Source organism: Microvirga sp. KLBC 81 (assembly GCF_003075415.1).
Lineage (GTDB): Bacteria > Pseudomonadota > Alphaproteobacteria > Rhizobiales > Beijerinckiaceae > Microvirga.
In genome coordinates this window covers 57,672-109,840 of the sequence record NZ_QDAH01000013.1, presented here as the reverse complement: position 1 = coordinate 109,840, position 52,169 = coordinate 57,672, and the positions used below count along the sequence as shown (strand labels likewise).

Annotated in this window: 45 protein-coding genes (1 of these 45 only partly in view); 21 read left to right on the top strand and 24 right to left on the bottom strand. The window is 62.7% G+C overall.

Annotated features, from left to right (window positions below):
* Positions 1–391: 391 nt before the first annotated feature.
* Positions 392–1,102, top strand: a complete 711-nt coding sequence (locus DC522_RS11650; RefSeq protein WP_116528888.1) for a L,D-transpeptidase — start codon at positions 392–394, stop codon at positions 1,100–1,102.
* Positions 1,103–1,516: 414 nt separating this feature from the next.
* On the opposite strand, the gene DC522_RS11640 is transcribed toward DC522_RS11650, so the two are convergent.
* The 4 genes from DC522_RS11640 to DC522_RS11625 form a co-directional block, all read right to left on the bottom strand.
* A complete protein-coding gene (locus DC522_RS11640) occupies positions 1,517–1,741 on the bottom strand; it encodes a hypothetical protein (protein ID WP_116528877.1) in 225 nt (74 codons plus the stop codon).
* A gap of 169 nt (positions 1,742–1,910) precedes the next feature.
* Positions 1,911–2,297, bottom strand: coding sequence for a hypothetical protein (locus DC522_RS11635; RefSeq protein WP_116528876.1), 387 nt, complete (start codon positions 2,295–2,297; stop codon positions 1,911–1,913).
* Positions 2,298–2,523: 226 nt separating this feature from the next.
* Complete coding sequence (locus tag DC522_RS11630; RefSeq protein WP_116528875.1) at positions 2,524–4,161, bottom strand: hypothetical protein; 1,638 nt, start codon at positions 4,159–4,161, stop codon at positions 2,524–2,526.
* A gap of 300 nt (positions 4,162–4,461) precedes the next feature.
* Positions 4,462–5,700: an integrase arm-type DNA-binding domain-containing protein gene (locus DC522_RS11625; protein WP_116528874.1), complete on the bottom strand. Its 1,239-nt coding sequence runs from the start codon at positions 5,698–5,700 to the stop codon at positions 4,462–4,464.
* A 378-nt stretch (positions 5,701–6,078) separates the two neighbouring features.
* On the opposite strand from DC522_RS11625, the gene DC522_RS11620 reads away from it, so the two are divergent.
* Both DC522_RS11620 and DC522_RS11615 read left to right on the top strand, forming a co-directional pair.
* The gene (locus DC522_RS11620; protein ID WP_133239263.1) at positions 6,079–6,396 is read left to right on the top strand and encodes a hypothetical protein; all 318 of its coding nucleotides are present in this window, start codon (positions 6,079–6,081) and stop codon (positions 6,394–6,396) included.
* Positions 6,397–6,601: 205 nt separating this feature from the next.
* Positions 6,602–7,036, top strand: coding sequence for a PilZ domain-containing protein (locus tag DC522_RS11615; protein WP_165820126.1), 435 nt, complete (start codon positions 6,602–6,604; stop codon positions 7,034–7,036).
* A 248-nt stretch (positions 7,037–7,284) separates the two neighbouring features.
* Here the strand turns inward: DC522_RS11615 and iolB are convergent, their stop codons facing one another.
* The 4 genes from iolB to iolC form a co-directional block, all read right to left on the bottom strand.
* Positions 7,285–8,088 carry a 5-deoxy-glucuronate isomerase gene (iolB, locus tag DC522_RS11610; protein ID WP_116528887.1) on the bottom strand — a complete coding sequence of 268 codons (804 nt, stop codon included), beginning with the start codon at positions 8,086–8,088 and terminating at the stop codon, positions 7,285–7,287.
* 72 nt (positions 8,089–8,160) lie between these two features.
* Positions 8,161–9,045 carry a myo-inosose-2 dehydratase gene (iolE, locus tag DC522_RS11605; RefSeq protein ID WP_116528871.1) on the bottom strand — a complete coding sequence of 295 codons (885 nt, stop codon included), beginning with the start codon at positions 9,043–9,045 and terminating at the stop codon, positions 8,161–8,163.
* 153 nt (positions 9,046–9,198) lie between these two features.
* Positions 9,199–11,046 carry a 3D-(3,5/4)-trihydroxycyclohexane-1,2-dione acylhydrolase (decyclizing) gene (gene iolD / locus DC522_RS11600; protein ID WP_116528870.1) on the bottom strand — a complete coding sequence of 616 codons (1,848 nt, stop codon included), beginning with the start codon at positions 11,044–11,046 and terminating at the stop codon, positions 9,199–9,201.
* A 99-nt stretch (positions 11,047–11,145) separates the two neighbouring features.
* Entirely contained in the window at positions 11,146–13,059 is a 1,914-nt protein-coding gene (gene iolC, locus DC522_RS11595) for a 5-dehydro-2-deoxygluconokinase (RefSeq protein WP_116528869.1), read from the bottom strand.
* Positions 13,060–13,209: 150 nt separating this feature from the next.
* Between iolC and iolG the strand changes: the two genes are divergently transcribed.
* Positions 13,210–14,199, top strand: a complete 990-nt coding sequence (gene iolG / locus DC522_RS11590) for an inositol 2-dehydrogenase (RefSeq protein ID WP_116528868.1) — start codon at positions 13,210–13,212, stop codon at positions 14,197–14,199.
* 110 nt (positions 14,200–14,309) lie between these two features.
* On the opposite strand, the gene DC522_RS11585 is transcribed toward iolG, so the two are convergent.
* The gene (locus DC522_RS11585; RefSeq protein ID WP_116528867.1) at positions 14,310–15,170 is read right to left on the bottom strand and encodes a MurR/RpiR family transcriptional regulator; all 861 of its coding nucleotides are present in this window, start codon (positions 15,168–15,170) and stop codon (positions 14,310–14,312) included.
* Positions 15,171–15,438: 268 nt separating this feature from the next.
* Here DC522_RS11585 and DC522_RS11580 point away from each other — a divergent pair, with 268 nt between their 5' ends.
* The 4 genes from DC522_RS11580 to DC522_RS11560 all read left to right on the top strand — a co-directional run bounded on the left by DC522_RS11580 (position 15,439) and on the right by DC522_RS11560 (position 19,812).
* Entirely contained in the window at positions 15,439–16,380 is a 942-nt protein-coding gene (locus DC522_RS11580; RefSeq protein WP_116528866.1) for a sugar ABC transporter substrate-binding protein, read from the top strand.
* A gap of 73 nt (positions 16,381–16,453) precedes the next feature.
* Positions 16,454–17,596: an ABC transporter permease gene (locus DC522_RS11575; protein WP_245444096.1), complete on the top strand. Its 1,143-nt coding sequence runs from the start codon at positions 16,454–16,456 to the stop codon at positions 17,594–17,596.
* Complete coding sequence (locus DC522_RS11570; RefSeq protein ID WP_116528865.1) at positions 17,596–18,381, top strand: ATP-binding cassette domain-containing protein; 786 nt, start codon at positions 17,596–17,598, stop codon at positions 18,379–18,381. Before DC522_RS11575 ends, DC522_RS11570 begins: the two co-directional genes overlap by 1 nt.
* 306 nt (positions 18,382–18,687) lie before the next feature.
* Complete coding sequence (locus DC522_RS11560; RefSeq protein WP_116528863.1) at positions 18,688–19,812, top strand: Gfo/Idh/MocA family protein; 1,125 nt, start codon at positions 18,688–18,690, stop codon at positions 19,810–19,812.
* Between the two features lie 273 nt (positions 19,813–20,085).
* Here the strand turns inward: DC522_RS11560 and recQ are convergent, their stop codons facing one another.
* Together recQ and DC522_RS11550 are read right to left on the bottom strand one after the other, a co-directional pair.
* The gene (gene recQ / locus DC522_RS11555) at positions 20,086–21,888 is read right to left on the bottom strand and encodes a DNA helicase RecQ (protein WP_116528862.1); all 1,803 of its coding nucleotides are present in this window, start codon (positions 21,886–21,888) and stop codon (positions 20,086–20,088) included.
* Positions 21,885–23,156 (bottom strand): TIGR03862 family flavoprotein, encoded by a 1,272-nt coding sequence (locus tag DC522_RS11550; RefSeq protein WP_116528861.1) that lies wholly within the window; start codon positions 23,154–23,156, stop codon positions 21,885–21,887. Before DC522_RS11550 ends, recQ begins: the two co-directional genes overlap by 4 nt.
* Positions 23,157–23,311: 155 nt before the next feature.
* On the opposite strand from DC522_RS11550, the gene DC522_RS11545 reads away from it, so the two are divergent.
* Both DC522_RS11545 and DC522_RS11540 read left to right on the top strand, forming a co-directional pair.
* The gene (locus tag DC522_RS11545) at positions 23,312–23,776 is read left to right on the top strand and encodes a CAP domain-containing protein (protein ID WP_116528860.1); all 465 of its coding nucleotides are present in this window, start codon (positions 23,312–23,314) and stop codon (positions 23,774–23,776) included.
* An 85-nt stretch (positions 23,777–23,861) separates the two neighbouring features.
* A complete protein-coding gene (locus DC522_RS11540; protein WP_116528859.1) occupies positions 23,862–25,640 on the top strand; it encodes an SLC13 family permease in 1,779 nt (592 codons plus the stop codon).
* Between the two features lie 7 nt (positions 25,641–25,647).
* On the opposite strand, the gene DC522_RS11535 is transcribed toward DC522_RS11540, so the two are convergent.
* Entirely contained in the window at positions 25,648–25,920 is a 273-nt protein-coding gene (locus DC522_RS11535; RefSeq protein WP_116528858.1) for a hypothetical protein, read from the bottom strand.
* A 559-nt stretch (positions 25,921–26,479) separates the two neighbouring features.
* Here DC522_RS11535 and DC522_RS11530 point away from each other — a divergent pair.
* Positions 26,480–27,460, top strand: a complete 981-nt coding sequence (locus DC522_RS11530) for a DMT family transporter (RefSeq protein WP_116528857.1) — start codon at positions 26,480–26,482, stop codon at positions 27,458–27,460.
* Positions 27,461–27,773: 313 nt separating this feature from the next.
* Here DC522_RS11530 and DC522_RS11525 read toward each other — a convergent pair whose 3' ends face one another.
* Positions 27,774–28,736, bottom strand: a complete 963-nt coding sequence (locus tag DC522_RS11525) for a hypothetical protein (RefSeq protein WP_116528856.1) — start codon at positions 28,734–28,736, stop codon at positions 27,774–27,776.
* Positions 28,737–28,970: 234 nt separating this feature from the next.
* On the opposite strand from DC522_RS11525, the gene ribA reads away from it, so the two are divergent.
* A complete protein-coding gene (ribA, locus tag DC522_RS11520; protein ID WP_116528885.1) occupies positions 28,971–30,083 on the top strand; it encodes a GTP cyclohydrolase II RibA in 1,113 nt (370 codons plus the stop codon).
* Positions 30,084–30,250: 167 nt separating this feature from the next.
* Here the strand turns inward: ribA and DC522_RS11515 are convergent, their stop codons facing one another.
* The 7 genes from DC522_RS11515 to DC522_RS11480 form a co-directional block, all read right to left on the bottom strand.
* The gene (locus DC522_RS11515; RefSeq protein WP_116528855.1) at positions 30,251–31,420 is read right to left on the bottom strand and encodes a M20 aminoacylase family protein; all 1,170 of its coding nucleotides are present in this window, start codon (positions 31,418–31,420) and stop codon (positions 30,251–30,253) included.
* 87 nt (positions 31,421–31,507) lie between these two features.
* On the bottom strand, positions 31,508–32,719 hold the full coding sequence (locus DC522_RS11510; RefSeq protein WP_116528854.1) for a peptide ABC transporter permease: 1,212 nt from the start codon (positions 32,717–32,719) through the stop codon (positions 31,508–31,510).
* Between the two features lie 264 nt (positions 32,720–32,983).
* Complete coding sequence (mmsB, locus tag DC522_RS11500; RefSeq protein ID WP_116528852.1) at positions 32,984–33,874, bottom strand: 3-hydroxyisobutyrate dehydrogenase; 891 nt, start codon at positions 33,872–33,874, stop codon at positions 32,984–32,986.
* The gene (locus DC522_RS11495; protein WP_116528851.1) at positions 33,871–34,305 is read right to left on the bottom strand and encodes a DUF4267 domain-containing protein; all 435 of its coding nucleotides are present in this window, start codon (positions 34,303–34,305) and stop codon (positions 33,871–33,873) included. Before DC522_RS11495 ends, mmsB begins: the two co-directional genes overlap by 4 nt.
* The gene (locus DC522_RS11490; RefSeq protein WP_116528850.1) at positions 34,302–34,679 is read right to left on the bottom strand and encodes a DUF5367 family protein; all 378 of its coding nucleotides are present in this window, start codon (positions 34,677–34,679) and stop codon (positions 34,302–34,304) included. The genes DC522_RS11495 and DC522_RS11490 overlap by 4 nt, the downstream gene beginning before the upstream one ends.
* Before the next feature lie 148 nt (positions 34,680–34,827).
* Complete coding sequence (locus tag DC522_RS11485; RefSeq protein WP_116528849.1) at positions 34,828–35,979, bottom strand: isobutyryl-CoA dehydrogenase; 1,152 nt, start codon at positions 35,977–35,979, stop codon at positions 34,828–34,830.
* 148 nt (positions 35,980–36,127) lie between these two features.
* Positions 36,128–37,624 (bottom strand): CoA-acylating methylmalonate-semialdehyde dehydrogenase, encoded by a 1,497-nt coding sequence (locus DC522_RS11480; protein ID WP_116528848.1) that lies wholly within the window; start codon positions 37,622–37,624, stop codon positions 36,128–36,130.
* Positions 37,625–37,738: 114 nt separating this feature from the next.
* On the opposite strand from DC522_RS11480, the gene DC522_RS11475 reads away from it, so the two are divergent.
* The 3 genes from DC522_RS11475 (at position 37,739) to DC522_RS11465 (ending at position 40,518) form a co-directional block, all read left to right on the top strand.
* Positions 37,739–38,629: a LysR family transcriptional regulator gene (locus DC522_RS11475; RefSeq protein WP_116528847.1), complete on the top strand. Its 891-nt coding sequence runs from the start codon at positions 37,739–37,741 to the stop codon at positions 38,627–38,629.
* 354 nt (positions 38,630–38,983) lie between these two features.
* Positions 38,984–39,955, top strand: a complete 972-nt coding sequence (gene tal, locus DC522_RS11470; RefSeq protein ID WP_116528846.1) for a transaldolase — start codon at positions 38,984–38,986, stop codon at positions 39,953–39,955.
* Positions 39,956–39,960: 5 nt separating this feature from the next.
* Positions 39,961–40,518, top strand: a complete 558-nt coding sequence (locus DC522_RS11465) for a cysteine hydrolase family protein (RefSeq protein WP_116528845.1) — start codon at positions 39,961–39,963, stop codon at positions 40,516–40,518.
* Between the two features lie 64 nt (positions 40,519–40,582).
* Here the strand turns inward: DC522_RS11465 and DC522_RS11460 are convergent, their stop codons facing one another.
* From DC522_RS11460 to DC522_RS11450, 3 genes are all read right to left on the bottom strand, one after another.
* Positions 40,583–42,262, bottom strand: a complete 1,680-nt coding sequence (locus DC522_RS11460; RefSeq protein WP_116528844.1) for a thiamine pyrophosphate-binding protein — start codon at positions 42,260–42,262, stop codon at positions 40,583–40,585.
* 78 nt (positions 42,263–42,340) lie between these two features.
* Positions 42,341–43,888, bottom strand: coding sequence for an aldehyde dehydrogenase family protein (locus DC522_RS11455; RefSeq protein ID WP_116528843.1), 1,548 nt, complete (start codon positions 43,886–43,888; stop codon positions 42,341–42,343).
* Positions 43,889–44,099: 211 nt separating this feature from the next.
* Entirely contained in the window at positions 44,100–45,233 is a 1,134-nt protein-coding gene (locus DC522_RS11450; protein ID WP_116528842.1) for a saccharopine dehydrogenase family protein, read from the bottom strand.
* 121 nt (positions 45,234–45,354) lie between these two features.
* Between DC522_RS11450 and DC522_RS11445 the strand changes: the two genes are divergently transcribed.
* Both DC522_RS11445 and DC522_RS11440 read left to right on the top strand, forming a co-directional pair.
* The gene (locus DC522_RS11445) at positions 45,355–45,783 is read left to right on the top strand and encodes an Lrp/AsnC family transcriptional regulator (RefSeq protein WP_116528841.1); all 429 of its coding nucleotides are present in this window, start codon (positions 45,355–45,357) and stop codon (positions 45,781–45,783) included.
* Complete coding sequence (locus tag DC522_RS11440; protein ID WP_116528840.1) at positions 45,780–46,988, top strand: FAD-binding oxidoreductase; 1,209 nt, start codon at positions 45,780–45,782, stop codon at positions 46,986–46,988. Before DC522_RS11445 ends, DC522_RS11440 begins: the two co-directional genes overlap by 4 nt.
* Positions 46,989–47,043: 55 nt before the next feature.
* On the opposite strand, the gene DC522_RS11435 is transcribed toward DC522_RS11440, so the two are convergent.
* The gene (locus DC522_RS11435) at positions 47,044–47,760 is read right to left on the bottom strand and encodes a hypothetical protein (RefSeq protein ID WP_116528839.1); all 717 of its coding nucleotides are present in this window, start codon (positions 47,758–47,760) and stop codon (positions 47,044–47,046) included.
* Between the two features lie 209 nt (positions 47,761–47,969).
* On the opposite strand from DC522_RS11435, the gene ugpB reads away from it, so the two are divergent.
* From ugpB to DC522_RS11415, 4 genes are all read left to right on the top strand, one after another.
* Positions 47,970–49,277, top strand: a complete 1,308-nt coding sequence (gene ugpB, locus DC522_RS11430) for a sn-glycerol-3-phosphate ABC transporter substrate-binding protein UgpB (RefSeq protein WP_116528838.1) — start codon at positions 47,970–47,972, stop codon at positions 49,275–49,277.
* Positions 49,278–49,400: 123 nt separating this feature from the next.
* On the top strand, positions 49,401–50,282 hold the full coding sequence (ugpA, locus tag DC522_RS11425) for a sn-glycerol-3-phosphate ABC transporter permease UgpA (RefSeq protein WP_116528837.1): 882 nt from the start codon (positions 49,401–49,403) through the stop codon (positions 50,280–50,282).
* Complete coding sequence (ugpE, locus tag DC522_RS11420) at positions 50,282–51,127, top strand: sn-glycerol-3-phosphate ABC transporter permease UgpE (protein WP_116528836.1); 846 nt, start codon at positions 50,282–50,284, stop codon at positions 51,125–51,127. Before ugpA ends, ugpE begins: the two co-directional genes overlap by 1 nt.
* Positions 51,128–51,245: 118 nt before the next feature.
* Positions 51,246–52,169, top strand: the 5' portion of a protein-coding gene (locus DC522_RS11415) for a sn-glycerol-3-phosphate import ATP-binding protein UgpC (protein WP_116528835.1). The gene runs 156 nt beyond the window's last position; only the first 924 of its 1,080 coding nucleotides appear in the window; its start codon is at positions 51,246–51,248; the stop codon falls past the right edge of the window.

Genomic DNA, 52,169 nt, shown 5'->3' with positions numbered 1-52,169 from the left:
CTTCAACGAAACGCTTCATCCGGCCCTCCGCTGATCAACATCAGCTTAGCAGATCAACGCGTTTCCACACAGGCTGGACCCTGAACGGACTCTCATGCTTCAGCGCGGCGCTGCTCGCGTGCTGCGTCTCATACATCGCGGTCAGCATCCGCATTCATCGCCGCGATGCCAAAGCCAACCATCAGATCGGGCCACGCCGAGCGCCACACGAAGTGAGGCAGCGAGACCGCGTGGACGTTGCCGACTGTCGTCCATGGCAAGCTCAGCACAGCGAAGGCCCAGGCTTGCCAATCGAGCCGTGTGACGGCAATCTCAGCTCAACAAGACGTTCAGCGGGTGGTTGCCGGAGCATTATCTCGTCGGGCAACAGAACAAGGGAAACGGCCAAATCATGATCATGAACGGTAGGAAGGCCGAGGCTGGCGAGAGAGACGAGGCGGCTTTGCTCGGGCGTCGGGCGGGGCTTCTCAGCCGCCGGTCGTTTCTGGCTGGCTCGGCCGCCGGTATTGGCGCGCTGGGGCTCGCCGGTTGCGTGACATCCGACGGCATGAGCCTCGCCGAGGCGGCGAAGGTCTACGGGCCGGTGCCCGATGAGAAATTCCCGATCCCGGCGATCGATGTCAGCAAGGTCGATCCGAAATATTATCGCCGGACAGTTCGCTACGAGACCAAAGAGGCGCCTGGTACGATTATCGTCGATCCTGGCAATTACTACGTCTACCGCATCGAGGACGATGGAAACGCCACCCGCTATGGTGCCAATGTCGGCCGCGACGGGTTCCGGTGGAGCGGTGACGCGTATGTCGGGCGCAAGGGCGAATGGGCGACCTGGACCCCGCCCAAGGAGATGATCCGGCGCCAGCCCGAGGCGGCCAAATGGGCCCGCGGCATGCCGGGTGGCCTTGACAATCCGCTCGGCGCCCGCACGCTTTATCTCTATCAGAATGGCGCCTACACGCTCTACACGATTTACGCCAGCCTCGACGCGGAATCGATCGGCACCGGCATCACAAGTGGCTGCGTCGGCCTTCTCACTCAGGACATGATGCACCTGTACTCACGAACGCCGGTCAAGACGAAGGTGATCGTCCTGCCGGCATAGCAACGGCGCCAGCCCCGGTCCTTTGCGCTGCCGGTGCGGGCAATGCCAACAACAGGCTCATTCTTGAAGTCTGAGCAATTGTGCGGGTGGCGATCCATGGAAGGTCGACGCGACCTTTATCGTCACGCAAGCCTCCAGGTTGGCGATGTCAGTGTCCGGCGACCCGGCAGCCATTCGCGAGGTCAATTGTGACCGCCATTCCTTGGCAATGGATTGGGCGATGGTGAACGGCCGCTCTTGGCACAACGCTGACATTTGCCCAACTTCCGCTTCGAGTTTGAGCAGGGCATCCCAGATCGGGTACCAAGTGTTAGATTTTAACCACTAGAATGGGCTCCCAAACCAATTCCATCATGGGCGTAGTATGCCAACGGTGGGGTTGGGTTCATTCACCTATGTTGAGCTTTGTTAGGATCATGCCACCTGAAAGGCTCGGCGGGCTCGTTCCCGGATCTCGTCCAGTTCGTCTTGCAGGGAATTGATCTGCCCTTCCAACTCCTCGAGGGATGCACATTCCGGAGTGATGAACAGGTGTCCGTCCTCGCCCCGGGTGTAGCGCAGGAGGGCAATCCTGACGGATGCCGGGTTGTCGGGAGTTCCCGGCCTGATGTCCAACTCAAAGGCTCCGAATACGTGCATGGGTGTCTCTCCTCGTGGGTGCTTCAGAAAACTTCAGTCTCGTACCAGTTCCGAACTGCTTCCGGATCGGTGGGGAAGGCGCCACCTCTTCCCGTCGATGTCAGTCTCAGAGCGTAACCTCATCCCCGCCCGCGTCAGCGGAAGGCGGGGTGTGGTGAAGCGGTGGTGTCTAGTTGCGCCGGGACTGCTCCCCTACGAGAAATTCAGCAAGCTCGTCGGCTATCTCGTCGTTGATCCTGTCCTTCTCGATGTCGTCCAGGTTCTCCATGGTGTTCGATGCAAAGCCAATGATAGCCTCGAACTCGTCCTTCACCATCTCATAGGGCGGCTCCAGACCCCGAAGGGTAAACTCGGCCTCGATGTCTGCCCTTTGAGGGTTGCTGTGCTCGTGGGGATTGGTGACCCAGGCACGCACGAGAGCGATCCATTCCCCCTGCAATCGTTCAATGGATGTCTTCTCGAGACTTCTTCCCCGGCTGGCATAATCCCGAACCTGCTGCATCCGGCCTTCGGCAAGCCAGGAGTGAAACCCGGCCTTAAACTCATCCTCGTTCAAATTGCTTCTCCAGGTTTGGATAAGGATCCACACAGAACCGCATCCCTGCCTGCGCAAGCAAGGGCAGGGTGTGGTGGCGTATGGAGGGCTAAGGGATGGCTTAACCCCTGCTCGACGTCTCGGGCTTATGCACTGCCCTCCATGCCGCCTGCCCTCCTGGTAGCTCAATGACAACGCATTCGCTTGGTAGTAGGTGGTCGATGCTGTACCTGGACGGCTGGGCGGCTCACTGACAGCGAGTGAACACCGCTGGTTCCTCATTCGGGACAGTCCCGATGACTGAACGATCCACTAGACGTCCGTTGAGGAGTTGAAGTTGGACGCGCACGGAAGCGGACTCTGCACCTCGCGTGCATACGCCGGCACCGCGCCACCCATCAGGTGAGCGCTGAAGGGTGATCCCTAATTCGCAGGTGCCAGTGCCGGCTACGATGCTCTTGGAAGCCACCACAAGCCGTTTTGCATTGTTCGGATCTCCGCAGGCCGTTCCGGGCAGGACCCACTCCCCGAATGGTGTTTCCGTGGCAGGGACGGCATAAGGCCCCTCAATTTTTTCTTCAACGATTCCGTCCCAGACGTCATCAGCAGAAAGGCCGTTCGCAACTTTGAAATCCGTGAGAGCGGACCTTGAGGCCATGCCCCAGACACCATCACCTGTCTTGCGATAGTAGTTTAGTTCAGAAAGGCGGCTTTGGATCTTCAACGCATCGCGGGGATTGAGCGGGTGAAGTGTAGCGCCTTTTGGAGGGGCAAAAGGCATGAAAAGCCCCCTCGTATCCTGCTCAGGGTTTGCAGGGGTGTAGGCGACAGGAGCTGCTGGATAACGGTCATCAAATACCGCGAGCTGAGTTCTCAGATCCCACCTGTCATCGGAGCCGAGCCCGTTGCGGATCTTGAAGTCCCGCAGGGCTATTCGAGACCTTTGCCCCCATACACCATCGACAAGGCCATAGAAGAAGCCCCTCTCCTGAAGTCGACGCTGAACCTGCGCGGCGGCATCCAGGTTTGCTAGGTCGAGGACCTGAGGGTCCATCAAGGGATCCTCTGGGCGCCTTATCGCATACGTTGGGGTCTGAACAGGAGGGAGTGCCGCGGTTTTGGTCTCAGCGGGCTGCGCCAGAGTGGTCGTTACTGGGTTGAGGGTTCGAGCATTCGGATCATAGTAACCAGCGTCAGGATCCGTGGACACTGAACGTTGAGGGAGCTCCGGTTTGGCATCTGTCTGCTTAGGTTCAGATGGAAGCTCAAATCTCTTGACGGCTATGCCGAGTATCTCTGCGCTCTGAAAGGTGAGCAGTTCCGCGTCATCCGGGGACGCCTTGGTAATAAACAGGATTGCTTCCTGTGGGAGGCCCAATAATTGTAGATAAGCACCAACGAGGGCATTTCCCTGTCCTGTCTCTTCCTTTCGGCCATTCCTCAGCATCCAAGCGGCATGGAAGGCTATCTTCGCTCTGGGGGCTGCCCATCTCGTCTTGCCTCCGAGCCATGCGAGTGCACAGGCCGAAGCACAGATCGTGTCGTCAAGCACAAGGGTACTGAACCCCTTGAGGCGGATCGCTTTACCGATCTCAATGCCAGCGTTGAGATTTCCGCCAATACTGTCGAACACCACCACAGCTTCTTTGAGGCGTAAGACCCTTTCCGTGAACACTTCCTCGTCACGAAATTTGAGCTCACCCTCAATCGACACAATGGTAAGGTCTTTGTCTGATGTGACTTGGATGTCGGCTGCTTGAGCATTTGTCCAGGCCGCGAGAAGCATAGAGATAAAAACGAATCCCTTGAGCTTCTTCATCTTGAGTGCCCCACAGCAAGCTTCCAAATAACGTACGGGTAATTTGGTCAGGAAGCTATCCAACATTTGGTTGGTTCCTGTTGTGCTTAGAGGCTACCCCGCCCAATTGTCACGACCAACAGCAAGGGATCGTAATGCAACGCACTAGGCCTGCAACACCAGGCAACTCCCTGCAATGTCGGTCACACCGGTCACACTTTCATTCGTAAGCGTGTGACTAGATAAGTCATTGAAATATAAGGCGGTCACACCAGTCACACCGGTCACACCTCAAAAACAGCCGAGGCGGGCGAGTTCTTTGATTGATATTCCAGTGCCGCCGCTCTGCGCCTTTCCTTAGGTGGGCGCCGTGACCGACTGGGAAACTCAGGCTTTCCGCATCATCTCAATAATATGGCTAGAGACGTGGTCGGCAGCCGCAACCAATGCGCTGTCGAGTTTGTGAATGTAGCCTTCCGTTATTCCTGTCCCAGCGTGGCCCATAAGGGCTTTGATTGTCGGTAGGGTAAAGCCCAAGTCTTCTGCAATAGATGCAAAGGCATGGCGGAGACCGTGTGGTGTCATATCAGGTAGGCTATTCCCTACAATCCTATCCCATGCACGCGGTAGTCCGCGAAATGGAGTTTTTTCGCCGCGAATGCCAGGAAAGACATACGGCCCGTTCGACCGATTAATGGCTGTCTTGAGTAACGCTGCGGCTTCCTGCCCAATTGGTCGAATGCTCTTGCCGGTTTTTGTGTCGCCAAGGCGCAAGGCTTGCCCAGCAAGGTCCACCTCGGTTTTTTTCAGGTTCTCGATTTCGCCGCGGCGACAGCCGGTAAGGGCGATAAGGCGCACCACCTCAACAGCTTGCCAGGATTCACCTTTTTCTTCGGCTTCCTTCAGCTTCTTTCCAAGAGTCTTGTAGCCCTCGGCGTCTAGGCGGATGGTGCGGCGCTTATCAGCCGGGCGCTTAATCCCCTTCGCCGGATTATCCGTTCGATATCCTTCCTCGACCGCATAGGAGAGGATGCCGCCGAGGAGGCCTATGGTTCGAGTTGCTGTTCCCCGCCCACCTTCGACAATGGCACGGCCTCTCTTGCCAGTTTTAATGTCTGCCTTGCTCTTGCCCGCAATCACGTCGCGTAAGAACGCCCGAACGTCTGACGAGGTTAGGTCCTTGACTGTGCGATGCCCAATAAGCGGGATGATATGGCGCTCGATCCGGCCCTTATCGGTGTAGAGAGTGGAGGCTTTCTTGGTCTTGCCACGCCGCGTGATGATGAGGCCTTGCTCTGCCTTCTCCAGATATTCCCGGCACAAGTCGGCCATTGTCGCCGCCGTGCGGTCCGCTGCCCTGGTTTCAGCTGGGTCTTCCCCTCTCGCCACCTTCACCAGAATGCTGCGCGCCTCATTGCGGGCCTCGTCAGGAGTCAGCACTCCATAGCGCCCTATAGTAACTCGTCGGCTTCGTCCGTTCTTATTGCGGTACTGGACGAGGAAGGACTTCGCCCCGCTTGGCTTTACCCGAAGCCCAAAGCCCGGCAACTCATCGTCCCAAACGAATACATCGCGGGCAGGATCTGGTGCCGTGGCATCAACGGCCCTCTTAGTGAGTTTGGGCATTAGGTAAGCATGGGGTAAGCAGAATGGATCCAACTTGGGGAAACGAGCGGAAACATCGCTCCCCTTTTGGGGGGGTAAAACACTTATGATGCAAGGGCGTAATCGACGCAAGAATATTGGAGGAAACATGCGGAAAAACGTGTGCGTTGCCCTCCGAAGGCAAAGGTCACACGTTCGAATCCTGTCGGGCGCGCCATTCTCTTTGGGCAACTCCCACGAGACCTTGCGCCTCTCTGCGGAGATAACTCCTTCTGGCGGAAGGGCATCCTTTCTATCCTGAAAAGCGAAAGGGGCTTGGGAAGTAGCTCGCAGGAGTGCCTGGAAGGGGGCAACAAGTTCACGGCAGAAGGTTTATGCTCCTTACATGGGAGCATAGAGATGCGTGTTGTGTTTTTGCTTGTTTTTGGCTGCGCGAGCCTCGTTTCGGGAGGGGTTTCCGCTCAGGATTGGACGTCTCTGTCGATGGTCGAGCTTGATCGGAATGCCCGCTGGAATGCCTGCTATAAGGAAACGAGGCTGATGTATCGGACCCGCAACATGTCCGAGCAGCAATATCGGGTCATCATCAAGGACGCACGCAGGGTTCACATGCGGGATTGCATGGCGCGGGCTATACCTCCTCGTCCGATCGCAGTGCCCGGTGCCCACGAGAAGAAGCTCCCTTCGACCATTGCCGGCTGGGCAGCCAACCCTTAAGCGCAATTTTGCAAGGCACATTTGAAAATATTGCCATGCAGGTTGTCAAAATCATGTTACTATATTACCTATGGGTGTCGCGCCCTTCGGCAGCGTTTCAAGAACGGCGATCCGCACGGCTCGACCAAACGGCCTAGAAGATTTGGCCGACTAGGTTTGTCCTGTCTTTTTCTGCCATATGGCGGGACATAATGAAGGGGGGGCTATGAATCCGGTTGAGCAGCGTCGCGCCAGTCAGCGCTCGCGCACGCTTCTTGAGGGGCACATCATCTACAACAACCGCCTCTCCCGAATGGAATGCACCGTGCGAGATCTCTCCGAGACCGGCGCGCGGCTCGTGTTTGCTCAACCCGTCAAAGTCCCTGCGGAATTCGAGCTGCAGATCCCGAAGAAGAAGCTCGCCCGGCGTGCCCAGGTCATGTGGTACGATGGGCAGAACCACGGCATCATGTTCCTCGATGACGGCGAGGGGGCGGCCAACAGCGTGCCTCCTCATATGCAGAGCGACGCCGGAACGCTGTCTCTCGGCCGCGAGGCCTCGAGCGTGCCGGAAATTCTGGATGAGGCTCGCCACCGGATCGCGCGGCTTCTCGGCGTGTCCGTCGATGTGATCCAGCTGAAGGTCGAGATCGATCGCTAGAGCATCGTGCGGAACCGAAGGTCCGCGTCAGCGACCCGAAGGGCCGCGTCAGCGAAAAGTGGATCCGGTTTTCCGCTCTCAACGATGCTCCCTCCCTTGATGAGGGCATCGTTCGATGCGGATCTCTGGTTCCGCACGAGGCGCCAGAGTTGTTTCCACTTGTGTGGAAACAACTCTGTTCTTTGGTGCGAAGTATTTTTCAACGGCGAGCCGGATCCACTGCGCCGCAAAATGCTGTCACGGCTGCTTCAAGCCGTCTTCAGCATCCATTCGTGGTCCGGGTCGTTGTAGAATTTCCAGATCCGCTTCGGGCCAGCCATCACATTCAGGTAATAGAGCTCATAGCCGTGCGGCGCGCCGACAGGGTGATAGCCCTTCGGCACCAGCACCACGTCGCCGTTGCTGGCGGCCAGCGTCTCGTCGAGCGAGCGGTCATCCGTATAGACCCGCTGCAGCGCAAAGCCTGTCGGCGGGTTGAGACGGTGGTAATAGGTCTCTTCCAAGAGCGACTCGTCGGGCAGCATGTCCCGGTCGTGTTTGTGAGGCGGATAGCTCGACCAATGGCCAGAAGGCGTAATCACCTCCACCACGAGCAGGCTTTCCGCAGGCTCGGTCTCGGGCAGAATATTGCGCACATGGCGCGTGTTGGTGCCCTTGCCACGCGTTTCCTGTCCCACCTGATCAGGACGGATCACACGCGCCGGAAGCTTTCCTTCGGCCGGCGCGGTGCAGACGGCGATCTCGCAATCGGTCTCTGCCTCCAACGACCACTTGGAATGAGCGGGCGCATAGAGCGACCACGGATCCGGTTCGAACGGCGAGGAGCGCCCGCCGATCACGCCGAAGTCTTGGCCGCCTGCGCCCACATGCGCCTCGCCTGAAAGCATGACGATGCAAGCTTCCCGATCACCTGTCGCTTGTTTCAAACTCTGACCGCTTTTGAGCCGGTAGACCTCGAACCCCACATAGGTCCAACCCGCCGATTCCGGCGTGATGGCATGGATGCGCCCGTTCTGATCGGGCTTCGACGGTTTGACGAGAAGCTTCGACATCGTGAGAACTCCTTCACGCATTCTCCGGAGAAGTGGCTAGCGGTTCTCCGACGAGAAAATGCGTTCAACAAACTAACGCAGGCCGGCTTCCTTCAGGAAGCGGGTGAGATTGGCATAGCCCATTTTGGCATAGGTGAGCGGATGAGCCTTCTTGGGATCCTGCTCCGCCTCGATCACCACCCAACCGCTATAGCCCGGAAGTTCCTTGAACACGGAGACGAAATCCACCATGCCGTCACCAGGCACCGTATAAACGCCTTCGATGACGGAATCGAGGAAGCTCCAGTTCTCCGCACGCGACCTTTCCATCACGCTTTTCCGCACATCCTTCGTGTGCACGTGGCCGATGCGGCTGCGATAGCGGCGAGCGAGCGCTGCCGGATCCGCCCCGCCCCAGGTGGCATGGCCGGTATCGAGGAGCAGGTGAACGGCTTCACCCGTGGAGCGCATGAAGGCGTCGATGTCAGCCTCCGATTCCACGATGGTGCCCATGTGGTGATGGTAGACCACGCGCACGCCCTCCTGGAGCGTACGCTCGGCCACTCGCGTGATGCGGCGGCCGAACTCGGCCCAGTCACCAGCTTGCATGACGGGACGCTGCGAAAGACGCCTGGAGCGGTCTCCGTGAATGGCGTTCGAGGTCTCGGCAAACACGAGCACGTTCGAGCCCATGGCCTTCAGCAGGTCGAGATGCGGGCGCAGCGCCTTCATCTCCGCATCCGCATCGCGCTTGAGCAACTCGGCGGAATACCAGCCGGACACGCAGGCGAGACCAAAGGGTGCGAGTGCCTTTTTCAGCGCTTCCGGCTCACGCGGGAACTTGTTGCCGAGCTCCATGCCCTCGAAACCTGCTTCCTTGGCCTCGGCAAGGCACACCTCCAACGGCGTCTCGCCGCCGAGCTCCGGCATGTCGTCGTTGGACCAGCCGATGGGGTTCGCCCCGATACGGATCGTCATATTCCTTCGTCCTTTCTCAACCTCATTTCCGAAGCCTCACCCTGAGGAGCGTAGCGTCTCGAAGGGCGAGGCGTCTCCAGAGAACACCGGACCCTCCTTCGAGACGCCGCTTCGCGGCTCCTCAGGATGAGGGCGGTGTTCTCTGAAATGCCGTTAGTCGCCCACGCGCTGCGCAGCGAGAGCTGTTTCGTAATCTTTTCGCGCCGTCTTCACCTGCTCGCGTGACGATACCTCCGGCACGGCTACATCCCACCAGTGGCCGCCTTCGTCTGTGGAGATGAGCGGATCGGTATCGATGACGATCACGGTGCTGCGATCCACACCGCGTGCCTTCTTCAAGGCGTCTTCGAGTTCGGCAATGCTCTTCACCTTCAGCGACTGCGCGCCGAGGCTCGCGGCATGGGCGACGAAGTCGATGTCGGGCAGCGTCACGTGGTTCGTGTGCTGCAACAGATTGTTGAAGCTTTCGCCGCCCGTGGCGCGCTGAAGGCGGTTGATGCAGCCATAACCGCGGTTGTCGAGGAGAACGACGGTAAGCTTCTGACCCAGCATCACGGAGGAGGCGAGTTCCGAATTCATCATGAGGTAGGAGCCGTCGCCCACCATCACGATCACCTCGCGTGAGGGATCGGCCATCTTCACGCCGAGGCCGCCCGCGATCTCGTATCCCATGCAGGAATAGCCGTATTCCATGTGGTAGCCGAGCGCGCTGCTCGCCTTCCAATGCTTATGCAACTCGCCCGGCAGGCCGCCAGCGGCGCAGACCACGACGTCGGTCGGGGAGGAGGTGCGCTGCACTGCGCCGATCACCTGCGCGTCGGAGGGAAGTTCCGCATTCGTCGGATCGGTGAAGCGGGCGGAGGATTCGAACCAGCGGGATTTTTCCTTGCTGCCCTTCACGACCCAGGCCTCCGGCGCCTTCCAGCCGCCGAGCGCACGGCCCAATTCCTCAAGACCCACGCGCGCGTCCGCCACGAGCGGCAGTGCATTGTGCTTCGTGGCATCGAACGCCTGCACGTTGAGGCCGACGATGCGGCGCTTCGGGTTTTTGAACAATGCCCAGGAACCGGTGGTGAAATCCTGCAGGCGCGTGCCCACCGCAATCACCACATCGGCCTCTTCGGCGAGCGCATTGGCAGCGCCTGTGCCGGTCACGCCGACCGAGCCGAGATTGGCCTGATGATCATGAGGGAGACTGGACTTGCCGGCCTGCGTCTCACCGACGAAGAGTCCGTGCTTTTGTGCGAACTCTGCAAGCACCCTCTCGGCACCGGAATAGAGCACGCCACCGCCCGCCACGATGAAGGGCTTTTTTGCGTCGCGGATGAGGTTTGCGGCTTCAGCGAGTTCCGACTCGTCGGGGCGGATGCGGCGTGGTGTCCAGATTTTCTCCGCGAAGAAGCTTTCAGGGTAATCGTAAGCCTCGGCCTGCGTGTCCTGGCACAGCGCGAGCGTCACCGGCCCGCAATCGGCGGGATCGGTGAGGACCGCCATCGCGCGCTGGAGCGCGGGAATGATCTGCTCAGGACGCGCAATGCGGTCGAAGTATCGGGAGACGGGCTTGAAGCAGTCGTTGGCCGAGACTGTACCATCCGAAAAATCCTCGACCTGCTGCAACACCGGATCGGGCTTGCGGTTGGCGAACACGTCACCGGGAAGAAGCAGAACGGGAAGACGGTTGACGTGCGCGACGGCGGCGGCCGTCACCATGTTCGTCGCGCCGGGGCCGATGGAGGTGGTGCAGGCCATCATGCGCCTGCGGCGCGAGGCTTTCGCGAAGGCAATCGCCGCATGGGTCATGCCCTGCTCATTATGTGCGCGGAAGGTCGGGAGCTTGTCGCGCACGCCGTGCAGCGCCTCGCCCATACCGGCCACGTTGCCGTGGCCGAAGATGGCCCAGACGCCGCCGAACAGAGGCAGGGTTCGTCCATCGATTTCCGTCTTCTGCGCAGTGAGGAACCGGGCGACGGCTTGCGCCATGGTGAGGCGGATCGTGCTCATGGGCGTTTCTCTCAAAATGCGCCGAGTGACGTCGGCAGCGTTCTCAGGTTGTGTATTCAAAGAAAGAGGGTGGAGCCAATGTTAACTCAGCCCTTTGTCTCAGGCGGCTTTCGCCTGGCCGGACACGCGCTGCCAGGCATCGACGAGACGCTGGAAGCGGCCTGCCATATCGGCAATGGCGGCTTCGTCCGAGATCTCGCCCTTCAGCCAGCGGCGCGCGGCCTCGTTGAAGATGGTGCGGCCCACCGCGAAACCTTTCACCTGAGGCTCGCTGGCCGCAGCGGCGAAGGCGGCTTCAAGCTCATCCTCCGGTGCTTCGAGGCCAAGCAGCACGATGCCGCGGCAATACGGATCGTTCCTGGTGATCACCTCGCCGATGGCCTTCCAGGCCGATTTGTCCTGCTGGGGCTCGAGCTTCCACCAATCCGGCTTGATGCCGAGATCGTAGAGATGCTGGACGATGCTGGCGACCGTATCGGTTTTCAGCGCACCGTGCTTGCCCGCGATGATCTCGATCAAGAGCTCACGGCCGATGCGGCGCGCGGCGTCGTGGATGCGCAAAAGCTCGCGTTCCTGGCGTGCTTTAAGGTCCGGCGGATCGTCGGGATGATAGAAACACAGGCATTTGATGGTGTGACCCACTGGCCATTCCACGAGCTGCGCGCCGATGCTGCCGCCGTCTTCGAAATCGAGCGGACGCGAGCCGGGCAGTTCGACGGGGCGACCGATCCAGAACGGATGGTCGGCCGCGCGGAACAAAGCTTCGCGGCCATAGGTGCCGTCGATCAGCATGCCGAAGCCAGGACGGCCATCCGCCACTTTGGCAGCCGCCTGCACGGCAAGGACCTTGAAGTCGGGAATGCGCTCGATCGAAGCGCCCACTTCCTTCGCCATCGCTTCCAGCTGCATGCGGTGATCGATGGCGAACGCCATGAGCGTGTCGGATCGAGGCCGGCGCGTCGTCGCCCAATGGATGTGGTTGATCGTTTCGTCGAAACGAAGAGCCTTATGACGACTTCCCTCTTTGAGGAAATGCTGCAACTCAGGGAAGGTCGGGATCTCGGGCGAGCAGAGGAGACGCGACACGGCGAAGGCGCCGCTCGCATTGGCATAGGCGCAGCAGGTTTCGAGTTTCTCGTCCCGCAGCCAGCCGCGTAAGAAACCGGAGAGAAAGGCATCACCTGCGCCCAGCACATTGTAGACCTCGACGGGAAAGCCGGGGCCCTTCACACCGTCATCGAGCGAGGCAGGGATGTCACCGGGGAACACAATGCAGCCCATGGGGCCGCGCTTGCATACGATGGCGGCTTTCGAGATCGAGCGGATGGCGCGGATCGCCGCAAGCGTATTCTCCGAGCCCCCCGCGATGTGAAGCTCCTCTTCCGTGCCGACGATGAGATCGCACTCGGCGAGGATGGGCTTGAGGTGTTCGGTGACGGTATCCGAGCGCACGTAACGCGACTCGCCGGCACCGTGGCCGAGGAGGCCCCAGAGATTAGGGCGGTAATCCACATCGAATACCACCTTCCGGCCATTCGCCTTCGCAATGCGGATGGCCTTCTTCTGCGCAGCGGCGGTGTTCTCACGGGAAAAATGCGTGCCGGTGACGACGATCGCCGAGGCAGAGGCAACGAAGCTCTCGTCGATATCATCCTCGGAGAGCGCCATGTCGGCGCAATCGGCACGATAGAAGATGAGCGGGAAGGAATCCTCGTCCCGCACGCCGAGGATCGCGAGAGCGGTGAGGCGTTGCTTATCCGTGATGATCCCTTGGGTGGCAACGCCTTCGCGCTCCATCTGCTCGCGGATGAATCGGCCCATGGCTTCGTCGCCGACCCGAGTGATGAGGCCCGATTTGAGGCCGAGCCGCGCCGTGCCGATGGCGATGTTCGCAGGACACCCGCCGACCGCCTTGGAGAAGGAGGCCATGTCCTCCAGCCGCCCACCCACCTGCTGGCCGTAGAGATCGACCGAGGCGCGGCCGATGGTGATCACATCCAGGGCTGGCTTCATGCTATTCCTCCCGCTGCCGGTCTTCTCGAGAGACCGTGCCTGAGCCGCCTTCGGGCCCTTGCAGTCATAGAACGTTTATTCTATTAGCATCTTATGCTGGAATAGCAATTCTAAATTTCCCAATAGCCGGCAAAACACTTCGGAGGAAGCATGATCAGGATCGCCGTTCTGGGCGCTGGCCGCATCGGCCGTATTCACGGGCGCAACGCCGCCAACCATCCCGACGCCCGCCTCGTTGCGGTCGCCGATCCGCATGCTCCCGCCGCCGAGGCTCTGGCAGCGGAGACTGGCGCGGAAGTCGCGCCTCTCGATTCGATCGTCGAGCGCTCCGATGTGGACGCCATTCTCGTCTGCACGCCGACCACGACCCACGCCGATCTCATCGAGCGTGGTGCGAAGGCCGGTAAGGCCGTGTTCTGCGAAAAGCCGGTTGACCTTTCGAGTGCCCGAATCGAGACCTGCCTTGCCACGGTCGAGAAGGCCGGTACGCCGCTGATGATCGGCTTCAACCGACGCTTCGATCCGAATTTCGCCTCCTTGCGCCGTCGACTCGCTGACGGCGAAGTGGGCGAGGTGGAACTCGTGACAATTCTCTCCCGCGATCCCGGCCCGCCGCCGGTGAGCTACATCAAGACGTCCGGCGGCCTGTTCCGGGACATGATGATCCACGATCTCGACATGGCGCGCTTCCTGCTGCTCGGCGACGAACCGGTGGAAGTGCACGCGGTCGGCTCTTCCCTCGTGGACCCGGCCATCGGCGAAGCGGGCGACGTGGACACGGCGGCCGTGATGCTGAAGACGGCCAAGGGCCGCATCGTGCAGATCTCGAACTCCCGCCGCGCCACTTACGGCTACGATCAGCGGATCGAGGTGCATGGCTCGAAGGGCATGATCCGCGCGGGCAACATCCACCGCACCACGGTGGAAGTGGCAAATGCTTCCGGCATCACCGCCGATCCGGTGCAGGACTTCTTCCTGGAGCGCTATGCGGAAGCCTATCGCGACGAGCTGACCACGTTTCTGAATGCGATCCGAGACGGCAAACCTTGCAATCCCACGGGGCGCGACGGTCTCATGGCCCAGCGCTTGGCGGATGCGGCGACCGAGTCGGCACAGACCGGAAAGCCGGTGAGGGTTTGATCGCAGGCGTCATCCAGGGGCTGCGAAGCAGAACCCGGGATCGTTCCACGAGATGGCGCTTCATTCTGAGCGATCCCGGATCGGCTACGCCGTCCGGGATGACATGCTGGTCAGCTTTCCGCCCGCTTCTCCGCAGTGCCGACGGCGAGCGCCATGGCGAGGGCGAAGGATGCAGAGAGGGAGCGGAAGGCGCCAAAGTCCGCTTCCGCCACTTCGAGCCACACATCGGCGCTTGAAACCAGCGGGCTGAAGGCCGAATCCGTGATCGCCACGACCGGAATGTTGTTCCGCGCGGCGGCTGCCGCGAGATCGGCGGTCACCGGCGCATAAGGCGTGAAGCTGATGGCGAGAACCGCATCGCGCTCGGTGGCGGTTGCGAGCTGCTCGGGCCCGAGCTGCGCCACATGATCGATCAGGATTGCGCGCACGCCGAGCTTCCCGAAGGCATAGGCGCAATAGGCAGCAATCGGAAATACCCGGCGCGCGCCGAGAAGATAGATCGTATCGGCCTTCGCCAGGGTCTCGATGGCGCGGGAGAGTTCCTCCGGGCGCACCGACTCGCGCATCTTTTCAAGCGAGATCGTGGCCGCATTGGCAAAGCCTTCGAGAAGCGACGCGGCATGAACGTGGTCGCCTTCCAGGTTGCGCAAGACGCGCAGGCGCTCACGGTAATCAGGAAAGCGTTCGCGCAGGCGGTCGCGAAAGATCTGCTGGAGATGAGAGAAGCCGTCATAGCCGAGGCTCTTGGCAAAGCGCACCAATGTGGAAGGCTGAACACCGGCATGCTCGGCAATGCCGGCCACCGTGCCGAAGGCCACTTCCTCAGGGTGCTCTATGGCGAAGGCCGCGAGCTGCTTGAGGCGCTTCGGCATCGTCTCCCGGCGGCTGAGCAGCAGCGTCCGCAGGCCTTCGTAATCCTCTGGCGCTTCTGTGGCAGTTTCTGCCGCTTCCGTGCTTTTCCCGGTCTCCATGCGTCTACCCTGAATATCAGATGAGGACCTTGACACCGATCCACAGAAAATGGAATGAATATTCTACTCTATAAACAAAAAGGTTCTGGCGTTCCATTATTGTGGACGACTGGAGCGGCAGAGGAAGCGCATAGAAGAGGGTGATTCGGGTTCCGAGTCATTTGTTGATCCTCTGCAAACTCATGGGCGGCGTGTGAGGCCGCAGCTTCGACCGCACCCGGATTTCCGGCGGCGGTGCTCGAGTGAGAACCCTTTTGGGAGGAAACAAATGAAGTCGATCGTTACCGGTCTCGTTGCCGCCGCAGCCTTGACCGTCGCAGCCGCCGCCCCTGTGGCCGCCCAACAGAGCGGCCGCATCATCGTGGTCACCCACGGCCAAGCCAACGACCCGTTCTGGTCCGTGGTCAAGAACGGCGTGACAGCCGCCGGCCAGGACATGAAGGTTCAGGTCGATTACCGGGCGCCCGAGACCTTCGACATGGTGGCCATGAGCCAGCTCATCGATGCGGCCGTGAATCAGAAGCCCGCGGGCCTCGTCGTTTCGATCCCCGATGCTTCGGCGCTCACTGCGTCGATCCAGAAAGCGGTGGCCGCCGGTATTCCGGTGATCTCCATGAATTCCGGCTCCGATGTGTCGAAGAAGCTCGGCGCGATGCTCCATGTGGGCCAGGACGAAGTTGAGGCCGGACGCATTGCCGGCGCCAAGCTGAAGGAAATGGGCGGCAAGGTCGGCCTGTGCGTGAACCAGGAAGTCGGCAACGTTTCGCTCGATCTGCGCTGCAAGGGCTTCACCGAAGGCTTCGGCGGCAAGGTCACCGTGCTGCCGGTCACGAACGATCCGGCGGATGTGCGCGCCAAGGTGAAGGCGGCGCTTGCGGCCGATGCTTCAGTCGATACGGTCCTGGCGCTTGGCGCGGGCACGGCGGGCGAGCCGACGGTCGCGGCTGTGAAGGATGCCGGCAAGACGGGTGCCGTGCGCGTCGCCACGTTTGATCTTTCCGCAAACTTCCTCAAGTCCGTGGCATCGGGGGAGGCGGTCTTCGCCATCGATCAGCAGCAATATCTGCAGGGCTATCTGCCTGTGGCGTTCCTCGCTCTCAACACGAAATACGGCTTGATGCCCGGCGGCAACGTGCCTTCCGGCCCGAACCTGATCACGAAGGAGAAGGCCAATCAGGTGATCGAGCTGTCCGCAAAGGGCATTCGCTAAAGCCGCATCGGAGCCCGCGGTCGCGCTGGATCGCGGGCTTCCCCTTTTCATCTGGTTCTTAAGGGAGGCTCTCATGGTGAACACCACCCAGCCGACCGCCGATTTGTCTCCGGCTCCCGCCATCAAGAAGATTCAGGACGAGCGCCTCAAGGAGGTCTCCCTCCTGACGAAGATCATGCGCCGCCCCGAACTCGGCGCGCTCGCCGGTCTGATCCTTGTTGCGATTTTCTTTTTCTCCACCGCCGATGCGTCGATGTTCACGCTTGCGGGCATCATGAACATTCTCTCGCCTGCTTCGCAGCTTGGCATTCTCGCCATCGCGGCGGCGCTGCTCATGATCGGCGGCGAGTTCGATCTCTCCATCGGTTCCATGGTCGCCTTCACGGGGCTCGTCTTCGGCGCCTTCGTGACGCTCAGCGGTTTGCCGCTTCTGCTGGCAATTGCGGCGACCTTCGTGGTGGCGGCGATTCTCGGTGGATTGAACGGGCAGCTCGTCATCCGCACACGGCTGCCCTCCTTCATCGTCACGCTCGCTTTCCTCTTCATCCTGCGCGGACTTTCTCTCGTGGGTCTCAAATGGGCGACCGGCGGCTCCACGCAGATGCGCGGCATCGGCGCGCAATCCAACGAGGATTTCGTCCGCGAGATCTTCTCAGGGACCGCGCTGGAGGGTCTGTTCTCCTGGCTCGCCGCCAATGACCTCATCGCAAAGTTCCCGAATGGGACGCCCACGGTCACTGGCGTTCCGGTTTCCATTCTCTGGTTCATCGGCTTTGCGCTGCTCGCCACCTGGGTGCTGCTGCGCACCCGCGCCGGCAACTGGATCTTCGCGGCAGGCGGCGACGCCAATGCGGCGCGTAATTCCGGCGTGCCGGTGGACCGCGTGAAAACCGGCCTCTTCATGCTCACCGCCTGCGCGGCGGCGCTGGTCGCCATCCTGACCGTGCTCGATGCGGGCTCGACCGATGCGCGACGCGGCTTCCAGAAGGAGTTCGAGGCCATCATCGCGGCCGTGATTGGCGGCTGCCTGCTCACGGGCGGCTATGGCTCGGCCATCGGCGCGTTCTTCGGCGCCATCATCTTCGGCATGGTGTCAATCGGCCTCACCTATACCCGCTTCGACTCGGATTGGTTCCAGGTCTTCCTGGGGGCCATGCTGCTGCTGGCGGTTCTCTTCAACAACTTCATCCGCCGCAAGGTGACGGGAGAGCGCTGATGGAAACACAAGCTCCGCTCATCGAGGTCCGCAACCTCGTCAAGCATTTCGGCTCCGTCATTGCGCTCTCGGGCGTTTCGCTCTCCGTCCATCGCGGCGAGGTGATGTGCCTGCTCGGCGACAACGGCGCGGGCAAGTCGACGCTGATCAAGACGCTCTCCGGCGTTCACAAGCCGACCTCGGGCGAGTTCCTGGTGGAAGGCCGGCACGTGACCTTCTCAAGCCCACGCGATGCGCTCGATGCCGGCATCGCCACGGTCTATCAGGACCTCGCGATGATCCCGCTGATGTCGGTGACGCGCAACTTCTTCATGGGGCGCGAGCCGGTGAGGGGCGTCTGGCCGTTCCGCCATGTGGACTTCGACCATTGCGACGCCGTTACCCGCGAGGAAATGCACAAGATCGGCATCGACGTGCGCGATCCGCATCAGGCCGTCGGGACATTGTCCGGCGGCGAGCGGCAATGCGTGGCGATCGCCCGCGCGGTCTATTTCGGCGCGAAGGTACTCATTCTTGACGAGCCGACCTCCGCGCTCGGCGTCGCGCAGACCTCCATGGTGCTGAAATACATCCACCAGGTGCGGCAGAAGGGCCTCGGCGTGATCTTCATCACGCACAACGTGCGTCATGCCTATGCGGTGGGAGACCGTTTCACGGTGCTCAACCGCGGCAAGACGCTCGGCACCTACGCCAAGTCCGAAATCGCCATCGACGAGCTGCAGAACCTCATGGCTGGTGGCAAGGAACTGCAGGCGGTCTCGGCTGAACTCGGCGGGATGGTGTAGGCGCATCGCAGGCACTGTCCTCATCCTGAGGAACAGACGAAGTCTGCGTCTCGAAGGATGATCCAGAAAGCACTGAACTCTCCTTTCCCCTCCCCCTTGCGGGAGGGATAGGGGATGAGGGTGGAGTGACTGGGTGAGACGTTGAACTGGTTCACTCCCGTCATCACCGGCCTTGTGCCGGTGATCCCGACGACGTGAAGCGCCGCGTCTTTCATCATCGGGATGGCCGGGACAAGCCCGGCCATGACGTGGGAGAGACTCTCAACGTGAGAGCAATGAGTTGTTATCTTTCCAGGAGCATGGCGAATGAAGTCTCTGAACGTCGGCCTCATCGGCACGGGCTACATGGGCAAGTGCCACGCGCTTGCCTGGAACGCGGTCGCTTCCGTGTTCGGCGACGTGCCCCGCCCACGACTTGCGGTGCTGGCGGAGGCCTCGCAGGATCTCGCGGAGAGGAAGGCGCGGGAGCTCGGATTCGAGCGTGCGACCGGTGACTGGCGCAGGCTTGTGAGCGACCCCGATATCGACGTGGTCTCGATCACCACGCCCAATGCCTTCCATCCCGAGATGGCGATTGCCGCGCTGGAAGCAGGGAAGCATATCTGGTGCGAGAAGCCGATGGCCACGAAGCTGGAGGATGCGGAGCGCATGCTGGCTGCCGCGCGTGCCTCAGGCAGGGTCGCGGCACTTGGCTACAACTACATCCAGAACCCGGCCATGCGCCTGATCCGCCGCATTCTCGAAGAGGGACGGATCGGTGAGGTGAACCATGTGCGCCTCGAGATGGACGAGGATTTCATGGCCAATCCTGAGGATCTCTTCACCTTGAAGAGCGAGGCGTCTTCCGGCCATGGCGCGCTCGACGATTTCGGCGTTCATCCTTTGAGCCTCCTGCGCGCTCTGCTCGGCGGTGTGCGGCGCATGTGCGGCCACATGGCGAAGCCCTACGCGGACCGTCCTGTGCAGGGTGGCGGGCGTCGTAAGGTCGAGACATACGATATCGCGACGGTTCTGATGGAGCTGGACAACGGCGCTTCCGGCGTGCTCGCGCTCAACCGCTCCGCCTGGGGCCGCAAGGGCCGCATCTTCGTGCAGATCTTCGGTTCGAAAGGCACCGTCGTCTACGATCAGGAGCGCATGAACGAAGTGCAGCTTTATACGGTGGATGGCTTAAAAGAGACGCAAGGTTTCCGCACGATCCTCACCGGACCGCAGCATCCGCCTTATGACAGGTTCATCCCCGCGCCCGGTCACGGCCTCGGCTTCAACGACCTGAAGATCATCGAATGCCGCGAGCTGATGCGGCGCATTGGGGGCGAGAAGGCGCATCTCATCGAGTTCGAGGACGGGATCCGCATCGAGCGAACGGTCGATGCCATGGCGCGCAGCGCGCATGAGGGGCGCTGGGTTGAGGTGGCGGCGGGCGGGTAGCAGGTGCCTTAAGGAGCATCTCTCCACGTCATCACCGGCCTTGTGCCGGTGATCTCGACGTCTTTGAGCACAGCGCTTTACGGATCGAGATGGCCGGGACAAGCCCGGCCATGACGAGGATGCCATGACGAGGATAGTGAGCGGAAGGGCTCTTCACCCGTCATCCCCGGGCTCGTCCCGGGGATCCCGCTGCGGTGGGGCGCGGCGTTCTTCAGAAACGGGATGGCCGGGACGAGCCCGGCCATGACAGGGTGAGAATTCCTCAGGCAAACCTCAAGCCGCGTGTGCCTTCAGCACTTCGAGGAAGGCATCCGCGTAGCGATCGAGCTTGGCTTGACCCACACCGTGGATCTCGCCGAAGGCGCGCACGGTGGTGGGGCGCTTCGCCGCCATGTCGATGAGGCTGCGGTCGGAGAAGATCACATAGGCCGGCACGCCCTCTTCCTTCGCCAGGCGCGTGCGCAGCGCCTTGAGATCGAGGAGCAGCGGATCGTCGGAGGGCACGATGGCCTCTGCCTCGATGCGCGAACGACGGCGGCGACGATCGGCAGGCTTCATGAGAACGTCGGATCGCAGCTCGATCCGCTCCTGGCCCTTGAGCACGGCGACGCCCTTGTCGGTCAGGGTCCAGCGGCCGTATTCGGCAAGCTCCAGGCCGACGAGGCCGGCGGCGTAGATCTGGCGCAGAAGCGAGCGCCATTCGTTCTTGGAGCGGTCCTTTCCGACGCCGAAAGTCTTGAGCTTGTCGTGACCGAAGCGAAGGATCGCCTCCGTCCCGTCGCCCACGAGAATGCTGATGAGATGCTCCGTGCCGAAACGCTCGCCGGTGCGCACGATGGCTGAGAGAATCTTCTGCGCCTCGATGGTGCCGTCGAAGGACATGACGCCTTCGATGCACAGATCGCAATTGCCGCAGGGCTCGGTGGCCTCGCCGAAATAGGCGAGAAGCGTCTGACGCCGGCAGCGCGGCGCCTCGCACAAAGCGACAAGCGCGTTGAGGCGCTGGCGCTCCACGCGCTTCTGCTCGTCCGCCGCATCGCTGTCCTCGATCTGGAGGCGGCGCAGGCGCATGTCGTCGAGGCCGTAGAGGGTCAGCGTGTCGGCGGGTGCGCCATCGCGGCCCGCGCGGCCGATCTCCTGGTAATAGGCCTCGATCGATTTCGGCAAGGCCGCATGCGCGACGAAGCGCACGTCCGGCTTGTCGATGCCCATGCCGAAAGCGACGGTGGCGACCATCACCACGCCGTCCTCCTGCAGGAAGATGTCCTGATTCTTGGCGCGCTCGGCTTGGTGCATGCCTGCGTGATAGGGCAGCGCCCGATAGCCTGCCTGGCTCAACGAGTCGGCGAGCTTCTCGGTGGCATCGCGCGACGAGCAATAGACGATGCCGCTCTCGTGCCGGTGCTTGTCGAGGAAGGAAAAGAGCTGGCGCCGCGCATGCTCCTTCGCCTGCATGGCAAGACGCAGATTCGGGCGGTCGAAGCCGTGGATGAAGAGGCGCGGCTCCTCCTCGAACAGGCGATGCATGATGTCGCCGCGCGTTGCCACGTCGGCCGTGGCGGTGAGCGCGATGGTCTGCACATTGCCGAGACGACGGCGCACGTCGCCGAGCATGGCGTATTCGGGGCGGAAATCGTGGCCCCATTGCGAGACGCAATGCGCCTCGTCGATAGCAAGCAGGTTCACGCCGGAGCGGCCGAGCCACTCGGTGGTTCCGGTATTGGCCAGCCGCTCGGGCGAGGCATAGAGAATGCGCATGCGCCTGTCGCGCACCGCATCGACCACGCGGCGGTTCTCCTCCGGGTCGTTGGCGGAGTTGAGGCTTCCCGCCTCGATGCCGAAATGGCGCAGCGCCGCCACCTGATCGCGCATGAGGGCGATGAGCGGCGAGACCACGAGGGTCAGGCCTTCCCGGGCGAGGGTCGGCAGCTGATAGCAGAGCGACTTGCCCGCCCCCGTCGGCATGATCGCGAGCACGTCCTCGCCGGACAAAACGGCGCGCACGATCTCCTCCTGTCCTTCGCGGAAGGAGGGAAAGCCGAAAACGTCGTGGAGAATCTTGCGCGGGTCGATCACGGATGCCGTGTGACCGATGACGGATTCGAGGTCAATGCGGCATCGGGAATCTTCAGGAAGGAAAGCACGCCTTTGGCCGCCGCGATGCCGGTGGCGAAGGTGGCCTGGAGCAGGTAGCCGCCGGTCGGAGCCTCCCAGTCCAGCATCTCGCCCGCCACGAAGACCCCCGGCATCCGCCTGAGCATGAGATGCTCGTCCAATTCGCTGAACGGCACGCCGCCTGCTGTGGAAATGGCCCTTCCCAAGGATTTCGTGCCCGTGAGTGTCAGGGGCACGGCCTTGATGAGCCGGGCGAGAGCCTCGGGCTCCACGGGCAATTGGGGCGCTGATTCGCGTAAAGTAGCGATGCCCAGGGGGCTCAAACCCGCCGCCTTGCGCAGGAAGGTGGAGGCGGACTGGCCCTTGCGGGGTAGGCTCAGGCGCTTCTCAAGGGCGTCCAGGGAGAGGTCGGGCCGCAGATCCAGGAGAAGCTTGGCGCTGCCCTGTCGCTCGATGGCGTTGCGCAGGGACCTTGAGAGGGCATAGACCGCGCCGCCTTCGATGCCATCCGCCGTGATGATCGCTTCCCCCTTCACCGTCACACCCTCGAAGGCGAGGGCAATGCGTTTCAGGGGCTCGCCCTCGAAGCGGCTGCGCATCACCTCGGACCAGGGCAGGGTGAAGCCCATATTGGCCGGACGTAAGGGGGCGACGGCGATGCCCTTGCCCTGAAGCATGCTGACCCAGGAGCCGTCCGAGCCGAGTCGAGGCCAGCTCGCTCCACCGAGAGCGAGGATGGTCGCATCCGGCTTCGTCGTGACGGTCTGGCCTGCGGCATCGGTGAAGACCAGGGCTCCTTCCGCATCCCAGCCCTGCCACGTGTGCCGCAGGGCAAAGCGCACGCTTAAGTCCTCCAGCCGCGTCAGCCAGGCCCGCAGGAGAGGGGAGGCCTTGAAGGCCTTCGGGAACACGCGTCCGCTCGAACCCACGAAGGTTGCCTCTCCCAGACCCTCGCACCAGGCTCGCAGATCCTTCGGACGGAAGGCTTCGATGAGGGGGCGCAAGACCGGTTCGGCCTCCGCGTAGCGGGTGACGAATCGCTCGAAATCTTCGGAATGGGTCAGGTTCAGGCCGCCCCGTCCGGCCATCATGAATTTGCGCCCGACCGAGGGCATCCGGTCGTAGACCGTCACCGCGAGGCCTGATCGCGCGAGAGCTTCCGCCGCGATCAGGCCGGCAGGGCCTCCGCCGATGATGGCGGCCTGAGGGGAAGAGGAGGGCAGGGACATGCGCTCAGCTGACGCGGAAAGGGACAACGGGATGGTCTGGACCCTCACGCTTCGACATGGCATTCAGCGCGGCGGGTCGTGGCTTTTCCACATGACCACCACGGGACTTTTTTGCAAGAGGAGCGGTGTCTCAAGCCGCCCCAAGGGGATTATCAATGCGTGTTCTTTTCGTCTCGGCCCTGATCGCTCTGGCGCTTGCGGGCTGCGCGGGCGATATGTCGCTCAACAATGGGGATGCCGTTCTCGCCAGCTCCACCAGGGATGCCGCGGAGGCCGCCAGGCTCATCTCCGCCTACCGCGTCTCCAGGGGCTTGAGCCCGGTGACGGTCGATCCGAAGCTCAACGAGGCGGCGGAATACCAGGCGCGCGTGGTAGCGGCCGCCGGCAGGCTCAGCCACGGCAATTTCGCGGGCCGCATGGATAAGTTCGGCATCATCGGCTACTCGGCCGAAAACCTTTCGGCGGGGGCAGATTCCGTTGATGGCACCATCAGCCGGTGGAAGAATTCTCCCGGCCACAACGTCAATCTGCTGATGCCTCAGGCCAGCAGGATCGGTTTTGCCCGTGCCGATGCCAACAACCGCTACGGCCGCTACTGGGCTCTCGTGCTGGGGCAGTAAGGCAGGCTTTCCCGCGCCACGGACCGGGCACAAAGAAGGGCGGTCGCGCGTTAGGAACGAGGTTTTCCTCTTTCGCGCACCCTCCATGACCCATCAGCAGATGCTCTCCTTCGCCATCGTCGCCGGGATGATGGCGCTCTTCGTCTGGGGACGCTTCCGGTACGATCTCGTCGCTGTCATGGCGCTTCTGGTGGCGGTGCTGGTCGGCATCGTGCCCGCCGACAAGGCGTTCTCGGGATTCAGCGACGACATCGTCATCATCGTCGCAAGCGCGCTCCTGGTGAGCGCAGCGGTGGCGAAATCCGGTGTGCTGGAGGCCGCTCTCAACCGGGCGGCGCCCTATCTGCGCAGCGAGCAGAGCCAGGTGGTCGTGCTGGTCACGGCCGTGACGGTGCTCTCCGCCTTCGTGAAGAATATCGGCGCGCTCGCGATGATGATCCCCGTGGCGTTCCAGATCGCGCGACGCACGAACACGCTGCCTTCCAGCTTCCTCATGCCCATGGCTTTCGGCTCGCTGCTCGGCGGCATCGTCACGCTGGTCGGCACTTCGCCCAACATCATCGTGTCGCGGGTGAGAGGCGAGCTTTTGGGCGAGCCTTTCGGCATGTTCGACTTCACGCCGGTGGGCGTCGGCATCGCGCTGGCGGGCGTGGCGTTTCTCGCTTTCGGCTATCGTCTCCTGCCAAAGGGCCGCAAGGGCGCGGCCTCGCTGGACGAGGCGCTCAACATCAAGGACTACGTGACAGAGGCGCGTGTCATCCCTGAATCCGACGTCGTGGGGCAGACGGTGGCAGACCTGCACAAGCTCGCCAATGGCGAGGTGAAGGTGGCGGCGATCATCCGCAACGAGACGCGCAGCTCCAGCCCCTTGCCCGATGTCATGATCCGCGAGAACGATCTTCTCATGCTGGAGGGCGAATCCGAGGCGCTCGAGAGCACTGTCGCACGCGCGGGCCTCAAGCTCAGTCGCGAGCACCGCCAGCCTGAAACCGATGAGGCAACGGATGAGATCGGTGTCATCGAAGCCATCGTCGGACCAGGTTCCGTGCTCGCCGGTTGGTCTGCCGGGCGCATCGGTCTTTACGAGCGCTTCGGCGTCAATCTCATCGCCGTGAGCCGCAGCGGCGAGCGCTTCAAGGAACGCCTCCGCACCATCACCTTGCGCCCCGGCGATGTGCTCGTGCTGCAGGGTAATCTCAAGAAATTGCCGGACACATTGCGCGATCTCGGCTGCCTGCCATTGGCCGAGCGCGAGATCCGTCTCGGCAATGCCCGCAGAAGCTTCGTACCTGTCGCCATTCTCGGCGTCACGATGGTGCTCGTTGCCTTCAACGTGCTTCCTGTTTCCATCGCTTTCTTCGGCGCTGGCGTGCTGCTCGTTCTCTTCGGAGCGCTCACCCTGCGCGAGGCTTACGAGACGATCGAGTGGCCGATCATCGTGATGCTCGGCGCGCTCATCCCGGTCAGTGAATCCATCCGCACCACGGGTGGCACGGATCTGATCGCAGGCTGGCTGTCATCGGCGGCGCAGATGCTGCCGCCCACCGGCGCGCTCGTGCTCATCATGGTGGCGGCCATGGCGGTGACGCCGTTCCTCAACAATGCGGCGACCGTGCTCGTGATGGCGCCCATCGCAGCGAGCTTTGCTACGCAGCTCGGCTTCAGGCCCGATGCGTTCCTGATGGCGGTGGCGATAGGGGCTGCTTGCGACTTCCTCACGCCCATCGGCCACCAGTGCAATACTCTGGTGATGGGTCCCGGCGGCTATCGCTTCGGCGATTACTGGCGGCTTGGCCTGCCGCTCTCGATCATCGTGGTGGCGGTAGGGACGCCCCTGATCATGTTCTTCTGGCCTCTCGGTTGAAGAGAGGTCAGCGCATGATAACGGTCAGCAGAAGGGCCGTACCGGCGGCCGACGAGGCCAGCGCAATGACCATGGACCAGAGGTGCATTCTGTTCCGCTCCGCCTGGTTCAGAAGCGGGCGGATGCGCGAATCCGAACGGCCGAAGATGAAGCTGGCGTTGCGTTCGGGCCTTGGCGTATGCGGCATGATGCAGAAGCTCGACCGCACGGAGCTGCGCGCTTGGCCATAACGATGGTCGCCGGCGCTGTAGGACGGGTGGTGAGAGCTCTGGGGGTTCATGCTGGAGGCTTCCAGGGACGTGTGAGGCCTCTAACCTCGGCTCAAGGGATGAACGAGCGGTAAAGTTCTGGAGCAATCCACAATCTTCGTAAATCAAATCTTTCTGCATCCATGAAGACCTGAGTGGCTGGTTCATGAACCACGGCGCTTCCTTTCCTCTCCCCTTGTGGGGAGGGGTAGGGGTGGCCTGACCGGATGAGAAATGGAATCAGTTCTCTCGACGTCATCACCGGCCTTGAGCCGGTGATCTCGATAGATCGAAGCGTTGCACTCTTCCTGTTCGGGATGGCCGGGACACGCCCGGCCATGACGCAGTGTATTGGCCTCATGCATTCTAGATGAGGCGCAACGCTTTGACTTTGCGACCCCCACCCTCATTCCCTTCCCACCGCAAGTCGGGAACACCCGAGATCCGTAGTAGGGAGGGAATCACGCTCTTCACCTTCTGAACAGCCTCTCAGGCGACGATCAGGCCTGCTGATGACATTCATCACAGAAATCGGGTCGCGGACGGCTCTCTCTCATGGCATGAGGTGTCCCGATCATTCGGGATAGCCTCATGACGCAAGCGCCCATCCAAAAGACCATCGCAGCCTCCGATTGGGCGCTGCTCGGCCTTCTCTCCGTCATCTGGGGCGGCTCCTTCCTGTTCGTCGGCGTGGCCGTCAAGGAATTGCCGCCGCTCGTCATTGTGGCGCTGCGGGTGTCTTTGGCTGCCCTGGCCCTGCAGATCGTGCTCCGTGCCATGGGCATGCGCCTGCCACGCGAGCGTCAGGCCTGGGCCGCCTTTTTCGGCATGGGCATCCTCAACAACGTGATTCCCTTCAGCCTGATCGTCTGGGGTCAGAGCCACATCGCGAGCGGCCTTGCCTCGATCCTCAACGCCACCACGCCGCTCTTCACCGTCGTCGTGGCGCATTACCTGACCAATGATGAAAAGCTCACCGGCTCGCGCCTCGGCGGCGTGATCGTCGGCTTCATCGGCGTCGCTGTGATGATCGGCTCCGCTGCCCTCGCATCGCTGAACACCAATGTGCTGGCACAACTTGCGGTGTTGGGCGCAGCATTGTCCTACGGCTTTTCCGGCGTGTTCGGGCGCCGTTTCAAGACACTCGGCATTCCCCCGCTCGTGGCGGCCGCCGGGCAGGTCACGGCATCGAGCTGCATTCTCCTGCCCGTGAGCTTCATCGTCGACAGGCCCTGGACCTTAGCCCAGCCGAGCACCACAGCCGTTCTGTCGCTTCTTGCGCTCGCGCTCGTCTCGACAGCATTCGCCTATCTCATCTTCTTCCGCCTGCTCGCACGGGCGGGGGCGACGAATGTAGGCCTCGTCACGTTTCTCATTCCCGTCAGCGCCATTCTCTTCGGCGTCCTGCTTCTCGGCGAGACGTTGGAGATGCGGCACATGGCCGGCATGGCGCTGATTGCAGCAGGCCTCATGCTGATCGATGGGCGGCCTGCTGCTGCGATGGCCCGATCTTTCAGAACCCTTACCAAAACCAAGACGCGCGCTTTCCCTCCCCCTTGTGAGGAGGGCTAAAGCATCGGACCCAAAAGTGGATCTGCACTTTTGGGTCCGATGCTTCTCCCTTCGTCATGGCCGGGCTCGTCCCGGCCATCCCGATGCGAAGGGCGCAGCGCTCCAAAAGATCGGGATCACCGGCACAAGGCCGGTGATGACAGGGGAGGACGACGCGGACCTCCGGTTCCGCACGACGCGCTAGGGTTGGGTGTGAGCGCCAAGTCTTCAGAACGAGACGCTGACACCCCCACCTCCATCTCCTCCCCACAAGGGGGAGGAGGGTTCGCGTTGCGCCCAACTTTCCTGGTCTGCGCAAAAAGGTGAGCGGCTCTTACCGCGAAACGGCCGGCTCCGCGCGGAAACGGTTGAACATCATATCCGGTGCGCTGGTGTTGTGACGGGAGGGCACGAGCCGTCCCATCCACGCATCCGTCGCCATGGCGTCGCGGAAATTCATGATCATCTCCTCGCGCCAGGAGCGCGCTTTTTCTTCACGCACAGCAATGCGCGCCACGTCCGCGTTGAACTCGGTCACATACATGGAGCGCAGCGTCGCGAAGGGCACACCGGTGACGGCCTGATCGAAGCTCACGTCGAGCGTCATGCGCTCTTCATCGAGGTTGGCCACCGCCACATGGGCTTTGCCGCCCTTGGCGAGGGTGAGCGTGAAGCTCATGGTCTTGGGGTCGAAAGCCACATCTTTCAGGTTTGTCACCGGGCGCTGATCGAACTCCACGGGGCCGACGATGAAGGACGAGCCATAGGCCGTCCATTCCAGATGCTGCGGCGGCAACGGCTTGATGCGCCAATAGCCGTCGCCCGGATACATGGCGATCACCTCTTCCGCCTTGCCCTTGTGTTTCTTCAGAAGCTGCAGCAGGTGGATGTTGCGCGAAACCTTGCCGCCGATCGTCACCGTGGTGTCGCTCGGCCGCCAGAACTCGCTGAAGGACAGGCCCATGATGCGCACCCGGTCGTCCTCGTAGAGCGTGTGCATCACCGGGTGCGGCTTCGTCGAGGTCGCCTCCGAGATGTCCTCGCAGGCCGTCCAGTCCGGCTCCCAGCGGTCCTGTTTCAGGCTGCCCATATAGGCCGGGTGCACGGCCTCGATCCTGAAGCTCTTCACCTCGGGCGAGGCGAAATTCACGGCCACATTGTCCTTTTCCGCGCAGAGCACCGGCTCGCTCGTATTGGTGACCTGAACGGCCAAGCCGTCGAGGGTGGCGGCCTGCGCCAGGGAGGTGAGGCCAAAGAAACCGAGAGCGAGAAACCGGGGGAGGAGCGTGCGGACCATCAAAACCATCTCTCTGGGAAAACCGTCTGAGCCGTATCGAACGGCACAGATAGCCCGGCTGAATGGCCCCGTCGAGCGGGCCTGTCGAGATGGGATGGCTGCCATGCCCTCTCTGGGATTAGAGTTCCGAGCCCGCCTGTGATAAGGTGCCTCCATGCGGCAAGCTTGGCTTTAAGCGGCCAGGTGCCCAAAATTCTCCATCGCGAAAAGGGCCTCTCCCTGAGTTCATCGATGATGCGCCTCACTTTAAGCCTGTCCGACAATCCCGCCACGACCTCAGTCGAGCGGGCGATCATGGAGTTTCGCAGCGCCCGTCCCGTCGTGATCGACGGGGCTGAAGGCAGCGCGCTCGTGGTCGGCGTCGAGGATCTGGACGAGGCCAGGGCTGCCGAGATCGGGGCCGTGGCCGGCGGCCGTGCCGATCTCGTGTTGCCGGCCGCGCGCCTGCGCCGTCTGGGGCTCGAGCGGGACGTGCCCGGTCGTGTGGCTCTGCCGGTCGTGGAGCGGGAGCGGATCGAGGTTCTGGCCCTCAAACTCGATAGCCGCATCGACGCGCCGGTCCGGCCAGCCTGCGGCCTGGACGAGGAGGCGCTGGAGCTCGCCCGCCTCTCCCTGGTTCTGCCCGCCGTGATCGTGGCGCCTCTGTCTGACGGGATCGAAATCGATTCCTCCCTTGTGCGTGTCTCGGGCGCGGCCATTCGCGACTATCGCCGCGCCAAGGCGGCGGATCTCTCCCTCGTCAGCCGCGCGCCGGTGCCGCTCGAAGGTGCGCCCACCAGCGAGTTCGTGGTGTTTCGCGGAGGCGAGGGATTGCGCGATCAGGTGGCGATCATCGTCGGCAAGCCGGATCTCTCCAAGCCCGTGACTGTGCGGCTCCATTCCGCCTGCCTCACGGGCGACCTCTTCGGCAGCCTCAAATGCGATTGCGGCGACCAGCTGCGCGAAACCGTGCGCTTCATGGCGAATTCTGAGGGCGGCATTCTGCTCTATCTCGACCAGGAAGGACGCGGGAACGGCATCGCCAACAAGATCCGCGCCTATAAGCTCCAGTCCCAAGGCTACGACACCTACGAGGCCGACGAAGTCCTCGGCTTCGAGGCGGATCAGCGTCGTTTCGATTTCGCTGCCGTGATGTTGAAGAAGCTCGGTGTGAGCGCGGTGCGGCTCATGACCAACAATCCGGAGAAGATCCAGGCGCTTTCCGAGGCGGGACTACAGGTGATCTCCGACCACCGCGTATTGGGGCGCCCGACGGCGGAGAATGTGAGCTATCTCGCCGCCAAGCGGGATCGCGCAGGGCATTACATCGACCTGGAGGGCCTGCTCGCCTGCTCCAACAAGGACTGAGGTGAGCCGACGCCTTAGCGCCTCGTGCGGACCCGGAGGGCCGCGTCAGCGACCCGAAGGGCCACGCCAGTGAAAAGTGGATCCGGTTTTCCGCACGATGCGCTGCTCTATGAACGGAGCATCGGATCGATCCCAAAAGTGCAAATCCACTTTTCACGTCCGAGGCTCTAGCCGGCCGGCATTCCGGTTTCGATGATCTTCGCCCAGAGCGACACGCCATAGGGCGTGGCGGCATCGTTGAAGTCGTAAGCCGGGTGATGCACGCCTGCCGTATCGCCGTTGCCGACGAAGATGTAAGCGCCGGGGCGCTTCTCCAGCATGTAGGAGAAATCCTCCGCACCCATCTCCGGCGGGAAGTTCGTTTGCACCGCGCTCTCTCCCGCAACGGCTTTCGCAACGGAGGCGACGAACTCCGCTTTCTCCGCATCGTTCACCGTTACCGGATAGCCGCGATTGTACTGGATGGTCGCCTTCGCGCCGAAAACAGCACAAGCATTCTCGACGATGGTGCGGATGCGGGTTTCGGCGAGTTCACGAATGGCGGGCGAGAGCGTGCGCACGGTGCCGAGCAGCGTTGCCGTCTGTGGGATCACGTTGAAGGCGTCGCCTGCCTTGATGGTGCACACGGAGACGACCACCGATTCCAGCGGATCGACGCTGCGCGAGGCGACAGACTGCAAGGCGGTGATCACATGGGCCGCCGTGACGATGGGATCGATGCATTTGTGCGGGTATGCCGCGTGGCCGCCCTTGCCTTCGATGGTGATCGTGAAGCGGTCGGCCGCCGCCATGATGGGTCCTGTACGCATGGCGAAATGGCCGACAGGTACGCCCGGCCAATTGTGCATGCCATAGACCTCCTGGATGCCGAAGCGTTCCATGAGCCCGTCCTTCACCATCGCGTCGCCGCCGCCGCCGCCTTCTTCCGCAGGCTGGAAGATCACGACCGCCGTGCCATCGAAGTTGCGCGTCTCGGCAAGATACTTCGCGGCTCCCAAGAGCATCGCCGTGTGACCGTCATGGCCGCAGGCATGCATCCTGCCCGGTGCCTTCGATTGGTAGGGCAGATCGGTGGCTTCCATGATCGGCAGCGCGTCCATGTCCGCGCGAAGGCCGATCACCCTGCCGGATGAATTGACACGTCCCCTGATGACGCCGACCACGCCCGTGCGGCCGATGCCGGTCACCACCTCGTCGCAGCCGAAGCTCTTGAGCTTCTCGGCCACGATCCCGGCGGTGCGATGCACGTCATATCCGAGCTCGGGGTTCTCGTGGAAATCCCGGCGCCAGGCCGTGATCTCGTCGGCCAGATCGGCAACGCGGTTGATGATGGGCATGGGGCATCCTTTGCATCAATTGATAGGCCACCAGCCAACCAGAGGCGGGGGGCGCCGGTCAATCCTCGAGGGAGGGTGCGCTCTGTCTCAGCGCAGGCGGCGCAAGATGGCTTTCGGCCGCTTCGTGCGGAACTGTCCGCGCTCGACCGCCACGAAAACCAGGACCAGCACGACGAGCGCCGTGAACCACCAGACCTGGGCGGTGCCGATGCCGCAGGCGCCGAAGGCGAAGGCCGACGCAAAGGACGCCATGATTCCCGGGCCGAGGATGGGGCGGTCTCCGCCTGCATTGGAAGCGGCCTGAGAGAGCAGGATGGCGCCGGAGACGGCCCCTACGACGCCAAGCTCGTACCAGATATCGAACAACAGGCTGAAGGGAGCTGTAGGAGGCACGAGGCCGAACAGGCGTCCGCGCCAGGCGGTCTCCAGGCCATGGCCGGTCAGAAGGCGCAAGGGTTCCTTGAGGATGAGCGCCTGCCATGCATCGAGACTCGCCACGGCGTGGGAGGTGGATCCGAGGATACCCTCGGCAACAGGCTTCAGAAGAAAGGGCAGGGCCGGAGCGGCAATCAGGAGGCCCGCCATGAGGAGGCTGATCAGGCGGGTGCCGGTTCTCGGGCTCATCGCTGTCAGGGCAAAGGCGACGACACCTGCGGCAAGGCCGATGAGCGGCAGCTCATCCGCTGTGAGGAAGGCGCTCACCGCCACCGCCAAGGCGAGAGTCACGGCCTCAAGATTGCGTCCGCGGGAATGGAGCCAGGTCACGGCGGGCCAGAGCAACAGGACGAGCACGACGATGCCGCGCTCGACGCCAGTCCCGTCGGGGTCGAGATTCCCGCCTTCCCGGAAGAGCATCGCGATGGCGATCAGGGCGGCAAGACCGACGCCGAGGGGCAGCAGGTAGAGATTGGCCGAGCGCATCCGTTCCGGCAGGGCCAGATATCCCGCCAGGGCCATCAGACCCATGGCGATGATATTGAGGAGCCGCTCGGAGGCCTGCGGCAAGAAAGGGGTCCAGACCAGAGAGAGGCCTGCCCAAAGCACCAGGACGAGCCCGGCGAGCCCGGCCCGCGAGGTCGCGAAGCTGACGGCTTTCTGCCAGGGGTTCTTTGCCGTGCCGTCGAGAAAGGCCGCGAGGACGATGAGGGCCACGGCCAGGGGAGCCATCACCACGAGGGCGCGACGGATGAAGAGGGCAGCCAGCGGAATGGCGAAAAGCAGAAGCGCGAAACCGAGGCGCCGCAGCAGAGCGGCGGCGTCGGCGGAAGGATTGGCCGTAGGAAGGGCGGAACGGACCATGCAGGCGGGTAACCGTCGGTTGGGCGATCTGGGATGGCTAAGCTAACGGATGTAGTGCACAAAAGCTGTAGGTGCGATGCAACACATGCCGAACCTTTGCTTTCGCACCAGCGGCATAACGTCCGGCATCGGCCTATCCAAGCTTGACATGCTATTCTCTGTCATCACCGGCCTTGCGCCGGTGATCCCGATTGCGAAAGACGCAGTGCTCTTCAGAAGCGAGATGGCCGGGACAAGCCCGGCCATGACGAGGAGGGGCTATGTTCACTCTTTCTGCCCGCGCAGGAAGTTGATGATGGCGGAAAAGTCATCGCCCTCGTGGCCCGCGCCGTTGAAGAGTGCGTAGAGCTGAGCCGCCTCTGCACCAAGCGGCGTCGAAGCGCCGGACGCGAGCGCTGCTTCCTGGGCGAGCTTCAGATCCTTCAGCATCAGAGCTGCCGCGAAGCCCGGCTTGTAGCCGTTATTGGCGGGCGAAGCCGGCACCGGACCGGGCACGGGGCAATAGGTGGTGAGCGACCAGCATTGGCCCGAGGATGTGGAAGCCACATCGAACAAAGCCTGATGCGAGAGCCCGAGCTTTTCGCCGAGCACGAATGCTTCCGCGACGCCGATCATCGAAATGCCGAGAATCATGTTGTTGCAGATCTTCGCCGCCTGGCCCGCGCCGGCCTCGCCGCAATGCACGACTCGTTTGCCCATCTTCGAGAGAATGGGTTCGGCACGATCAAAAGCCTCCTTCGTGCCGCCCGCCATGAAGGTGAGCGTCGCACCTTTCGCGCCGCCGACGCCGCCGGAAACGGGCGCGTCGAGACTCATGAGATTGCGCTCCTGCTCGCGCGCCATGACATGCGCCTTGCGGGCGCTCTCCACGTCGATGGTGGAGCAGTCGATGAGAAGCGCGCCCTCCTTGATGGAGGGCAGGATGTCGGTCCAGACCGAGAGCACATGCTTGCCCGCGGGCAGCATGGTGATCACGACCTCCGCATCGCGCACCGCATCTGCCGTTGAGCCTGCGATGCTCACGCCATCCGAGCGAGCCTGGTCGCAGGAGGTGGGGGACAGATCGAAGCCGGTGAGGGCATGGCCTGCCTTGACGAGATTGGCGGCCATGGGCCCGCCCATATTGCCGAGACCGATAAAGGCAATGTTGGTCATATGTTTCCTCCCATTTTGTCGTGTGTCGATGATTTCAAGAGCCAGATGGAACCCGCCGCCATGACGGCGGCGCTCACGCCATGCAGAAGCAGGTTGAGAAGTCCATCCGCTCCCCGCGCGGTGGCGACGATGATGAGATCGCCGATGGGGATCACGATCGTCGCGGCAAAGATCAGGCCAAGGACGCGCTGTGTCGCTGTAAAAGACAGGATCAGCAGATAGAGCCCGAAGGCGAGATCGCGCAAGCCGATGGCCGGGAGATAACCGAAGCTCTCTCCCTCTGGCGCTGAGAGACCGAAGAGGGCCGCGCCCGCTGGTGGCGCAAGGAGGAAGAGAAGTCCCAAGCCAATGAAGCCGAGGCCCAGGAGCCAGACGAGCCATGTGCTCGGAGCATTCTTCGGAAGTCCCCGTGTGCCGCCGGAGCCCTTCATGACTTTCGTGCCCTCCAGACTGCGCCCGCCAGGCCGAAGCCGTAGAACCAGAGCATGAGGGAGCCGAACACCTTGTCGAGAGAAGGATTCAAGTCAGGAAAGAACACGGCGAAGTGCGAGCCGACGGCAGCCATGATCAGCATGCCCGGAATGGCGGTGAGCGCCATGGCGCTCACCGTCTTCTGAGTGGGCACGTTCAGCAAGCGGTGGATCGACAGGCCGAGAAGCATGCCGAATGCTGCTCCCGCAACGAAGTTGATCTGGAAGGGCCTGCGCCCTTCCAGGAAGAACCAGGGTCCTGCAAGCCAAAACAGCGCGAAGATCGCTGCGGCGATGCCGAAGCCGAGGCCGAGCGATTTCGATGTCAGGATCATGGCTCCTGACCTCATCCTGAGGAGCAGACGCAGTCTGCGTCTCGAAGGAGAATCCAGATTGCACGGGAGACGCCCTCGTCCTTCGCGACGGATTGCTGACGCAATCCCCTCAGGATGAGGGCTTGAGGGCAGAGCATGTCGCTTACGGTCATCGGTTGCCGCGTCCCACCAGATCGCGCGCCACGATGAGACGCATGATCTCGTTGGTGCCTTCGAGAATCTGGTGCACGCGTAAGTCCCGCACGATCTTCTCGACTCCGTAATCGGCAAGATAGCCGTAGCCGCCATGGAGCTGGAGTGCGGCATTCGCCACCTCGAAGCCCGTGTCGGTTGCCATGCGCTTGGCCATGGCGCAGAGCTTCGTGGCATCGAGCGCCTTGGCATCGAGCGCGGAAGCCGCGCGCCACAGGAAGGTGCGTGCCGCTTCGAGTTCTGTCGCCATGTCGGCGAGCTTGAACTGCAGCGCCTGGAAATCGGCGATGCGTTTGCCGAAGGCCTTGCGGTCGTTGGTGTAGGCCAGCGCCTTGTCGAGCGCGGACTGCGCGCCGCCGAGGGAGCACGCGCCGATGTTGAGGCGCCCGCCGTCGAGGCCCGCCATGGCGATCTTGAAGCCCATGCCCTCATCGGACAGGCGGTTCGCGACCGGCACGCGCACGTCCTCGAAGATCACGGCGGCGGTGGGCTGCGCATTCCAGCCCATCTTCTTTTCCTGTGCGCCGAAGGAGACGCCGGGCATGGTCTTCTCGATCACGAGGGTCGAGATGCCGGAGGCACCTTCCTCGCCCGTGCGGACCATCGTGACATAGATGTCGGACGTGCCGGCGCCCGAGATGAACTGCTTCACGCCGTTGACGATGTAGTGATCCCCGTCACGCACGGCGCGGGTCTTCAGCGCCGCCGCATCGGAGCCCGAGCCCGGCTCGGTGAGGCAATAGCTGCCGATGGTTTCCATCGTGCAGAGAGAGGGCAGAAAACGCTGGCGCTGCTCCTCCGATCCGTAGCGGTCGATCATCCACGCGACCATGTTGTGGATGGACAGAAACGCCGAGATGGCGGGGCAGCCGGTGGCGAGCGCCTCGAAGATGAGCGCAGCATCCAACCGCGTCATGCCCGATCCGCCGACATCGTCGCGGGTGTAGATCGCCGCCATGCCGAGGGATGCAGCTTCCCGCAGAACGTCGACGGGAAAATGCTTCTTCTCGTCCCATTCGAGGGCATGGGGAGCAAGGTTGTCCGCTGCGAAGGCAAGGGCCATGTCGCGGACGGCGATTTGGTCTTCGGTCAAAGAAAACTGTGTCATGGCTCTAAATCGGCATGAGAGGGGCGCCTCGTGCACCCCGACTTTGGATCTAGAGCATCTTTCGGCGAAGTGGTCCCGGTTCGCCGCCGAAAAGATGCGTCCAAAAACACAATGGCCGGGAGCTAGGTCCCGGCCACCATGAGTGTTCTTACTTCATCGTCGGAATGGAGAATTCCGCGCCTTCCTTGATGCCGGACGGCCAGCGCGAGGTGACCGTCTTCGTCTTGGTGTAGAAGCGGATCGCGTCCGGGCCATGCTGGTTGAGATCGCCGAAGCCCGAGGCCTTCCAGCCGCCGAAGGTGTAGTAGGCGATCGGAACCGGGATCGGCACGTTGATGCCGACCATGCCCACATTCACTCGTGAAGCGAAATCACGGGCGGCGTCGCCGTCGCGGGTGTAGATCGCAACGCCGTTACCGTATTCATGCTCGGACGGCAGGCGCAGCGCCTCGTCGTAGTTCCTGGCGCGCACGACCGACAGAACGGGGCCGAAGATCTCTTCCTTGTAGATGCGCATCTCAGGCTTCACCTCGTCGAAGAGGCAGCCACCCATGTAGAAGCCGTTCTCGTAGCCTTGCATCTTGAAGTCGCGGCCATCGACCACGAGCTTCGCGCCTTCCTGCACGCCGAGATCGACGTAGGAGCGCACCTTCTCCATATGCGCCTTCGTCACGAGCGGGCCGAAATCCGCGGACGGATCCGTGGACGGGCCGACCTTCAGGGTCTCCACGCGCGGGATCAGCTTGTCCATCAGCGCGTCGGCCGTGGCCTTGCCGACGGGAACGGCCACCGACACGGCCATGCAGCGCTCGCCCGCCGAGCCGTATCCGGCGCCGATGAGCGCATCAGCCGCCTGATCGAGATCGGCGTCGGGCATGATGATCATGTGGTTCTTCGCGCCGCCGAAGCAGTGCGCGCGCTTGCCGTGAGCGGTGGCGCGGGAATAGACGTACTGCGCGATCGGCGAGGAGCCGACGAAGCCGACGGCCTTGATGTCAGGATCGTCGAGGATCGCGTCCACCACTTCCTTGTCGCCGTTGACCACGTTGAGGATGCCGGCGGGGAGGCCCGCCTCGACCATGATCTCGGCGAGGCGCATCGGCACGCCGGGATCGCGCTCGGAGGGCTTCAGGATGAAGGCGTTGCCGCAGGCAATGGCCGGAGCGAACTTCCACATCGGGATCATGGCCGGGAAGTTGAACGGCGTGATGCCGGCCACGACGCCGAGCGGCTGGCGGATCGAATAAATGTCGATGCCGGGGCCGGCGCCTTCCGTGAACTCACCTTTGAGGAGGTGCGGGATGCCGCAGGCGAATTCCACCACCTCGACGCCGCGCTGGATATCGCCCTTCGCATCGGGAATGGTCTTGCCGTGCTCGCGGGCGAGCAGCTCGGCGAGGGAATCCGTCTCCTTGGCGATGAGTTCGAGGAACTTCATCATCACGCGGGCGCGGCGCTGCGGGTTGGTGGCGGCCCAGGCGGGCTGGGCAGCCTTGGCGTTCTCGACGGCCTGGCGCAGCTCTTCCTTCGAGGCCAGCGCGACCCGGCCGATCACCTCGCCGGTCATGGGCTGGAAGAATTCCGTGGTGCGGCCCGACTTTCCGGGAACCTGCTTGCCGCCGATGAAATGTCCGACTTCGCGCATGGCGTTTCTCTCCTGAAATTTTAGATGCCCTGTTCTAGCATTGTCAAAACTGCACGACTATGGGCGAAGGTGAGGCTGCGTTGTGCAAAAATCCCAATATGCTAAACCGTTGGCATGAACGCTTTCGATTGGGACGATCTCCGCTTTTTCCTCGCCGTCGCCCGAGCGGGCCGGCTGACGGTCGCCGCCCGCCGTCTGGAGGCCGATCATACCACGGTTTCCCGCCGCATCTCGTCCCTTGAAAAGGCCCTGAAGGCCAAGCTCTTCGAGCGAAAGCCGCAAGGCTACACCCTCACCGAGCAGGGCGAGCGGTTGCTGGCGAAGGCGGAGAGCATGGAAAGCCAGGCTCTGGCGGTCGCGAGCGAAGTGGGCGGTTCCGACCTCGCTCTGTCAGGCACCGTGCGCGTCGGCGCGCCGGACGGACTTGGCACCTACTTTCTGGCGGCAGAGCTCGGCACGCTGGCCGAGCGGCATCCCGATCTCACCATTCAGCTCGTCGCCTTGCCCCGCACCTTCTCGCTGTCGAAGCGCGAGGCCGATATCGCGGTCACCGTCGAGCAGCCGACGGAAGGTCGGCTCGTCTCCCGCAAGCTCACCGATTACCGGCTGCGGATGTACGCCGCGGAAAGCTACATCGAGCGGCATGGGATTCCCGCGGTTCCGGAAGACCTGTCAGGCCGGCTGCTCGTCACCTACGTGGCGGACCTCATCTACAGCCCGGCGCTGGAATATTTCTCCGGCCTCGAGAAGTATGGCCCCCGGCGCTACGAATGCGCCAGCGTGGTAGCCCAACTCGAAGCCGTACGGGCAGGGGTCGGCATCGGCATTCTTCACGACTACGCTGCCCGGCAATATCCGGAGCTGAAGGTCGTGCTGCCGGAGATTTCCTTCACCCGCACCTATTGGATCGTGACCCATGCGGAGGTGCGCAACCTCCACCGCATTGCCGAGGTTCATGCCTTCATGCTGGACCGGGTGAGGGCGAACCGCAGCCTGTTCATGTGATGCGCCCCTACTTCCCTCCCCCTTGCGGGGAGGGACTGAGGGTGGGGGTCGGAAAGTCGAAGCGCTGCGCTGCATCCAGAGAACACGACAGCTCTACAACGTCATGGCCGGGCCTGTCCCGGCCATCCCGATGAAGGAGAGTGCTGCGCTTCACAAATCGGGATCACCGGCACAGGGCCGGTGATGACGAGGAGCGCGCTGGTTCCACCGCTCGCCCAGCTCAACCACCCCCACCCCTACCCCTCCCCGCAAGGGGGAGGGGTAGGTGCGGTGCCGGGAATGACACCGAGACGTCTTCACGCCGGGGCCTTAAACCTCTAAGTCTGGCTGAAAATGAAACCCACGGAGACCGGAATGCCCTCCAAGCTCGACCAATTGCGCGCCATGACGGTGGTCGTCGCCGATACCGGCGACCTCGACGCGGTACGCCGCCTGAAACCTCAGGACTGCACCACCAACCCGACTCTTCTGCTCAAGGCGGTCGAGATTCCTGCCTACGGGCACCTCCTTGAGGAGGCCCTGGCCTGGGGCCGCAAGCAGGGTGGCTCCCGCGAGAGCGTGGTGGCCGCCATCTGCGATCGCCTCGCTGTTGCCTTCGGCGCGGAACTTGCAGGCATCGTCCCGGGCCGCGTCTCGACGGAGGTGGATGCGGACCTCTCCTTCGACACGCAAGGAACGATCGCTACGGCGCGGGAGATGATCAAGGCTTACGAGGAGCGCGGCATCGGTCGCGAGCGGATTCTCATCAAGATCGCCTCCACCTGGGAAGGCATCCGGGCGGCGGAAGTGCTCCAGAAGGAAGGCATCGACTGCAATCTCACCCTCCTGTTCTCCATGGCCCAGGCCCAGGCCTGCGCGGAAGCGGGCGTGTTCCTCATCTCGCCCTTCGTCGGCCGCATCCTCGACTGGCACGTGAAGGCAGGCGGTGGCCCCTACACGGGCGAAACCGATCCGGGCGTGATCTCGGTGCGCAACATCTATGCTTCCTACAAGGCGCAGGGCATCAAGACCGTGGTGATGGGCGCGTCCTTCCGCAACATCGGTGAGATCGAAGCGCTCGCCGGCTGCGACCGCCTCACCATCTCGCCCGCGCTTCTCGACGAGCTGGCGAAGGCGGAAGGCGAGCTGCCCCGCAAGCTCTCGGCCGACGATGTCGAGAAGATCCCGGCCCTGCCGCGCATGGACGAGAAGACCTTCCGCTTCGCGCTCAACGAAGATGCGATGGCGACCGAAAAGCTCGCCGAGGGCATCCGCTCCTTCGTGAAGGATCTGCGCTCGCTGCGCAGCCTTGTCGCTAAGCGTCTCGACGAAGCGAAGGCTGCTTAAGCGTCATGACGAAAGCTCTTGTCATCATCGACGTGCAGAACGGCATTCTTCCCGAAAAGGGGGCGGAGCGTCCTGCCGTCAGACAGCGCTTCGACGAGGTGCGTGGCCGTATCTTCGGATTGGTCGGCGAGGCCAGGCGCCAGGGCCTTTCCGTCATCTTCGTCCAGCACAACGGAGGGCCCGGACACCGTCTGGAAACCAGCACTCCGGGATGGGAGATCTGCGACGATCTTGGGCGGACGAACGACGACATCGTCGTCAACAAGACAGCCTGCGACTCGTTTTACGAGACGGATCTGCAGGATGTTCTGTCGCGCCGTGGGATTCATCATCTCGTGGTGGGTGGGCTCATGACCCAGTACTGCGTCGACACCACCTGCCGCCGCGCCGTCAGTCTCGGCTATGACGTGACGCTCGTGGCCGACGCCCACACCACGGCCGATATGCCGTCGCTGAATGTCGAGCAGATCGTGGATCATCACAACGCGCTGCTCGATGGCTTTGACGCAGGTGCCGCCACGATCAGGGTCAGGCCTGCGAGTGAGACTTTCGCTTCGGCGTGAGCGTTATCCCTGTCATTCCGGGCTCACCTTCGGTGCCCCGGAATGACAGTTACCGGCGATGAGCTTACTTCTTGCTCTCCAGCGCCTTGTCACGGATCGCGGAGAGCGACATGGCGGGCGTGATGACCTCAGGGTCGAGCATGCAGTGCAGGATCGCAGGCTTGCTGGAGGTCAGAGCGCGCTGGAGCGCGGCAGGGAAGTCCTCCGTGCGCTCCACGCGCTCACCATAGCCACCGAAGGCCTTGGCGTAAGCTGCGAAGTCCGGGTTCTTCAGCATCGTCGCCGAGACGCGGCCCGGATATTCGCGCTCCTGGTGCATGCGGATCGTGCCGTACATGCCGTTGTCGAGCAGGATGACGAGGATCGGAAGGTCGTATTGCACGGCGGTCGCGAATTCCTGGCCGTTCATCAGGAAATCGCCGTCACCGGCGAACACCACGACGGTGCTGTCCGGCTGCACGCGCTTGGCGCCGACGGCGGCGGGCACGCCGTAGCCCATGGAGCCGGAGGTCGGCGCAAGCTGCGTTCCGTAATGCTTGAAGGGCCAGAAGCGGTGCACCCAAGTGGCGAAATTGCCCGCGCCGTTGCAGTAGATCGTGTCGGAGGGCATCACCTCGCGCAGATGCGCCATCACTTCGCCCATCTGGAGCGCGCCCGGCACGCGGATCGAGGCCGGGTCGCTCCAGTTGAGATAATCCGCATGCGCCGTCTTCGTGCTCTCAGACCAGGGAAGCGATGCCGGTGGATGCACGCCCTCCAGCGCCGCCGTGAAGGCGACGGGCGAGGCGTTGATGGCAAGATGCGGAGAATAGACGCGGCCGAGCTCGCTCGGGTCGGGATGGATGTGGACGAGCTTTTGCTGCGGAGCCGGAATGTCGAGGAGCGTATAGGCCTGGCTCGGGATCTCGGAGAGGCGTCCACCGACAAGCAGGACGAGATCGGCCTCCTTGATGCGCGCGAGCAGTTTCGGGTTCACGCCGAGGCCGAGATCGCCGATATAGGAGGCATGGTCGGCCGGAAAGAGCATCTGGCGGCGGAAGGTGCAGGCGACCGGCAGCTCGAAGCGCTCGGCAAAGCGCACGAAGCGCTGCACCGCGACTTCAGACCAGCGGCTGCCGCCGAGCAGCGCTACGGGCTTCTTCGCACCCTGCAGCAGCTTCTGCAGTTCGGCCATCTGCGCGAGCGACGGATGGGTCTCGATCACCTGATAGCGCGGCGCGTCGGCGACGCTCGCCATCTCGGTGAGCACGTCTTCCGGCAGTGCGATCACGACAGGGCCGGGACGGCCCGAAGTGGCGATATGGAACGCACGGGAGATGATCTCGGGGAAGCGCGCCGGATCGTCCACTTCCGTCGCCCATTTGGCGAGCGGGCCGAAGGCGGCGCGGTAGTCGAGTTCCTGGAAGGCTTCACGCTCGCGCATGCCGCGCTCGATCTGGCCGACGAAGAGGATCATCGGTGTCGAGTCTTGCTTGGCGATGTGAATGCCGGGCGAAGCATTCGTCGCGCCGGGGCCACGGGTGACGAAGCAGATGCCGGGACGGCCCGTGAGCTTGCCATAGGCCTCGGCCATCATCGCGGCGCCACCTTCCTGGCGGCAGACGGTGACGTTGATGTTGGCATCATGCAGCGCGTCGAGGGCAGCGAGATAACTCTCGCCCGGAACGCAGAAGATGTGATCGACTCCGTGCAGAGTAAGCTGATCGACAAGAATCTGGCCGCCGGTGCGGGAGGTCGCTGTCATGGAAGGCTCGCGATGTAAAAGAGGAGGACGAGAAAAAACGGAGGGCATCGCCGCCCTCCGCAATGTTTTCGAAAACGATCAGGCGCCCACGTCGAACTTCACGCCCTGGGCGAGCGGAAGCGTGTTGCCGTAGTTGATCGTGTTGGTGGCACGGCGCATATACGCCTTCCAGGAATCGGAGCCCGACTCGCGGCCGCCGCCCGTTTCCTTCTCGCCGCCGAACGCGCCGCCGATCTCGGCACCCGAGGGGCCGATGTTCACGTTGGCGATGCCGCAATCCGAGCCGGATGCAGACACGAAGGCCTCGGCCTCACGCAGGTTGAGCGTGAAGATCGACGAGGAGAGGCCGGCGCCAACCGCGTTGTGCAGCTCGATCACCTCGTCGAAATCCGTGTAGCGCATCACGTAGAGGATCGGAGCGAAGGTCTCGCGCAGAACGGGACCGGTCTGCTCCGGCATCTCGACGAGAGCGGGACGAACGTAGAAGCCATGACCCGCCACATCCGTGTAGCGTCCGCCGCCATGCACCTTGCCGCCGGCGTTGCGAACCTCGTCGAGCGCGCGCTCCATGCCCTCGAAGGCCGCCTTGTCGATCAGCGGGCCGACGAGCGTGCCCTGCTCACGCGGATCGCCGATCTTCACGCTGCCATAGACCTTCACGAGGCGCGGAACGAGCTGGTCGTACACGCTGTCATGCACGAAGAGGCGGCGCAGCGTGGTGCAACGCTGACCGGCCGTGCCCATCGCAGCGAAAGCGATGCCACGAAGCGCGAGGTCGAGATCGGCGGAGGGAGCGACGATCGCCGCGTTGTTGCCGCCGAGTTCGAGGATCGCACGAGCAAAGCGCTGAGCGAGCTTCGGACCGACTTGACGGCCCATGGCGGTGGAGCCGGTGGCGGAGAGAACCGGCACGCGATGGTCCTCGACGAGGATCTCGCCGATCTCGCGGCCGCCGAGGAGAACTTCGCAGAGGCCCTCCGGCACGCCGCCGTAGCGCTTCGCGGCACGCTCGACGATGGCCTGCGTGGCCAAAGCCGTCAGCAGGGTCTTCTCGGAGGGCTTCCACACCACGCTGTCACCGCACACGAGGGCGAGCGCCGCATTCCACGACCAAACGGCCACGGGGAAGTTGAAGGCGGAGATGACGCCGCACACGCCCAGCGGATGCCAGGTTTCCATCATGCGGTGGTCGGCACGCTCGGTCGCGATGGTGAGGCCGTAGAGCTGGCGGGAGAGACCGACCGCGAAGTCGCAGATGTCGATCATCTCCTGAACCTCGCCGAGGCCCTCGGAGACGATCTTGCCGGCTTCCAGCGTCACGAGACGGCCGAGATCGTCCTTGGCGGCACGCAGCTCCTCGCCGAGCAGGCGGATGAACTCGCCGCGCTTCGGAGCGGGAATCGTGCGCCAGGCCTTGAAGGCGGCATCAGCCCGGCCGATCGCGGCCCTGGCCTCCTCCGGCGTGGTCTCGCGGACATGGGCGATCACCTCACCCGTGATCGGGGAAAGGGCGGGACGGCCCGTGGGGGCGAAAGCGCTGTCCGGCACGCCGAGACGGGCGAGAATGGCGCGGGCTTCCTCGGCCACGCTGGCGGACGAGGTCGAAACGGATTGCAGGGCGGACATTGTCATTCTCCCATGGAAACGGGGTTCGGGCTCTATTCCAGGCCCACCACCTTCGCTTGTCTTTAAACAGAAACGACGGCGGCCTTCAGGCCACCGTCTTAAAGCATGATCAGGAAATGTGGGAACTGCTTTTCCCGAATAGGATCATGCGATTTCGGAAAGAAGCCGGACAGGCTCCCGCCTGTGGATGGTGGGAACCTGTTCCAAATCGTCATGCAACCGCGTCGAGGCGGATGTTCTTCACGGCCGGTTCGCCGGCCTCGTCCAGACGCACGCCCGCATAGACGCGGCCGAAGCGGTTGGCCAGGAAGGGGTCGAGGTCGATCTCTTCCTGGCGCACGAAACCCTGTTTCGGCAGCTTGCCTTCGACCAGCAGGTCGAGCATGGCGCAGATGCCGGCGGCAGTGGTCACCTGGATCGCGGTGCGCTGCACGCTCGCGACCTTCTGGCCGTAGATGCTGCGGGCATAGGTTTCCTGCACATAGCGGCCGCCGCGCTCGCCGGTCACGGTCACGAAGACGATGACCATGTCCTGCATGGTGGCGGGAACGGCGTTCTCAAGGATGTCCTTCAGGACCTCGCGGCGGTTGCGCAGCTGCAGGTCGTTGAGGAGGACGCGCATCAGGGCGCAGTGGCCCGGATAGCGGATGGTCTTGTAGTTGAGGTTGCGCACCTTGCCCTCGAGCGTCTCGCACAGGGTGCCGAGACCGCCCGAGGTGTTGAAGGCCTCATAGCGGGTGCCGTCGAGGGAGAACTCTTCCAGCTCTTCCATGGCCGGCACTTCGCGCAAGCGGCCGTCGACCACCGCCTCGCAGCGCTCGATGTATTCGTTGATGACGCCGTCCGTGCTCCAGGTGAGGTTGTAGGACAGAGCGTTCGACGGGTATTGCGGCAGCGCGCCGACGCGCAGGCGCACCGTGTCGAGCTTGTCGAAGCGGCTGGCGATGTCATGCGCCACGATGGAGATGAAGCCGGGAGCAAGGCCGCATTGCGGGATGAAGGCGGTGGTGGCGCCTTCCGACAGCTCCTTCACCATGCGGGTGGTGGCGACGTCTTCCGTGAGGTCGAAATAGTTCACGTCGGCAAGGCGCGCGGCCTGGGCCACATGGCCGGTCAGGTGATAGGGCGCGGCGCTGAGCACGGCGTAATGGCCCTTCAGGGCGTTCTGCAGGGCCACCGCGTCGTTGAAGTCGAGCTGGATCGTCTTGATGCCGTCTTTACCAGCCGCCGCAAGGGCAGCTTCGGAGGCGTCAGCCACCGTGACGTCGTAGTCGCCGGTTTCATTGAGCATGTCGACGATGGTGGAGCCGATCTTGCCGGCGCCGATGACGAGAATGGATTTCATGGTATCAGAACCTCCCTGTGAGCGAAGGGGAGAAAAAGGCAAAACCCTGCAAAGCGCCATAGACAAGCTGACGGAAAGCCGAGTAGTTTTCGGCATATTGCCGAAAACACTGGTCAAAGTGATGATCGACGCCACGGATCGTGCCCTGATCGCCCTCTTGAGAGAGAATGCCCGCATCGGCCATGCGGAAGCCGCCCGCCGCCTCAAACTCTCCCGCACCACCGTGCAGGCGCGGGTGGAGAGCCTGGAGCGGCGCGGGGTGATCGTCGGCTATACATTGAGACTCGCGGAAGAGATCAGTCGGCGCATGGTGCGCGCGCATGTGACGATCGTCGTCGCACCGAAAGCGTCCGCTGCCGTTGCCACGGCGCTGCAGCGTATGCCAGAGTTGCGCGCGCTTCATTCCGTTGCCGGTGTCTTCGATCTTCTGGCAGTGGTAGAGGCAGAAGACGTTCCCACCCTCGATGCCGCCATCGACAAGATCGGCGCATTGGAAGGCGTGGAGCGCACGCAATCCTCCATCATTCTCTCGACGAAATTCGAACGATGACCACTTCTGCCTCAAGCATTGCCGATGTCGTGATTGTGGGCGGCGCCGTCATGGGCTCCTCCACCGCTTACCATCTTCTGGCCGATTCCGGTTTCAAGGGGCGCGTCGTCGTCATCGAGAAGGATCCGACCTATCAGCTGTCGGCTTCCGCCTTGTCGGCGGCTTCGATCCGCCAGCAATATTCGAGCGCGGTGAACATCCGCATCTCCCTTTACGGAATCCACTTCCTGCGCAACATCGCCGATTACCTCACCGTCGACGGAGACAGGCCGGAGATCGGCCTGAAGGAAGGCGGCTATCTCTATTGTGCGTCCGAAGCGGGCGAGCAGATCCTCCGCGAGAACCAGGCTCTGCAGGCTGCGGAAGGCGCGGACATCCTCTTCCTGAAGCCGGACGAGTTGAAGCAGCGTTTCCCCTGGCTCAACGTGGAGGATCTCGCGGCCGGCACCTGGGGCCGCTCGGGCGAAGGCTGGTTCGACGGCTGGGGACTCCTGCAGGCCTTCCGCAAGAAGGCTCGTTCGCTCGGTGCCGAATATGTGAAGGGCGAGGTCGCCGAGGTGGAGCGCGACGGCAACCGCGTCGTCGCCGTGCGCCTTAAGGACGGCACGCGCATCGCCTGCGGCACGCTCATCAACTGCGCAGGCTCAGGTGGTGCTGCGCTCGCGGCGATGGCCGGCATCACGATTCCGGTGCAGGCGAAGCGCCGCTATGTGTTCACCTTCTCCTGCAAGGAGCCGGTGGAGAACCTACCGCTGCTCATCGACACCTCCGGCGCTTATGTGCGCCCGGAAGGCGAGGGCCACTTCATCTGCGGCGCATCGCCGGAAGCGGATGTGGATCCCGATTGGTTCGACGAGGATCCCGCAAGCCAGGAGATCGACTTCTCCTTCTTCGAGGAATTCATCTGGCCCGCGCTCGCGCACCGCATTCCGGCCTTTGAAACCATCAAGCCGGGTCGCGCCTGGTCCGGTCCCTATGACATGAGCCTGCTCGATCACAACGCCATCATCGGCAGGACGAACGAGATCGAAAACTTCTATCTCTGCAACGGCTTTTCGGGGCATGGCCTGCAGCAGGCGGCCGCCGTCGGCCGCGGCCTCTCCGAACTGATCGTTCACGGCGGCTACCGCACGCTCGATCTTTCCGAGCTCGGCTACGAGCGCGTTCTGGCGAACCGTCCGCTGCTCGAGCGCAACGTGATCTAGAGCATCGGACCCGAAAGTGGAATGCACTTTTGGGATTCAATCCGATGCTCCCTTTTTAAACAGCGCCCTCGTCGAAGGTGCGATAGGCCCAGATCCGGCCGCCGCGGTTCATGTGCCGCTGCATCAGGCCGGGCTGGTCCGGGGAAGGCTGGGAGGCGACGGCGAGTTCGTTCACGCCCTCCCGGTCCGCCCGCTCGTCGCTGCGGCGCGCGCCCGTTCCCGTCGTGGTCTGCGCGCCTGCATTCGGCCGGCCGGTTTCGCCCGTGCGCAGATCGGCACTACCGAGATCGTCCGTGCCCTCCGCCATCAGGCCCATGCCGGGAAGCGAGCCGGTACTGGTCTGACCGGCTTGAGCGCCGCCGGTGATGCCCGCAGCCAGAGGCGCGCCCGGGCCGGCGCCACGCTCTTCTCCAGCCTTCAGCCATTCCCGGCTGCTGCTGTCGAGATCTACGGGGTCGAACATCTCCAGCACCCGCGCAGCTTCTTCCATGTCATTTCGGTCGACCCGGGCGGCGATCATCGTGCAGCCGTTGTGCAAACCTTTCTCGAACAGACGCAGGTCGTCTTCCGGCAGGTTCAGGCCGCGAAGGGCTTCTAAGGAGTCGTCGCGGGCAGACAGGGTGCGAAAGCCCGAGATCGAGGAAATCTCGCGGGCGTCCTCGGTGCCCACCGCTACGATCCGGTGTTGGGCGATTCCCATTTCCAGGAGCGCCTGAAGCGCCTGACGGGCTTGAGCGGGGTCCCTGAAGAGGGCTGTGATCATCTGGGGCATGTGCTTTCCACCTATGGATAGTCCCTCAACGAAGAGCGCTTCCGGCCTGTTCCCATCCCCAGTTGTTAAGTCTTTTCAATGAAAAGGGCTTCCATTTTGAAGCCGGCTATGATTGTCATGGATGTGTCATTAAAACGTCATCCTGCTTTCGTGCAGGGATGGTGAACGACAATAACATCCCTGAGGGGATGACATGGGAGAGATGAATTATGATGAAGAAGTCCCTTCTCGGCGCCCTGGCCTTTGGTCTCGCGACGAGCACTTCCGCCCTCGCTCAGACGGAGATCCACTGGTGGCACGCCATGACGGGCGCCAACAACGAAGTCGTTAACCGTCTCGCCGAAGAGTTCAACAACTCGCAGAAAGACTACAAGGTCGTCGTCAGCTACAAGGGCCAGTACGCCGATACCCTGAACGCCGGTATTGCCGCGTTCCGCGCGGGCAACGCTCCGCACATCCTGCAGGTTTTCGAAGTCGGCACCGCGACCATGATGGGCGCGAAGGGTGCGATCAAGCCGGTTCACCAGCTGATGGCCGAAGCCGGCGAGAAGTTCGATCCCAAGGCATACCTGCCTGCGATCACCGGCTACTACTCCACGGCGAAGGGCGAGATGCTCTCCTTCCCCTTCAACTCCTCCTCGATGGTCATGTGGATCAACAGGGACGAGCTGAAGAAGGCCGGCGTCAACGAGATTCCGAAGACCTGGCCCGACGTGTTCGCCGCCGCCAAGAAGCTCAAGGCTGCCGGCCACGACACCTGCGGCTTCTCGAATGCCTGGGCCAGCTGGGCTCACATCGAGCAGTTCTCGGCCTGGCACAACGTGCCGATGGCCACCAAGGCCAATGGCCTCGACGGTTTCGACACGGAGATGAAGTTCAACTCTCCGACGCACGTGAAGCACCTGCAGAACCTCGTCGACCTGCAGAAGGACAAGACCTACGACTACTCGGGCCGCGACTCGAAGAGCGAAGGCCGCTTCACCTCCGGCGAATGCGCGATCTTCCTCACCTCCTCGGGCTTCTACGGCAACGTGAAGGCGAACGCGAAGTTCGACTATACCTCGACGCTCATGCCGTATTACCCGGACGTCCAGGGCGCTCCGCAGAACTCCATCATCGGCGGCGCTTCGCTGTGGGTCATGGGCGGCAAGTCGGCCGACGAGTACAAGGGCGTTGCCAAGTTCTTCGCCTTCCTCTCGGACACCGACCGTCAGGCCAAGCTGCACCAGGAATCGGGCTATCTCCCGATCACGAAGGCTGCCTACGAGAAGACCAAGGCTTCGGGCTTCTATGAGAAGAACCCGGTCCTCGAGACGCCTCTGAAGGAGCTGACCAACAAGGAGCCGACCGAGAACTCCCGCGGTCTGCGCTTCGGCAACATGGTTCAGATCCGCGATGTGATCTCCGAGGAGATCGAGGCGGCGCTCGCTGGCCAGAAGCCTGCCAAGGACGCTCTGGACGCCGCGGTTGCCCGCAGCAACCAGATCCTGCGCCAGTTCGAGCGCACCGTTCGCTAAGCCTGACCGACGAACGATTTTTCATCCCGGGCAGCCGAACGCTGTCCGGGATGATCTTATGAGGCAACCTCGCAGACCGGTTGATGCCGTCATCTGCACCATCACCGGACAATTGTTAGCGCGATGGAAAAACGAGCTCACTTTTCAGGTTGGACGCTGCCGCTTCTGCTGATTCTTCCGCAGATGGCGATCACCGTCATTTTCTTCTACTGGCCGGCCTCTCAGGCGATCTGGCAGTCCTTCCTGCGCGAGGACGCCTTCGGCCTTGCTTCCGAATTCGTCGGCTTCGAGAACTATATCGATCTGTTCAAGCAGCCTGAATATTACCGGGCGATGATCACCACCGCGATCTTCTCGACCCTGGTGGCGTTCTTCTCGCTTTCCGTTGCGCTTCTTCTCGCCACCCAGGCCGACAAGAACATCCGTGTCGGCCACGCCTTCAAGACGCTGCTGATCTGGCCCTATGCGGTGGCTCCCGCCATCGCGGGCGTGTTGTGGATGTTCATGTTCCATCCGACGCTCGGCACGCTCGGCCGTCCGCTCAACGTCATGGGGTTCAACTGGAATCCCATGCTCGACGCCACGGATGCCATGATCCTGCTCGTGCTCTCCGCCACCTGGAAGCATGTCAGCTACAACTTCCTGTTCTTCCTCGCGGGCCTGCAGGCCATTCCGAAGAGCGTGATCGAAGCCGGCGCCATCGACGGCGCGGGGCCCCTACGCCGCTTCTGGACGATCATCTTCCCGCTGCTCTCGCCCACCACCTTCTTCCTTCTCGTCGTCACCATCGTTTATGTGTTCTTCGAGACGTTCGGCATCATCGACGCCGTAACAGGCGGTGGTCCCGCCGGTCAGACGACGACTCTCGTCTATAAGGTCTACGCGGACGGCCGTTCCGGCGGCGATCTCGGCCTGTCGGCTGCGCAATCGGTGATCCTCATGGTCATCGTGATCGCGCTCACCGCTATCCAGTTCCGCTATGTCGAGCGCAAGGTGCAGTACTGATGGTTGAGAATCGCCCCTTCAGAGACTTCATGGCCTATCTGACGCTCGTCATCGGCGTCCTCGTCGTGGCCTTCCCGGTCTATCTCGCGATCATGGCATCGACCTTCGACACCGCCACCATCATCAACGGCAACATGCCGCTGACCCCGGGCGATCAGGCCGCCGAGAACTACACGCGCGCCCTGTTCTATGGCGGCAAGCTCGCCCGCGAGCCCGTTTCCATGATGATGATCAACTCGATGATCATGGCGATGGGCATCGCACTCGGTAAGATCCTGATCTCGATCCTGTCGGCCTATGCGGTGGTGTACTTCAAGTTCCCATTCCGCAAGACGGCGTTCTGGGTCATCTTCATCACGCTGATGCTCCCTGTCGAAGTGCGTATCTACCCCACCTACAAGATCGTCGCCGATCTCGGTCTGCTCGATACCTATACGGGGCTCATCCTGCCGCTGATCGCGTCTGCTACCGGCACGCTGCTCTTCCGCCAGTTCTTCATGACGATCCCGGACGAGCTTCTGGAGGCCTCCAAGATCGATGGCGCGGGCGCGTTCCGCTTCTTCAAGGACACGCTCCTTCCGCTCTCCATGACGACGATCGCGGCGCTCTTCGTGATCCAGTTCATCTATGGCTGGAACCAGTATCTCTGGCCGCTGCTGATCACGACCAAGAGCTCGATGCAGACCATCGTCATCGGCATCAAGAAGATGATCACGACGACGGACGCGCTCACCGAGTGGCAGATTGCCATGACAACGGCCGTGCTCGCGATGGTGCCGCCGGTTCTGGTCGTCATCTTCATGCAGCGGCTCTTCGTGAAGGGTCTCGTCGAAACGGAAAAGTGACGGGCGAGCTTCAGCACGTGGCCCTTCTGCTGCGGCGGGAGGGGCTCACAAGGAATATCGGAATTTTTCAGCCTGGCGCTTCTCTCACGCACCGGCTGACGTGAAAAGGAATGAACCAATGGCAGGAGTGACGCTCGATACCGTTCGGAAGATCTATGCGGGCAATGTGGAAGCCGTAAAAGGCGTATCGCTCGACATCGAGGACGGATCCTTCTGCGTGCTCGTCGGCCCATCGGGCTGCGGCAAGTCCACCCTTCTTCGCATGATTGCGGGCCTGGAGACGATCTCCGGCGGCAACATCAGGATCGGCGACCGGGTCGTGAACCAGGTGGAGCCCGCTGATCGTGACATCGCGATGGTGTTCCAGAATTACGCGCTCTATCCGCACATGAGCGTCTACGACAACATGGCTTATGGCCTGCGCAATCGTAAGACGCCGAAGGACGAGATCGAGAAACGCGTGAAGGAAGCAGCTCGCATCCTCGCCATTGAGCCGTTCCTCGACCGCAAGCCGCGCGCTCTCTCGGGCGGTCAACGTCAGCGCGTCGCCATGGGCCGCGCCATCGTGCGCAAGCCCCAGGTGTTCCTCTTCGACGAGCCGCTCTCCAACCTCGACGCCAAGCTGCGCGTGCAGATGCGCGTGGAGATCAAGCGCCTGCAGAAGGCTCTCGGCGTGACCTCGATCTATGTCACGCACGATCAGGTCGAGGCCATGACGCTTTCCGACAAGCTCGTGGTGATGTCCGGCGGCCAGATCGAGCAGGTCGGTTCTCCGGCTGAGGTCTATCGCCGCCCCGAGACCCGGTTCGTGGCCACCTTCATCGGCTCCCCGCCCATGAACATCCTTCCGGGCAAGGTCGACGGTCCCGGCCGCGTGTCGGTAGGCGGTCAGACCGTCGCCGTCGCGGATATGCGCGAAGACCTCGCCCCCGGCTCAGCGATCGAGGTCGGCCTGCGTCCCGAGGACGTGCAGGCAGGCGGCGCTGCCGGGTCCAGCAGCCTCAGCATGGATGTGGACTTCGTGGAAGAGCTCGGTGCGACC

Excerpts from the sequence above, each read along its gene's own strand:
- DC522_RS11650 (WP_116528888.1), top strand. The coding sequence starts at position 392 with ATGATCATGAACGGTAGGAAGGCCGAGGCTGGCGAGAGAGACGAGGCG.
- DC522_RS11640 (WP_116528877.1), bottom strand. The coding sequence starts at position 1,741 with ATGCACGTATTCGGAGCCTTTGAGTTGGACATCAGGCCGGGAACTCCC.
- DC522_RS11630 (WP_116528875.1), bottom strand. The coding sequence starts at position 4,161 with ATGTTGGATAGCTTCCTGACCAAATTACCCGTACGTTATTTGGAAGCT.
- DC522_RS11625 (WP_116528874.1), bottom strand. The coding sequence starts at position 5,700 with ATGCCCAAACTCACTAAGAGGGCCGTTGATGCCACGGCACCAGATCCT.
- DC522_RS11620 (WP_133239263.1), top strand. The coding sequence starts at position 6,079 with ATGCGTGTTGTGTTTTTGCTTGTTTTTGGCTGCGCGAGCCTCGTTTCG.
- DC522_RS11615 (WP_165820126.1), top strand. The coding sequence starts at position 6,602 with ATGAATCCGGTTGAGCAGCGTCGCGCCAGTCAGCGCTCGCGCACGCTT.
- iolB (WP_116528887.1), bottom strand. The coding sequence starts at position 8,088 with ATGTCGAAGCTTCTCGTCAAACCGTCGAAGCCCGATCAGAACGGGCGC.
- iolE (WP_116528871.1), bottom strand. The coding sequence starts at position 9,045 with ATGACGATCCGTATCGGGGCGAACCCCATCGGCTGGTCCAACGACGAC.
- iolD (WP_116528870.1), bottom strand. The coding sequence starts at position 11,046 with ATGAGCACGATCCGCCTCACCATGGCGCAAGCCGTCGCCCGGTTCCTC.
- iolC (WP_116528869.1), bottom strand. The coding sequence starts at position 13,059 with ATGAAGCCAGCCCTGGATGTGATCACCATCGGCCGCGCCTCGGTCGAT.
- iolG (WP_116528868.1), top strand. The coding sequence starts at position 13,210 with ATGATCAGGATCGCCGTTCTGGGCGCTGGCCGCATCGGCCGTATTCAC.
- DC522_RS11585 (WP_116528867.1), bottom strand. The coding sequence starts at position 15,170 with ATGGAGACCGGGAAAAGCACGGAAGCGGCAGAAACTGCCACAGAAGCG.
- DC522_RS11580 (WP_116528866.1), top strand. The coding sequence starts at position 15,439 with ATGAAGTCGATCGTTACCGGTCTCGTTGCCGCCGCAGCCTTGACCGTC.
- DC522_RS11575 (WP_245444096.1), top strand. The coding sequence starts at position 16,454 with ATGGTGAACACCACCCAGCCGACCGCCGATTTGTCTCCGGCTCCCGCC.
- DC522_RS11570 (WP_116528865.1), top strand. The coding sequence starts at position 17,596 with ATGGAAACACAAGCTCCGCTCATCGAGGTCCGCAACCTCGTCAAGCAT.
- DC522_RS11560 (WP_116528863.1), top strand. The coding sequence starts at position 18,688 with ATGAAGTCTCTGAACGTCGGCCTCATCGGCACGGGCTACATGGGCAAG.
- DC522_RS11550 (WP_116528861.1), bottom strand. The coding sequence starts at position 23,156 with ATGTCCCTGCCCTCCTCTTCCCCTCAGGCCGCCATCATCGGCGGAGGC.
- DC522_RS11545 (WP_116528860.1), top strand. The coding sequence starts at position 23,312 with ATGCGTGTTCTTTTCGTCTCGGCCCTGATCGCTCTGGCGCTTGCGGGC.
- DC522_RS11540 (WP_116528859.1), top strand. The coding sequence starts at position 23,862 with ATGACCCATCAGCAGATGCTCTCCTTCGCCATCGTCGCCGGGATGATG.
- DC522_RS11535 (WP_116528858.1), bottom strand. The coding sequence starts at position 25,920 with ATGAACCCCCAGAGCTCTCACCACCCGTCCTACAGCGCCGGCGACCAT.
- DC522_RS11530 (WP_116528857.1), top strand. The coding sequence starts at position 26,480 with ATGACGCAAGCGCCCATCCAAAAGACCATCGCAGCCTCCGATTGGGCG.
- DC522_RS11525 (WP_116528856.1), bottom strand. The coding sequence starts at position 28,736 with ATGGTCCGCACGCTCCTCCCCCGGTTTCTCGCTCTCGGTTTCTTTGGC.
- ribA (WP_116528885.1), top strand. The coding sequence starts at position 28,971 with ATGCGCCTCACTTTAAGCCTGTCCGACAATCCCGCCACGACCTCAGTC.
- DC522_RS11515 (WP_116528855.1), bottom strand. The coding sequence starts at position 31,420 with ATGCCCATCATCAACCGCGTTGCCGATCTGGCCGACGAGATCACGGCC.
- DC522_RS11510 (WP_116528854.1), bottom strand. The coding sequence starts at position 32,719 with ATGGTCCGTTCCGCCCTTCCTACGGCCAATCCTTCCGCCGACGCCGCC.
- mmsB (WP_116528852.1), bottom strand. The coding sequence starts at position 33,874 with ATGACCAACATTGCCTTTATCGGTCTCGGCAATATGGGCGGGCCCATG.
- DC522_RS11495 (WP_116528851.1), bottom strand. The coding sequence starts at position 34,305 with ATGAAGGGCTCCGGCGGCACACGGGGACTTCCGAAGAATGCTCCGAGC.
- DC522_RS11490 (WP_116528850.1), bottom strand. The coding sequence starts at position 34,679 with ATGATCCTGACATCGAAATCGCTCGGCCTCGGCTTCGGCATCGCCGCA.
- DC522_RS11485 (WP_116528849.1), bottom strand. The coding sequence starts at position 35,979 with ATGACACAGTTTTCTTTGACCGAAGACCAAATCGCCGTCCGCGACATG.
- DC522_RS11480 (WP_116528848.1), bottom strand. The coding sequence starts at position 37,624 with ATGCGCGAAGTCGGACATTTCATCGGCGGCAAGCAGGTTCCCGGAAAG.
- DC522_RS11475 (WP_116528847.1), top strand. The coding sequence starts at position 37,739 with ATGAACGCTTTCGATTGGGACGATCTCCGCTTTTTCCTCGCCGTCGCC.
- tal (WP_116528846.1), top strand. The coding sequence starts at position 38,984 with ATGCCCTCCAAGCTCGACCAATTGCGCGCCATGACGGTGGTCGTCGCC.
- DC522_RS11465 (WP_116528845.1), top strand. The coding sequence starts at position 39,961 with ATGACGAAAGCTCTTGTCATCATCGACGTGCAGAACGGCATTCTTCCC.
- DC522_RS11460 (WP_116528844.1), bottom strand. The coding sequence starts at position 42,262 with ATGACAGCGACCTCCCGCACCGGCGGCCAGATTCTTGTCGATCAGCTT.
- DC522_RS11455 (WP_116528843.1), bottom strand. The coding sequence starts at position 43,888 with ATGTCCGCCCTGCAATCCGTTTCGACCTCGTCCGCCAGCGTGGCCGAG.
- DC522_RS11450 (WP_116528842.1), bottom strand. The coding sequence starts at position 45,233 with ATGAAATCCATTCTCGTCATCGGCGCCGGCAAGATCGGCTCCACCATC.
- DC522_RS11445 (WP_116528841.1), top strand. The coding sequence starts at position 45,355 with ATGATCGACGCCACGGATCGTGCCCTGATCGCCCTCTTGAGAGAGAAT.
- DC522_RS11440 (WP_116528840.1), top strand. The coding sequence starts at position 45,780 with ATGACCACTTCTGCCTCAAGCATTGCCGATGTCGTGATTGTGGGCGGC.
- DC522_RS11435 (WP_116528839.1), bottom strand. The coding sequence starts at position 47,760 with ATGCCCCAGATGATCACAGCCCTCTTCAGGGACCCCGCTCAAGCCCGT.
- ugpB (WP_116528838.1), top strand. The coding sequence starts at position 47,970 with ATGATGAAGAAGTCCCTTCTCGGCGCCCTGGCCTTTGGTCTCGCGACG.
- ugpA (WP_116528837.1), top strand. The coding sequence starts at position 49,401 with ATGGAAAAACGAGCTCACTTTTCAGGTTGGACGCTGCCGCTTCTGCTG.
- ugpE (WP_116528836.1), top strand. The coding sequence starts at position 50,282 with ATGGTTGAGAATCGCCCCTTCAGAGACTTCATGGCCTATCTGACGCTC.